This is a genomic window from Ignatzschineria sp. 22MB058224 (assembly GCF_058188435.1).
Genome location: NZ_CP187366.1, coordinates 280,685 through 338,355 on the forward strand (window position 1 = coordinate 280,685; position 57,671 = coordinate 338,355).

Below are 57,671 nucleotides of genomic sequence, written 5' to 3' on the forward strand. Positions count from 1 at the left end.
AAATTTCAGTTTCTTGGTTAAAAGAATGGGTCGCGAAAATTCCTGATAATCTCACAGACCGTCTGACAATGGCGGGATTAGAAGTAGAAGGAAATGAGCTTGCTGCTCCAGCTTTCTCTGGTGTTGTTATCGGGAAGGTGGTTGAATTAGCTCAGCATCCTGATGCGGATAGACTTCGTGTTGCGCAAGTAGATGTTGGTAAAGGTGAGCTAATTCAGATCGTCTGTGGTGCTCCAAATGTTGCAGTTGGAGTAACAGTGCCAACCGCGTTAGTCGGTGCAGTGCTTCCGGGAGATTTTAAAATTAAAGATGCAAAGCTACGAGGTGTCGCTTCATCGGGTATGCTTTGTTCCGCAAAAGAATTAGGATTAAATGATGATGCATCAGGATTAATGATCCTTGATGGTTCATTAGAAGTGGGTGCCGATTTCCGCGAGCTGTTTCAACTTGATGACACTGTTATTGAGATTGATTTAACGCCTAATCGAGGTGATTGCCTAAGTATTATTGGTGTTGCGCGTGATGTCGCGGCTTTGACGGGGGAAGAGGTTAAAGAATTTGTTGTTGAAGCTACTGAAATTGAAAGTGATAAATCGCTGCAAGTAACCGTTGAAAATGTGATTGATTGCCCGAAATATTTAGGTCGAGTAATTGAAAATGTTAATCCAACGGCTAAAACACCACTTTGGATGGAAGAAAGGTTACGCCGTTGTGGAATTCGTCCTCATGGTATTTTAGTGGATATTACGAATTATGTTTTGCTCGAAACGGGGCAGCCCTTACATGCTTTCGATTTGGCAAAAATCGAAGGTTCCATCAATGTTCGTCGTGCTAATAATGGTGAATCATTAAAATTGATTAATGAAGATACGATTACTTTAAAAGACGATACATTAGTGATTGCAGATGATAAAAAAGTTCTCGCAATCGCAGGAATTATGGGAGGTGATGAGAGTGCATGCGATGACTCAACAACAACCCTTTTCTTAGAAGCTGCGTGGTTTAATCCCATTACAATTGCAGGAAAAGCACGTAACTATGGTTTACATACAGATTCTTCACATCGGTATGAGCGTGGGGTGGATTTTAAACTGGCAGATCAAGCGATCGAATATGCAACTGCCTTAATTAAACAGTATGCAGGTGGTAAATCAGGTGTCGTTACTCGCGCTGTAAGTGAAGATAAGTTGCCCCAAAGAAACCCAATCAAAGTCAGGTTTTGTAAAGTTAATCAAATAATTGGACAAAAATTTACGAATCATGATATAAATATGCTGTTAAGTCGAGTAGGAGATGTGACAGAAATTCACAATGACTATTTAGTACTTGTTCCTCCTTCATATCGTTTTGACCTTGAAATAGAGGAAGATCTGATTGAAGAAGTTGCCCGTATTAATGGTTATGATGAAGTACCTGTTTCCTTTGAAATGCTTTCTCAGATTCGTATGGCAAAAGTTCCTGAGTCCAAAGTAAGCCTTTCAGACTTTAAACAGATTTTAGTCAGTCGTGGCTATTTTGAAGTGATTGAGATGAGCTTTACAAGTCCAACTTGGCAAGCCATTCTTGATCCAAATAAAGAAGCAATTGCACTAAAAAATCCTATCTCTAGTGATCTATCGGTAATGAGAACAACTCTTTTGCCGGGAGTGCTAGGCGCAATGGATCATAATCTGAAACGTCAACAAACTCGACTACGCTTTTTTGAGTCAGGCCGCACTTACAATGGAACACTTGATAATGTAGTTCAAGAGTTGCATATTGCCGGCGCCATTTGTGGAACGGCATCAGCACTTCAATGGGGTGTTGCAGCAAGAGCGGTCGACTTTTTTGATTTAAAAGGTGATGTAGAAGCGCTTTTGAAACGTACAGGACGGAAGGATTATCGGTTTGTACCTTCAGAACGTGAGATTCTTCACCCAGGACAAAGGGCAGATATAGCGTTATCAAATGGTCAAATAATTGGATATTTAGGGAAATTACATCCTAGTGTTGTTAAAGCTTTAGATTTAAATCGTGATGTTTTTGTGTTTGAGTTGAATTATGAGCAACTTTCACAATCTGAAACTCCGAAGTTTAAAGAGCTTTCTCGTTTTCCTGTGTCAAAACGTGACTTAGCATTGGTAGTCCCAACGCATGTTACAACACAAGAAGTGATCGATACGATGTATGGTGAAGGTCGTTCTCGTAAATATCTTATTAATGTTAACCTTTTTGATATCTATTCTCCTAAAGTTAGTGGTGATGAAGAAGCATCGAAAAATATGGCATTTAGCTTAACTTTCCAAAATCGAGAGGAAAACCTCAAAGATGCGGAAGTAGAGCAGGTTGTAGCAGAGATCTTGGTTGATTTAGAAACTATTGGGGTCTCTCTACGAAAATAGATAGATCAGACAGATAGTTATATCAATGTAAAGGAGTTATAGATGTCTACTTTAACGAAAGCCGCGATTACGGAAAATCTCTATCACAATACGAATATTTCTCGTGAAGATACCAAACAATTTGTAGAGGATTTCTTCACAGAAATTAGTGATGCGTTAGCATCTGGGCGAGCGGTGAAATTATCAGGGTTTGGTAGTTTTGAATTACGTGATAAATCTGAACGTCCAGGACGAAACCCTAAAACTGGGGAAGAGATTCCAATTAGTGCGCGTCGAGTTGTGACGTTTCGTATTGGTCAAAACTTGCGTTTAAGTATGAATGATCTTAGTGAGGCAGAAAAAGCTAATTAAAACTTAGGTTATTGCGATAAGAGACTCATTTTTTAGAACGCCCAATACCTATTGGTTATTGGGCGTTTTGTTATCTTCCACCTATTTCAAATAAATACTAGGTTGTAATGTGATTTGAAAAAGTTTAAAAAAGAGTCTATAAACAATTAATTATATTTATGAGTCAGATTGTTGTTTAGCTTTTTGATCGAGTTGAAGTATTTCACAAATTTGAAGGTTTTCTTTGACAAACTCTGGCCATGGTGTGGATGAGTATTGAAGTTGATACTGCAGATGTATATTACATATATCGGGGCGATGATTATAGATTCCACAACGATTGTTGGTTTCATTAAGATGTTTACACACGCCATCACCTCGATCAAACGCTTTTAGCTCTTCTGCTAGATGAAGATATTTACAACACGCACCACAACTAGTGCAAGGAAATATTTGGGTATTAGAATCTGCCATTAGAACCTTTTGAAATATTTATTCATATAAATCATTTAAGACAGTTGAATGATTGACCTTTGCCTATTTTACGTTATTTAAAAAATCATGGTTCATTTTCGCCTTTAGATCGCTCTGTGATAAACTTCTATCACGAAAAAATTATCAATAGAGGTCGTTGTGAGTAGAAACCATAGACGCGGACGTCGTAATCGAGTTCCCGCTGAACCCATTACAGTTACCATTCGTGATTTAGCCCATGATGGTCGTGGTGTTGCTAAAGTTGATGAAAAAGTTGTTTTTGTCGATGGGGCACTCCCAGAAGAGCAAATAGTTGCTCAATATACCAAAGTTAAAAAAGAGTATGATGAAGCACAAGCGATCGAAGTAGTTGTCGCATCACCTGATCGAGTAGAGCCTTTTTGCGCTGTTTATGGCACTTGTGGTGGATGCCGCTTACAACACTTAGATGCTGATCGTCAGATTGATTTTAAAGCAGAACAATTACGTTCAAATCTTGCTCGTCAAGCAGATTTGACAGATTATAATCATTTGCCAAATCTTCGTGGTGAATCAAAGCATTATCGTTATAAAGCCCGCTTAGGTGTGAAACATGTTCCGGCAAAAGAACGGGTACTTGTTGGTTTTCGTGAACGATTAACGCCGTTTATCGTTGATATGCATCAGTGTCCGATTTTAGAACAAAAAATTGATGCTTTAATAGATCCTTTATCAGAAATGATTGGCAAGCTCTCGATTGCTTCTAAATTGCCACAAATTGAAGTTGCTGTGGGTGATGATGCGCATGCATTAAGTTTTCGTGTTTTAGAAGAACCTACTGCAGAAGACTTAGATCTCTTAAAAGCCTTTGAGATTGAACATGATCTTATTATTTACTTACAACCGGGAAATGAAGCGACAACAACCGCTTTAAGTGAACGTGGTGCATCTGATCAGGCCCTCTATTATCGTTTGCTTGATGAACTTACACTCTATTTTAAACCATATCATTTTACGCAGGTAAACCCGGCGATGAATAATAAAATGGTGAGGCAAGCATTGGATCTTTTAGCCTTAAAAGGGAATGAGAGAGTGCTTGATCTCTTTTGTGGTCTAGGAAATTTTACTTTAGCATTAGCAACACAAGCGGCAGAAGTGATAGGCGTTGAAGGTGATAAGAGCTTAACAGATTGGGCCGGACGAAATGCTTCCTTTAATAATATTACGAATGCTCAGTTTCATTGTGCGGATTTGACGCAAGATCAAAATAGTGCACCATGGATGAATCAAAAATATGATGTTGTTTTAATTGACCCACCGCGTTCGGGAGCAATTGAAATGATGCCTTATCTTGGAAAGCTAGCGCCAGAAAAAATTCTCTATGTCTCTTGTCATCCAGCAACGCTTGCTCGTGATTTAGCGGTTTTAACGAAAGAATATCCTTATACCTTGGTGTCGGCAGGCGTTATGGATATGTTTCCACATACAGCACATGTAGAATCGATGGCACTACTGGTGCGTAATGAGGATGAATAAGTAGCTTTTAGATAATAGAAAGCCATTTGTTAGGGGAAATCGTATTTTTCAGAAAGGGGGAGATGATTCCCCTTTTTATATTAAAGGAGTTCTCGCGATTATGAGACCATTTAAAAATATTTTAATTTATAAATTTGATGAGCCAATTGAGATGAGTGCGCTTGATTTAGAAGCACATCTGGCAGAATATCCATTACGAGATTGTGGCGCTGATGAGCTTGAAACATATGGTTGGTTGCCAGCATTTTCGCAAGGAGAAAATTTGGTTGAAGAGATCAATGATGCTTATTTTATTCGTTTAGGTATGGAGTTAAAGAAACTTCCACGGCGCGCAATTCAGACAGCCGTAGAAAAGCGGGCTAGAGAACATAACATCGATATTTTAAATCGTTCGCGTTATAAAGAACTTGAAGAGGCGATGACGGCAGAATTCATCGCAAAGGTTTATCCCGAGCAGAGCTCTATGATGGCATATATTGATAAATCTAAAAATTGGTTAGTCATTGATGCAACTAGTGAAAAAAAAGCGTCTCTAATGACAGCGGTTTTACGAAAAAGTTTAGGGTCGTTGCCGGTTGTAGGCTATGCACCACAAGTTGAAATGTCACTTTTGATGACAGATTGGGTAAAAAATGGTCTTCCTTCTGAAAAGTTTGGTTTCCTTGATGAAGTTGAGATGAAAGAGCTCTCTAAAGAGGACGGTGGGGTTGCTCGTTATCGTGGTATTCCACTTGATTCTAAAGAGATTGCCCTCAATATAGAAGAGGGTTGGAATGTCACGAAGTTAGGACTTTCATATGAAGATATCGTGACTTTCTCTTTAGGAGAGGATTTCGTTTTAAAAAGAATGCGTTATCTTGATCAATTTCAAGAACGATTAGATTTAAGTGATGATCAAAACGCCGTAGCGCAATCAAATGGCTATCTACTTGCTGAAACGATTCGTAGCCTCGTTGTTGATCTCTATAATCTCTGTTATGACCAAGAGGGATAAGAAAGTCCCTTTAGAAATAGAGATAAGGGTTTTTACTCAATATGTTAAAATCCTTAACAAATATTTTACCGATAGCCATCTATTTTTTAAAAAAATAATATAGCGACGATTTTTAATAAAAGAGTGAGAAATATGAGTGATAAATTTTATACGTCAAGATCTATTGAAGTTCTTTCGGGGTTAGATCCTGTTCGTAAGCGTCCGGGCATGTATACTGATACCAGTCGCCCAAATCATATTCTGCAAGAAGTTATTGATAACTCTGTCGATGAGGCATTAGCCGGACATGCAAAGGAGATTACTGTCACTCTTTATAAAGATGGTATGCTTGGCGTAAAGGATGATGGCCGTGGGATGCCTATTGATATTCATCCAGAACATGGAGTCAGTGGAGTAGAATTGATTCTTGCGACTCTTCACGCTGGAGGTAAATTTAATAGTGAAAATTATAAATTCGCGGGTGGACTCCACGGTGTTGGAGTGTCAGTTGTGAATGCGCTTTCTAAAGTATTAGAAGTGACTGTTCATCGTGATGGTGCTATTCACCGTATTACCTTTAAAGATGGGTATAAGGCAAGCGAATTAGAAGTTATTGGAACCGCAGGAAAAAATGAAACAGGTACGGAAATTCGTTTTTTACCAGATGAAAAATACTTCGATACACCTAAGATTGCGAAGAAAGCATTGTGTGATCTACTAAAAGCAAAAGCAATTCTTTGCGCCGGTCTTAAAATCACTCTTATTGATGAAACGGCTAAAGAAGAAGAGATGGTCTCGGTTTGGTGCTATGAATCCGGAGTTGAAGAGTATCTCTACGATAATTTAAAAGAGATTGATTATCTACCGAAAGAGATTATCTTTGGTGAATTTAAAGCGGATACGGAAGAGATTCTTTGGGGACTTGCTTGGAGTGAGGAAGGTTCTCCGCTTATGACTGAAAGTTATGTGAATCTCATACCCACCATGCTGGGCGGAACACATGTAAATGGCTTAAAGTCAGGGTTAACAGAAGCATTACGGGAGTTTTGTGAACAACGAAGTCTGCTTCCTCGCGGTGTTCGTATTACGCCGGAAGATACCTTCGCTCATTTAAATTACCTCTTGTCAGTTAAAATGCAAGAAGCGCAGTTTTCAGGACAAACGAAAGAGCGTTTGAGTTCACGTAGTATTGCAGGACTGGTGAATGGTGCAGTGAAGGATTACTTCCTTCTTTGGCTAAATAAACATGTTGAAGAGGCTGAAGCCATTGCGGAACTTGTGATTTCAACAGCACAAGCACGTTTGAAAAGCTCGAAAGCAGTTGTGCGTAAACGTGTGTCACAAGGGCCTAAATTACCAGGAAAATTGGCGGATTGCGTAAGTACGGATGTCAATGAAACAGAACTCTTTTTGGTGGAAGGGGATTCTGCTGGTGGATCTGCAAAGCAGGCACGGGATCGTGATACGCAAGCAGTTATGGCATTACGCGGTAAAATCCTTAATACTTGGGAAGTTCCCACTAGTGAAATTCTAGCTTCGAGTGAAATTCATGATATTTCTATCGCAATTGGTGTTGATCCAAATGATGAGAAGTTAGACGAGTTACGTTATGGCAAAATTTGTATCTTAGCTGATGCGGATTCCGATGGACTGCATATTGCAACACTTATCTGTGCACTTTTCTTAAAGCATTTTCCTAAATTAGTTGCAGCAGGACATGTTTTTGTTGCATTACCTCCTCTTTATCGGATTGACATTGGGAAAGATGTTTTTTATGCGCTTGATGAGGAAGAGAAAGAAGCGATTTTGAAAAAACATGAAAAAGCGCGTGGACAGAAATCAGTCACACGTTTTAAAGGTCTTGGTGAAATGAACCCTATTCAATTACGTGAAACGACGATGAGTGCCGATACTCGTCGTTTGGTACAACTCGTTGCACCAGCTCTTGATGAGAATGTCACCGATACAACAGAAATTGCCGCAAGTTTTGAGGGAAAAGATATGCTTATTGTTGAACATACAGATGAGCAATCCATGGAAAATCCAGTTGCGGTATTTGATAAATTATTAGCAAGAAATCAGCGACACGAGCGAAAAGAGTGGATTGAAAGTAATCATTTTAATACGGAACTATAAACCGTTTTTACAATAAAAAAATGGCCCTTATATTAGTAAAGGGCCATTATAATGGGTAGCATCGTGTATTATAATTTGGTTGGATCGAATTTTCGCATAGGCTCTTGATGTGTTGGCGCGCCATTAGCAACGTAGTATGGTACATCCACCTTTGCAAGAGGGGATCGTCCACGAACATGATCTGCAATTTTCTCGGCGATCATAATAGTTGGCGCATTGGTATTGCCCGTTGTGACAATTGGCATGATAGATGCATCAACCACTCGTAAATTTTGCACACCATGAACTTGTCCATATGCATTAACAACGGACATTTCATCTTCACCCATTTTACAACTACAACTAGGGTGATAAGCCGTTTGTGCAAAGTTACGTACAAAATCATCGAGCTCTTCATCAGTTTGATATTGAGGTCCTGGTGAGATCTCTTTGCCTCGGAATTCGTCAAAAGCAGGTTGCTGAGCAATCTCTCTGGTGATTCGGATTGCTGCTCTAAATTCTTGCCAATCCTCTTCGTTAGACATATAGTTGAATAGGATGCTAGGATGCGCATTTGGGTCTAATGAGGTGATTCTAATTCTTCCACGACTTTTTGAGCGCATTGATCCTACATGAAACTGAAAGCCATGAGTTTTAATAGGATTTGTACCATTATAATTGATGGCAATTGGAAGGAAATGATATTGGAGGTTAGGCCATTCAAAGTGTTCAGCGGTACGAATAAACCCGCCAGCTTCGAAGTGATTACTTGCTCCAATTCCGGTACCTTTTAATAACCACTCAATACCAATGGGCGGTTGATTCCAAAATTTAAGGGATGGGTAAAGCGTAATAGGTTTTTTACACTCATATTGAATATACATCTCTAAATGATCTTGTAAGTTTTCACCAACTCCCGGTAAATCATGCACAACAGGAATATTGAACTCATCGAGTAGTGATTTAGGACCGACGCCAGAGCGTTGTAAAATTTGTGGAGAAGCAATCGCTCCACCAGAAAGAATCACTTCTTTATTGGCAGCGACCTTTTTTCTTTTTCCTTCATGAAGGAATTCCACACCCACTGCACTTTTTCCGTTAAAGAGAATTTTATCTGTCACGGCTCTTGTTAGAATCGTAATGTTATCTCGATCCTTTGTTTGATCAAGATAGCCTCTTCCTGTTGCTGCTCTTCTGCCGTTAGGTGTGACTGTACGATCCATAGGGCCAAATCCTTCTTGTTGGTAACCATTAAGATCATCAGTTTTAGGGTAGCCTGCTTGCTGACCAGCTTCAATAAACGCACTAAAGAGCGGGTTATTTTGGTCAAGTTTGGATGTTGTAACAGAGACAGGCCCATCACCACCGTGATAATCATTTGGTCCAATATCTCGGCTTTCTGCTTTTTTGAAGTAAGGGAGACAATCTAAATAGCTCCAGTTTTCAAGCCCAGGCATTTTTGCCCAGTTATCATAATCAAGCGCATTACCTCTTAAGTAACACATTCCATTGATTAATGATGATCCCCCTAAACCTTTTCCGCGACCACATTCCATACGGCGATTATTCATATGAGGTTCCGGATCAGTTAGATAGGCCCAATTATAAAACGTACCTCCCAAGGGATACATTAATGCTGCCGGCATTTGTGTTCTAAAATCTAAGCGATAATCTTTAGGGCCTGCTTCTAATAGTAAAACGGTTGTATCCTTATCTTCAGTAAGGCGGGTAGCTAAGACATTACCAGCGGATCCTGCTCCGATAATAATATAATCATAATTTTGTTTCATAATTGCATTCCTTTTTTCTCATATCATCTAAAAAATAATAGATCGCACTATTATTGGAATAATCGTGAATATCGACGCTTATTGGGATTCACAAGAAGTTTCATCAGATGATTAGAAGACAGATTCAAAGTTTCCAAGCTCTATTTGAATAGATTTTGTTTGTGTATAGGCATTGAGCGTTTCGAGACCATTTTCGCGGCCGATGCCAGAAGCTTTATAGCCACCTACCGGCATTTGAGCGGCTGATTCCCCCCACGTATTGATCCAACAGATTCCTGCTTCGAGTTTGTGGATCACTCTATGAGCTAGGGTTAAATTATTGGTGACGATTCCGGCAGCTAATCCGTATTCCGTTGCATTTGCTCGTTTAATGACTTCATCTTCATCATTGAATGATAAAATAGACATCACCGGTCCAAAGATCTCTTCTTTCACAATAGTCATCTCATCATGGCAGTCTGTAAAGATTGTCGCCTCAACAAAATAGCCTTTTTCAACAGGGGCAGTGCCACCGGTCAGCAGAGTTGCACCCTCTTTTTTTCCAAGTTCGATAAATTGAAGAACTTTTTGATAATGAGCTGCACTTACAAGTGGGCCTAAATTAGTTTTAGGATCAAGGGGGTCTCCCATTTTGATACCTTTGATACGTTCAAGGAGTTTTTCTTCAAATGTTTTTTTAATTGACTCATGAATAAAAACCCGAGTTCCATTCGTGCAAACCTGTCCTGTGCTATAAAAATTAGCCATCATGGCAATATCTGCAGCACGATCGAGATCAGCATCTTTAAAGATAATAAGGGGGGACTTTCCACCTAACTCCATCGTAACAGCTTTGAGTGTTGTACTTGCGCCAGCCATGACCTTTTTACCTGTTGGCACGCTGCCCGTAAAGGAGATTTTTGCAATTTCAGGATGGGTAGCGAGTGCTTGTCCAACACGATAATCCCCTTGAACAATGTTAAATACACCTGCTGGCACACCTGCTTCGAGCAATATTTCTGCGAGTTTCATTGCCGTTAATGGGGTCACTTCACTTGGCTTAAAAATCATTGCATTGCCACTGATTAAAGCAGGAGCGGCTTTCCACATTGCGATTTGAATAGGATAATTCCATGCACCGATACCAGCTACAACGCCCAAAGGCTCTCGGCGTGTATAGAAAAAGGAATCCTCACGAAGCGGTAGTTGCGTGCCTTCAATTGCATCAGCGAGCCCAGCATAGTACTCAAGTACATCAGCCCCCGTTTCAATATCGACACTCTCGGTTTCTGATAGGGGTTTACCTGTATCAAGGGTCTCTAACTTTGCAAGCTCTAGGTTGCGTTCACGGAGAATATCCACAGCTTTCAGAATAATTCTACTACGCTGAACCGCGGTATAACTTGCCCAAATTTTTTGACCCTGAATCGCAGATTCAACCGCAGCATTTATCTCTTTTTCTGTTGCTTGTTCTATTTGAGCAATCACTTGTTCAGTGGCAGGATTAATTGTATTGAATAACTCCGCATGTGGGTTATGTACCGTTTGTCCGTTGATAAATTGTCCGATGGTTGGGTAATTCGACATGTATCGCTTTTCCTTCTTTGAAGTGAGAATTAAAGAGACTTTAAAAGATGTGATCAATAGTAACGATATTTACATTGATCAAGAATATTGGCGTGTAGTTACCAGAATTGTAGGATATTAAAATCCACGCAAAAAAGTAATCTAAAAACTGCATATAACAAAATTTAGACTCTCTAAAAAATATTTACTACTTCTACATCCTAACAAAACCTTTTGAAGGATTACAGATAAAAATTGGACATTCAAATCTTACTCGCTATGCTTATGGCTTATATAACGTTAAATAAAGTAATGTATTGATATCCTTTAATAATGCATTGAAACTGGCTTAAAAGGAGAGTTTTGTTGTGGCAGTGAATATTAAAAGAACAGGGAATTTGGAAATAAAAGATGATCAAAATTTAAGCAATGAGCAATTTGGTAGTGAACCATTATCTGCTAAAAAAATGACCATTAGTAAGCCAGTTTTAATTATTTCGGCATTAGTCATCCTTTTTTTTGATCTCATTGTAATCTTGAATCCTGATGCAAGCGAACGACTTTTTCTTCAGGCTCAAGCGTGGGCATCAAATAGTATTGCTTGGTATTACATGCTTGTTGTGACAATTTATCTTCTCTTTGTCGCGGGCGTTGCGGTATCAAAGTATGGAAAAATCCGTTTAGGTCGAGATCATGATAAGCCTGAGTTTAGTTATCTCTCTTGGGCCGGAATGCTCTTTTCCGCCGGTATAGGTATCACTTTGTTGTTTTTTAGCGTTTCAGAGCCTTTAACACATCTCTTATTACCCCCTGGGGCTTTAGAAGATCCTTTGACGCAGGCAGCATCGAAGCAAGCAATGCAAACAGTTTTTTTACATTGGGGATTTCATGGTTGGTCCATCTTCGCCTTAGTGGGGATGGTTCTTGCTTATTTTGCATTTAGACATCGATTGCCCTTAACGATGCGATCTGGGCTTTATCCCTTTATCGGTAATCGTATTTACGGAGGAATAGGGCATACTGTCGAGATTTTTGCGATTACAGCAACAGTTGCTGGGCTCTCGACAGATATGGGATTTGGGGTGTTATTCTTAAATGCGGGTTTAACACACCTCTTTGGGATTCCTATGAATGATCCTTATGTACAATCACTTTTGATAGGTGTGATGATGGGATTAGCCATTTTAGTAGCGATTTCGGGCGTGAATAAAGGGATTAAGTATCTATCGGATATCAATATTTTATTAGCCTTTTTATTTTTACTTTTTATTCTTTTTTCAGGGCCCACACTGCGCTTATTGAATCTACTGGTTCAAAATCTCGGTGATTACTTAGCCGTAGTGATTCCAAAGAGTTTCGATCTTTATGCACACGAAGAACCGAGTAGCTGGCTTGCTGATTGGACCATCTTTTATTGGGCATGGTGGATTTCATGGTCTCCATTTGTAGGGATGTTTATTGCACGGATCTCAAGAGGACGTACGATTCGGGAGTTTGTTTTAGGAGTGCTTTTTATCCCATTAGGTTTTACTTTGGCATGGTTATCTATTTTTGGAAATAGTGCTATTGAACAGGTGCTAAATAGTGGTTCTATTACTTTAGCGGAGCTCGCTGTTAGTTCGCCTGCCGCCTCATTTTTTGAGTTGTTAGAGTCTTACCCAATGACCAACGTTATTGTTGGGCTTTGTGTTGTGATTGGATTTGTTTTTTTTATAACCTCGGGCGATTCCAGTACAGTTGTGCTATCGAATTTAAGTTGTGAAAATGGATCGGCCGAGGAAGATGGCCCTAAGCGTCTGCGTGTTTTTTGGGGAATCATCATTGCATTAACAACTTTAGGATTACTGCTTGCAGGAAGTGTTGAATCACTGAAGTCAGCGGTGGTTTTAATGTCTTTACCATTCTCATTTTTGCTATTGATTTTGATGCTTGGATTATACCGAGCTCTCTATTTGGAAGGCCGCCGGCAGGAGAGCTTACAACATACGCTTCCACCGATGTTGGTAAATTCTGAAGAAGATGTTTTAGCACCCACAGCATCGTGGCGTGCACGAATTTCAAAAACAATGCATTTCCCCTCACGCAATACGGTCAGGACTTTTATGAAGCAAACAGTGTATGTTGCGATGAATGAGGTTTATAAATCATTTGAAGAGAAAGGATTGTCAGTAGAGCTCGAGACGACTGACGAGTTCGATGCGATTCAGTTGCGTGTATTGATGGCCGATGAGCCGCCATTTCGTTATCGTGTAAAAGTTACGGGATATGAAAAACCAAATTTTGCACTAAATCTTTTACGTTCGAAGTCTAAAACGGAAAAATATTACCGAGCTGAAGTGCATCTTATAGAAGGGAGCCAAGATTATGATCTGCTAAGTTATTCATTAGAACAAATAATCAATGATATTCTTAATCAGTATGAGCGATACATTCAATATTTACACCTTGTTCGAGATGTGTAATAAGCAAGAGCGAAAGCCTTATCTGATTTAGTCGTTTATTTTTAATGAAAAGAGTTTGATGATTGTTAATCAAACTCTTTTTTCTGTTTTAGGAAAACAAATATGTGTTTTATATTATATTCCTAAAATTTCATTTCTAAATTTTATTTATAAATTTTATTCGTTATTTTTATTCATATATTAATTATCAGACAAAAGTTTGAATTTAACGAATAGATGTCTTATATCTAATTCTAATGAACTAACATTGTTCGATGTAAGATCGCTTGATACACTCAAAAGTGATTAAAAAATAAAAGCTACCTATAAGAGTAGCTTATAAAACAAAGGAAAGAGCATGATAAGGTTTATTTTGCGACGGGTATTGGAGGCAATCCCCACACTGTTGGTATTAATTACCATCTCATTTTTCATGATGCGTTTAGCGCCGGGAAGCCCATTTACCGGTGATAGAATGTTACCGCCAGAAGTACTTGCAAATATTGAAGCGAAGTATAATCTCAATGCTCCGCTTTATGAGCAATATTTTGATTATCTCAAACAATTACTATTTCACGGAGATTTTGGTCCCTCTTTTAAATATCGAGATCATACAGTGAATGGTCTTATTGCAACCCATTTTCCGGTATCTGCAAAATTAGGCGTATCTGCTTTTATTGTTGCGCTAATTTTGGGAACGATTGCGGGTGTTGCTGCTGCCCTTAAGCAAAATAGCTTTTGGGATTATTTTGTAATGAGTTTTGCGATGACTGGTGTTGTGATTCCGAGTTTTGTTGTAGCGCCACTTTTGGTATTGATTTTTGCGATCATGTTACATTGGTTACCTGCGGGTGGTTGGTATGGTGGTAAAATCCAATATATGATTTTACCGGTAATTGCCTTATCGCTTGCATATATTGCAAGTATTTCTCGGATTATGCGAAGTTCCATGATTGAAGTTCTTAATTCCAATTTCATTCGAACGGCAAAAGCAAAAGGTTTACCAATGCATCGTATCATTCTTAAGCATGCATTACGTCCAGCATTTTTACCTGTTCTTTCTTATTTAGGACCAGCTTTTGTGGGAATTATTACTGGTTCTTTAGTGATTGAACGAATTTATTCATTACCAGGAATTGGTACGCTGTTTGTGGATGGCGCATTAAACCGAGATTATTCAACAGTATTAGGTGTAACGATTTTAGTCGGAAGTTTAACAATTTTATTCAATATGATTGTTGATATCCTCTATGCGGTCATCGATCCGAAGATTCGTTATTAGGAGGATGAAATGAAAATTGTCAATCAAGAAAATATTGAAGTTGTTGAAAGTTTTTCAGAAAATTTAAATATTGAAGGGCGCAGCCTATGGCAAGATGCACGTCGCCGTTTTATGCGAAATCGAGCAGCTATGACGAGCCTATTTTTATTAGGGCTCATTGCACTATTTGTGATCTTCGCACCTCTGATTTCAGAATATAGTTATGATCATACTGATTGGGGAATGATGACAAGTCCGCCCGATTTTGAATCAGGGCATTTCTTGGGAACAGATTCGAATGGTCGTGATATTTTTGTACGAATTGCGGTAGGTGGAAGAATTTCGCTATTAGTGGGGATTTCAGCAGCGTTGGTTGCGGTATTAATGGGAACATTTTACGGATCGATCTCAGGCTACGTCGGCGGAACGATCGATTCCATGATGATGCGTGTATTGGAGATACTGAACTCCTTTCCTTTTATGTTTTTTGTCATCCTGTTGGTAACTTTTTTCGGGCAGAATCTTTTTTTGATCTTCTTTGCCATTGGCATGGTGTCATGGCTTGATATGGCAAGGATTGTACGTGGGCAAACGTTGAGTCTTAAAAATCGAGAATTTATCGAAGCGGCAAAAGTATCGGGCGTCTCAACAGGATCGATCATCTTTCGTCATATAGTGCCGAATGTTCTTGGTGTTGTTGTCGTGTATGCATCTTTATTAGTGCCGAGTATGATTCTGTTTGAATCCTTCTTGAGTTTCTTAGGTTTAGGGGTTCAAGAGCCGATGAGTAGTTGGGGGGCGCTATTGGCGGATGGCGCGAACTCAATGGAAGTTGCGCCGTGGTTACTAATTTTCCCAGCTTTGTTTCTTATTATTACGCTATTTTGTTTTAACTTTATTGGGGATGGGCTTCGTGATGCGCTCGATCCTAAAGATCGATAGGAGGTATCATGAATGATCTTTTATTAGATGTGAAGGATTTAAGTGTCATCTTTAAAACGCATGATGGTGATGTTACTGCTGTTAATAATTTAAATTTTTCGCTAAAACATGGTGAAACACTTGGTATTGTTGGTGAGTCAGGATCGGGAAAATCACAAACTGCTTTTTCGTTAATGGGATTATTAGCAAAGAATGGTGTTGTCTCGGGCTCTGCAAAGTTTAATGGCCGTGAAATTTTAAATTTAAAAGAATCAGCCTTGAATAAACTGCGGGCTGAAGAGATTGCAATGATCTTCCAAGATCCGATGACATCATTAAATCCTTATATGACGGTCGGTGCGCAATTGATGGAGGTACTAATTCTGCATAAAGGAATGAGTAAAAAAGAAGCTTTTGAAGAATCCGTAAAAATGCTTGATGCGGTTAAAATGCCGGAAGCGCGTAAGCGCATGAAGATGTATCCCCATGAGTTTTCAGGCGGAATGCGCCAACGAGTTATGATTGCGATTGCACTTTTGTGTCGCCCAAAGTTATTGATTGCCGATGAGCCTACAACAGCGCTTGATGTGACCGTTCAAGCGCAAATTATGGCGCTATTAAATGATTTAAAAAGAGAATTTAATACAACGATTATTATGATTACCCATGATCTAGGCGTTGTTGCCGGGATTTGCGATAAGGTTTTAGTAATGTATGCTGGCAGAACGATGGAATATGGAAAAGTGCGAGATATCTTTCATGAGCCGAGTCATCCTTATACTGTGGGTTTATTAGATGCTATTCCTACATTAGGGCACGATGGTGAGGATCTCCATACGATTCCGGGGAACCCCCCAAATCTACTCCATCTACCTCAAGGTTGTCCTTTTAATCCTCGTTGCGAATGGCGAAGTCAAGAGTGTAATGAAACTCCACTGTTAGAACCCTTTGGGGACGAACGTCTTCGCGCGTGTTTTAGAAATGCGAAGGAGTTAATGGCATGAGCCGAAAGGTAATTTTAGAAGTTAAAGATCTCAAAGTATATTTCCCTGTACGAGAGAAGAATCAATATTTTTGGGAAAAACCTCATCAACTTAAAGCGGTTAATGGCGTCAATCTCCAGCTCTTTGAAGGTGAAACACTCGGTGTTGTCGGCGAATCTGGTTGCGGTAAATCAACGCTTGCACGTGCGATTATTGGATTAGCACCGATCAGTAGCGGTAGCGTGATCTGGCTTGGAAAAGATCTAACAACAGCGACCAAAAAAGCGATGCATGATATTCGCCAAGATATTCAGATGATCTTTCAAGATCCTCTAGCATCGCTGAATCCGCGTATGACAGTAGGAGATATTATCGCTGAACCTTTAAAAACGTTCTTTCCAGAGCTTACAAAGGTAGAGGTAAAAGCGAAAGTTGAAGCGATGATGGCGCGTGTAGGATTACTACCGAATGTCATTAATCGTTATCCGCATGAATTCTCTGGCGGTCAATGTCAACGAATCGGTATCGCGCGTGCATTAATTCTTGAGCCGAAAGTTATTATATGCGATGAGCCTGTTTCGGCGCTAGATGTCTCTATTCAAGCGCAGGTGATTAATCTTCTCAAAAAATTGCAGAAAGAAATGGGGTTATCCTTGATCTTTATTGCCCATGATCTTGCGGTAGTGAAGCATATCTCTGATCGAGTGATGGTTATGTATCTTGGTAATGTCATGGAGCTCGGCAGCAAAGAGGATGTCTATCATGATACAAAGCATCCTTATACAAAAGCTTTAATGCAAGCGGTACCTATCCCCGACCCTGATGTCGAAAAAGCTAAATCACTCGATCTTCTTGAAGGTGATCTTCCTTCACCGATCCATCCACCATCGGGGTGTGTTTTCCGAACACGCTGTAAAGACGTGATTGAACAGTGTGCTAAGGATAAACCTCATCTAAAAGGTCATGATCATTTAGTAGCATGTGTAAATGTTTAACAAATCAATCAATTTAGTAGTCAAGAACCGCTTATAAATTAAGTGGTTTTTTTATTTCCCTTTGTTTGTTAAAAATATATTTTTGTAAATATTTGTATTTTTTTTATTTTGATATATATTTATTGTTATTTATTAATATTAAATATTAATTGTTGTTAATAGTATTAACAATTTAGTTATTGGTAATAAATTAGGGAATAAATATATGAATAAGGTTTATACGGTTGTTTGGAGTTATGTTAAGAATGCGTATGTGGTTGCTTCTGAGTTAGCATCAAGAAAGAAAATAAAAGTAAGTAAATCAGCTAGTGTAATTGTGTTAGTCTCTTTTGTAACTCCAGGATTAGCAGCCATGCAACAATTAGGTGTTGATGGTCTGATAGGATATCAAGATAATAATTTGATTAATGTTACAAGTGCCAAAAAAGCAGAGGTTAAGTCAAGTGGTGCTTTTGCCATTGGATATTATTCATATGTGCATGAAAACTCAATAGCCTCAATGGCTATAGGAACAAATTCATCCATCCGTCCAGGAAGTAGAAGTGCTATGGCTATTGGGGACTCTACATTTGTGTATGAGGATAGCGCATATGCCATTGCGATGGGTAGTTATAGTCAGGTTTCTAAAAATGCTGCTAAAGGTGTTGCGTTGGGGTATAAGGCTCGCGTCGATGCTAGTAGTGCAATGGCAATAGGGGTTGATAGCTATGTCTCTGTCTCTAGTTTAGAGGCTGTGGCTTTAGGCCAAGGGAGTCAAGTAGGGAGAAAATTTCAAGGCGCTTACTCAGTAGCTATTGGGACTAATAGCAGGGTCGAAGGGCGAAATTCAATAGCTATTGGGGATGGTGCTTCAATCGGAGGCGATAATGCGGGTTATCGGTATTCGGTAGCACTTGGAAGTGAGGCTAAAGTTAATTCGGGAGAAAGTGTAGCAATCGGTTATAAATCAGAAGCTAATCAATCAAAAGTGGTTTCTTTTGGTTCTGAGGGCTACGGAACCCGAAAACTCATCTATGTAGGAAAAGGGGCTGTCACAAGCGCATCTAGTGACGCTATTAATGGATCACAATTATATGCAACAGGTCAATCGGTAGCGACAGCCTTAGGTGGTGGATCAACGGTTAATAAAGATGGAACGATAAAAGCGCCAGTTTATACATTAGGTGGGAAGCAAGTAACCGGTGTAGGAAATGCATTTGAGAACTTAGATGGTCGTATAACGAACAACACGACAAGTATTGGAGAGATCCAAAACAATATTAATAATATTGTTGCGGGTACTGGCGGAATTGTGGAGCTTAACGACGATAAAACGAAGATCCAGATAAATGACACTTTAGGAAAAAGTGCGACAAGTTTTGTTCTTGGAGGTCGCTTATTAACAGGTGTTAACGATGGTAAAGTATCGGCGGAGTCACAGGATGCGATAAATGGTTCACAGCTATTTAAGACGAGTAATGCTTTAGCGAAAGCGATTGATGATAAAGCAGGCTTTGATGAGAATGGTAATTGGACAGCTCCGAAATTCCCTGATTTAGGTATTAAGGATGAAGATGGAAAAGAGGTCGGTTCCATAGGCGATGCTTTAACAACGATCAATAACAATGTGACAAACATAACGGAAGGGAAAGCTGGATTAGTTCAGTTAGCCGAAGGTGGTGAGAAGCTCATTATTGATAACCAACTAGCTGCTAAAGCGAATGTATTTGACTTTGCATCAGCGGATGGTACACGTAAGTTAACGGGCTTAACGAAGGGTGATGTTAATTCGGACTCAACCGATGCCATTAATGGATCGCAATTATATGCAACGGGTCAATCGGTAGCGACAGCCTTAGGTGGTGGATCAACGGTTAATGGAGATGGAACGATAAAAGCGCCAGTTTATACATTAGATGGAAAGCAAGTAACCGGTGTAGAGAATGCATTTGGGAACTTAGATGGTCGTATAACAAACAACACGACAAGTATTGGAGAGATCCAAAACAATATTAATAATATTGTTGCGGGTACTGGCGGAATTGTAGAGCTTAACGACGATAAAACGAAGATCCAGATAAATGACACTTTAGCAAAAAGTGCGACAAGTTTTGTTCTTGGAGGTCGCTTATTAACAGGTGTTAATGATGGTAAAGTATCGGCGGAGTCACAGGATGCGATAAATGGTTCACAGCTATTTAAGACGAGTAATGCTTTAGCGAAAGCGATTGATGATAAAGCAGGCTTTGATGAGAATGGTAATTGGACAGCTCCGAAATTCCCTGATTTAGGTATTAAGGATGAAGATGGAAAAGAAGTCGGTTCCATAGGCGATGCTTTAACAACGATCAATAACAATGTTGTAGAGAATACGACGAATATTACTAAAGTGACGGAAGGTAAGGCTGGTTTAATCCAATTATCTGAAGGTGGTGAGAAGCTCATTATTGATAACCAACTAGCTGCTAAAGCGAATGTATTTGATTTTGCATCAGCGGATGGTACACGTAAGTTAACGGGCTTAACGAAGGGTGATATTAGTGCAGACTCTACGGATGCTATTCGAGGTTCGCAACTTTATGACACGCGGGATGAACTAGCAAAAGCGATAGATAAAAATGCAGGTTATGATGCTGAAGGAAACTGGGTAGCACCGGAATTAGGTTTAGTTGATAAGGATGGAAAACCAATAGATTCTGTTGGCGATGCTTTAACAACGATCAATAACAATGTGACAAACATAACGGAAGGGAAAGCTGGATTAGTTCAGTTAGCCGAAGGTGGTGAGAAGCTCATTATTGATAACCAACTAGCCGCTAAAGCGAATGTATTTGATTTTGCATCAGCGGATGGTGGTAAACGTAAGTTAACGGGCTTAACGAAGGGTGATGTTAATTCGGACTCAACCGATGCCATTAATGGATCGCAATTATATGCAACGGGTCAATCGGTAGCGACAGCCTTAGGTGGTGGATCAACGGTTAATGGAGATGGAACGATAAAAGCGCCAGTTTATACATTAGATGGAAAGCAAGTAACCGGTGTAGAGAATGCATTTGGGAACTTAGATGGTCGTATAACGAACAACACGACAAGTATTGGAGAGATCCAAAACAATATTAATAATATTGTTGCGGGTACTGGCGGAATTGTAGAGCTTAACGACGATAAAACGAAGATCCAGATAAATGACACTTTAGCAAAAAGTGCGACAAGTTTTGTTCTTGGAGGTCGCTTATTAACAGGTGTTAATGATGGTAAAGTATCGGCGGAGTCACAGGATGCGATAAATGGTTCACAGCTATTTAAGACGAGTAATGCTTTAGCGAAAGCGATTGATGATAAAGCAGGCTTTGATGAGAATGGTAATTGGACAGCTCCGAAATTCCCTGATTTAGGTATTAAGGATGAAGATGGAAAAGAAGTCGGTTCCATAGGCGATGCTTTAACAACGATCAATAACAATGTGACAAACATAACGGAAGGGAAAGCTGGATTAGTTCAGTTAGCCGAAGGTGGTGAGAAGCTCATTATTGATAACCAACTAGCTGCTAAAGCGAATGTATTTGACTTTGCATCAGCGGATGGTACACGTAAGTTAACGGGCTTAACGAAGGGTGATGTTAATTCGGACTCAACCGATGCCATTAATGGATCGCAATTATATGCAACGGGTCAATCGGTAGCGACAGCCTTAGGTGGTGGATCAACGGTTAATGGAGATGGAACGATAAAAGCGCCAGTTTATACATTAGATGGAAAGCAAGTAACCGGTGTAGAGAATGCATTTGGGAACTTAGATGGTCGTATAACAAACAACACGACAAGTATTGGAGAGATCCAAAACAATATTAATAATATTGTTGCGGGTACTGGCGGAATTGTAGAGCTTAACGACGATAAAACGAAGATCCAGATAAATGACACTTTAGCAAAAAGTGCGACAAGTTTTGTTCTTGGAGGTCGCTTATTAACAGGTGTTAATGATGGTAAAGTATCGGCGGAGTCACAGGATGCGATAAATGGTTCACAGCTATTTAAGACGAGTAATGCTTTAGCGAAAGCGATTGATGATAAAGCAGGCTTTGATGAGAATGGTAATTGGACAGCTCCGAAATTCCCTGATTTAGGTATTAAGGATGAAGATGGAAAAGAAGTCGGTTCCATAGGCGATGCTTTAACAACGATCAATAACAATGTTGTAGAGAATACGACGAATATTACTAAAGTGACGGAAGGTAAGGCTGGTTTAATCCAATTATCTGAAGGTGGTGAGAAGCTCATTATTGATAACCAACTAGCTGCTAAAGCGAATGTATTTGACTTTGCATCAGCGGATGGTACACGTAAGTTAACGGGCTTAACGAAGGGTGATGTTAATTCGGACTCAACCGATGCCATTAATGGATCGCAATTATATGCAACGGGTCAATCGGTAGCGACAGCCTTAGGTGGTGGATCAACGGTTAATGGAGATGGAACGATAAAAGCGCCAGTTTATACATTAGATGGAAAGCAAGTAACCGGTGTAGAGAATGCATTTGGGAACTTAGATGGTCGTATAACAAACAACACGACAAGTATTGGAGAGATCCAAAACAATATTAATAATATTGTTGCGGGTACTGGCGGAATTGTAGAGCTTAACGACGATAAAACGAAGATCCAGATAAATGACACTTTAGCAAAAAGTGCGACAAGTTTTGTTCTTGGAGGTCGCTTATTAACAGGTGTTAATGATGGTAAAGTATCGGCGGAGTCACAGGATGCGATAAATGGTTCACAGCTATTTAAGACGAGTAATGCTTTAGCGAAAGCGATTGATGATAAAGCAGGCTTTGATGAGAATGGTAATTGGACAGCTCCGAAATTCCCTGATTTAGGTATTAAGGATGAAGATGGAAAAGAGGTCGGTTCCATAGGCGATGCTTTAACAACGATCAATAACAATGTGACAAACATAACGGAAGGGAAAGCTGGATTAGTTCAGTTAGCCGAAGGTGGTGAGAAGCTCATTATTGATAACCAACTAGCTGCTAAAGCGAATGTATTTGACTTTGCATCAGCGGATGGTACACGTAAGTTAACGGGCTTAACGAAGGGTGATGTTAATTCGGACTCAACCGATGCCATTAATGGATCGCAATTATATGCAACGGGTCAATCGGTAGCGACAGCCTTAGGTGGTGGATCAACGGTTAATGGAGATGGAACGATAAAAGCGCCAGTTTATACATTAGATGGAAAGCAAGTAACCGGTGTAGAGAATGCATTTGGGAACTTAGATGGTCGTATAACAAACAACACGACAAGTATTGGAGAGATCCAAAACAATATTAATAATATTGTTGCGGGTACTGGCGGAATTGTAGAGCTTAACGACGATAAAACGAAGATCCAGATAAATGACACTTTAGCAAAAAGTGCGACAAGTTTTGTTCTTGGAGGTCGCTTATTAACAGGTGTTAATGATGGTAAAGTATCGGCGGAGTCACAGGATGCGATAAATGGTTCACAGCTATTTAAGACGAGTAATGCTTTAGCGAAAGCGATTGATGATAAAGCAGGCTTTGATGAGAATGGTAATTGGACAGCTCCGAAATTCCCTGATTTAGGTATTAAGGATGAAGATGGAAAAGAGGTCGGTTCCATAGGCGATGCTTTAACAACGATCAATAACAATGTGACAAACATAACGGAAGGGAAAGCTGGATTAGTTCAGTTAGCCGAAGGTGGTGAGAAGCTCATTATTGATAACCAACTAGCTGCTAAAGCGAATGTATTTGACTTTGCATCAGCGGATGGTACACGTAAGTTAACAGGCTTAAGCAATGGTGAAGTTAAAAAAGGATCAACCGATGCAGTTACAGGTGATCAACTGTATACCCTTGATCAGAAAGTTACGAAAAATAGTAACGCATATTTTGCAAGTAATGAAAGTATTGCCAAAGCCTTCGGTGGAAATGCTCGATTTACACAAGATGGAACATTAATAGCTCCTGAATATGTCTTTGGTGAGAAAAAGTTTGGTTTGGAAGACTCTTTAGGTTTTTTATGGGGTGAAATTAAAAATATTAATACTACTCTACCTGAGTCCGGAGGTGGGAATGGTTCTAATCCTCCTTCTTCGGGAGATCCTAATAACAGTACTGAAACTACTGGTTTGTTTGTTATCAAAGGTGAGCAAATTAAGATTGATTCGAATAATGAAAAAGCAAATAAAGTTACCACTGTTAATGTAGCTGTTGTTGATGACTCAGGAAAGGTTACAGGTACTAGAAAGTTGACGGGAATAGCTAATGGAGAAGTGAATGAAACTTCAACTGATGCTGTATCGGGTCAACAGTTATGGAGCGTAAAAAATGATATGGATGATATGAAACTTGATATTAATAGTAATACTAGAGATATTGCTCATTTGAATAATACAATGCAATATTATGGTCAGCGACTTGATTATGTTGAAAAAACAGTGCATCAGAATCGTAAAGTTGCGAGTGCTGGTATTGCGGGAGCGATGGCAATGGCATCGATGCCTTATGTTGAAACAAGTAAATATTCATTTGGCTTAGGATCTGCTGTTTATGACGGACAGGCAGCGATATCTGCAGGTTTTACCTTCCAAGTAGGAGAAAAAAGCTTAATTAGAGTGAACACATCTTATGATACGCAAAATAAGGCAGGAGTAGGTATAGGTTTTGCATTTGGCTGGGATTAATGAATAACCTGTAATGTATTAACCTTAGAAGTTATATATTAAGTTTTTTATATTAAGGACTGATTTCCGTATTATATGGAATTCAGTCCTTTTTAATTTCATATTGATTTTTTATGAATATGGTAACGCTGCACATATTCAAGAATTTAGTTGAAAGCGTGAGAGATATATTTCTAGCGAACAATTTATATGGATAGATGTCATCATAATATACACTTGATATGTTATTATAAATAATGTGAAAAAGATATTTATTCCAAAATTATAAAACGCTCGGTGAGGATCGCCGAGCGTTTTGACTTGTTTATCTATTTTAGGGGAAGGATACTCACTTGCTTAATAACGGTTTTAAATATTTACCAGTGTAACTCTCTTTACATTCAGCGACTTCTTCTGGTGTACCTGCGAAAAGAATTGTTCCTCCTTTAGAACCGCCCTCAGGTCCGATATCAATAATCCAATCCGCTGTTTTTATGACATCAAGGTTGTGCTCGATAATAATAACGGTATTTCCTTTATCACGAAGCGTATGGATTACTTTTAGGAGCTGGGCAATATCGTGGAAATGTAGCCCTGTTGTGGGCTCATCGAGGATATAGACGGTTTTCCCAGTATCGCGCTTTGAGAGCTCACGAGAGAGTTTAATACGCTGTGCCTCTCCGCCAGAGAGTGTCGTCGCATTTTGCCCTAATGTAATATAACTCAAACCTACTTCCATTAAGGTCTCTAATCGACGATGAACAACCGGAATTGCATCGAAAAATTCATATGCTTCTTCAACGGTCATATTTAAAACATCGTTGATTGATTTACCTTTATAGAGAATATCGAGTGTTTCGCGATTATATCGCTTTCCATGACATTCATCACAAACAACATAAACATCTGGCAAGAAGTGCATCTCGACCTTAATCACACCATCACCTTGGCAGTTTTCACAGCGGCCGCCTTTAACATTAAAGCTAAATCGTCCAGGCTGATAACCACGCGCTCTTGCTTCGGGGGTATTTGCAAATATTTCTCGGATCGGGGTAAAGAGCCCAGTGTAAGTTGCAGGATTTGATCGGGGTGTTCTGCCAATAGGGCTTTGATCGATATTAACGATCTTATCCACTTCATCAAGCCCATCAATTTTTTTATAAGGCGCAACTTCAATACTATTATTTTTATTGAGAATTCTAGCCATTGCGCTATAAAGAGTATCATTTACCAATGTTGATTTTCCGGAACCCGATACACCGGTAACACAGGTTAAAAGACCAAGCGGGAAGGAGGCGGTAATATTTTTTAGATTATTCCCCGTTGCGCCGGTTAATTTAATCTGTTTTTTAGAATTATTTTTCGTACGACGTTGAGGTACTTCGATTTTTTTACGCCCCGATAGATAATCGGCTGTTAAGGATTTCTTGTTATTTAAAATTTCCTTCGGAGTGCCAGCAGCAACTACATCCCCACCGTGTACACCCGCGCCAGGACCAATATCAACAATATAGTCGGCAGAGAGAATTGCATCTTCATCATGCTCAACAACAATGACGGTATTGCCTAGATCACGAAGATGAAAGAGGGTTTGTAATAGGCGGTCATTATCTCGTTGATGTAATCCAATAGAAGGTTCGTCAAGCACGTATAAAACGCCCATTAATCCTGCGCCGATTTGCGACGCTAATCGAATACGCTGCGCCTCACCTCCCGAAAGTGTTTCTGCAGATCGAGCTAAATTTAGATAGTCCAACCCAACATTTACCAAGAAACCAAGACGCTCTTGGATCTCTTTAAAGATCTTATCAGCGATCTCTTTTTTTGCGCCTTTTAAGGAAACGTTTTTTGACCATTCAAGTGCATCAGCAATAGGAAGAGCAGTAATTTCATGAATTGCTTTATCTTGAATTAAGACATTTTTAGCAGCAGGTCCTAAGCGACTACCTTCACAATCAGGACAAATACGCATCGCAAGGAATCGTGTAAGACTTTCACGAACAATTTGCGAATCTGTTTCATGATAGCGACGTTCGAGATTATTTAATATTCCTTCAAATGGATGAATTCTGATCGATTTTTGTCCACGATTACTGATGTAATGAAACTCAATCTCCTCTTCGCCGGAGCCATAGAGAAGAATTTTTTGAATCTTTTTCGGTAATTTTTCAAACGGTGTATCAGGATTAAAATGATAATGCTTGCCGAGCGATTCAATCATGGAAAAATAGTAGCTAGAGTTTTTATCCCAACCTCGAATTGCGCCATTTGATAAGGGAAGTGAGGGTTCTGCAACCACACGTTCAGGGTCGAAGTATTGATTAACACCTAAACCATCACAGGTTGGACAAGCACCTTCAGGATTGTTAAATGAGAAGAGTCTTGGTTCTAATTCAGCAATTGAGAAACCACACTCGGGGCATGCATAGTTTGCAGAGAAGTTGAGTAATGACTTTTCACTCTTCATATCCACAATGGCAGCCAAGCCTCCGGAAAGATCGAGGGCTGTTTCTAACGATTCAGAAAGCCGTACACGGATATCATCGCGAATTTTGAAACGATCGACTACGACATCGATATCATGATGTTGTTTGGGATTGATCTCGGGTAATTCATCGATCTCATATGTTGTACCGTCCACGCGAACACGTAGAAATCCTTTTGCCTTTAATTCTTCAAAAAGTTTGAGATGCTCACCTTTTCGGTTGCGAACAATTGGAGAAATCAACATTAAACGAAGCTCGTCGTTGAGCTCCATGGTCATATCGACCATTTGTGGAATTGTCTGTGCATTAAGCGGTAGATGGTGCGTTGGGCAGTGCGGTGTTCCAATACGGGCAAAAAGCAAGCGGAGATAATCGTAGATTTCTGTTACTGTCCCAACAGTTGAGCGAGGATTATGAGAGGTCGATTTTTGTTCGATTGAGATCGCGGGCGATAATCCTGAAATACTATCAACGTCTGGTTTTCCCATGACCGATAGGAATTGACGAGCGTATGAAGAGAGTGACTCAACATAACGGCGTTGTCCTTCAGCGTAGAGCGTATCAAACGCAAGTGATGATTTTCCTGATCCTGATAATCCTGTGATCACAACAAGTTTATTGCGGGGAAGGGTGAGATTAATATTTTTAAGGTTGTGCGTCCGCGCACCTTGAATTGTTATATCTTCCATAGAACCTTTCGATTAGGGCAATAGATTTGCCCCATTTATGTATTGAATTTGCTATAACACAATATGATGATTTATTTTAAAAAATCAAGGAAGTAAAAGTTCATTAATACAATAAGTGAATGCTTAAAGATCATAAAATAGACCGCTATACAAGCTTTCTCATATAGCGGTTTGCTTTTATAAATTATTAGCAGAGTAAATTACAGGAAATTAATAAGATTTTTTCCTGTCATCTCTGCGGGCTGTTTTTCTTCTAATAGGTAGAGGATTGTTGGGGCGATATCGCAAAGAGCACCATCAGGTTGTAGTGTCGCTTTACGACCGACGTAGATCAATGGTACCGGTGTTGTTGTATGTGCTGTATGTGGTTGGTTTGTTTTCTCATCCCAGTTCTTTTCAGCATTACCATGATCGGCGGTGACTAACATTTCACCACCAACTTTTTTCACGGCTTCGTAAACCTTACCTAAACCTGTATCCACCGTTTCAATGGCTTTCACAATTGCATTAAATACGCCAGTGTGCCCAACCATATCGGGGTTTGCATAGTTACAGATAATCACATCAAATTTTTCTGACTCAATTGCACTAACAAGTCTTTCCGTTACTTCAGGTGCACTCATTTCAGGTTGAAGGTCATATGTTGCTACTTTAGGTGAGTGAACTAAAATGCGCTCTTCACCTTTAAAAATATGCTCTTCACCACCATTAAAGAAGAACGTTACATGCGGATACTTTTCAGTCTCTGCAATACGAAGTTGAGTAAAACCACGATCAGCAAGTACTTCACCAAGACCATTTTTTAGTTCAATGGGCGGATAAGCAATTTCTGTATTAAGTTCTGCCTTGTATTCCGTTAATGAGACAAAGTGAGACAGCTTAGGGCGATATTGAGGCTTAAAACCATCAAAATTATTATCGACAAATGGATAAGAGATTTCACGAGCCCGATCTGAACGGAAGTTCATAAAGATAACAGCATCCCCATCATTCATTTTCACTGCATCACCAATAACGGTCGCTTTTATGAATTCGTCATTTTCACCACGTTCGTAAGCCGCCTTTAGTCCATCAATAGCGGTCTTTGCACTAAATTCACCGATACCTTGAGAAACGAGATTATATGCCTTTTCAACGCGATCCCAACGGCTATCACGATCCATTGCATAGTAACGACCGATGATTGTTGCAATACGGCCATTCCCAAGTTTTTTAAAGAGTTCTTCAGCTTTTTGAAGAGAAGGTTCGGCAGATTTTGGAGGCATATCACGGCCATCCAAAAAGGCGTGTAGATAAACAGTTTGTACACCTTTTTTAGCGGCTAATTCTAAAAGTGCAAAAATATGTTTTTCATCAGAATGTACGCCGCCTGGAGAAAGCAGTCCAAAAACATGTAATGCTTTTTTACTGGAAATTAGATCATCCATTGTTTGATTGAAAATGGGATTTTGATCAAAATCTCCGGAACGAATATCTTTAGTAATACGTGTGAAATCTTGGTTAACAACGCGCCCAGCGCCAATATTCATGTGCCCAACTTCAGAGTTTCCCATCTGTCCATCAGGCAGTCCAACTGCTTCGCCTGATGTTTTAATAAGCGTGACAGCACCAATATCACGAAGGTGATCCCAGTTTGGGGTTTTGGCCGTTGCAACAGCATTATTATCTTGTTCATTTCTAAATCCCCAGCCATCAAGGATACAAAGAACAATCGGTTTTGGTCTAGACATTGTAAATTCCTTTCGCACTAAAAAGAGGCGTTAATGTTGTAGATATCAATCGATGATCAATAAAATTTCATATAGACGTATTATACCACTCTTACGTTATATCGGATCTTTTCTAAAAGATGGCTTAATTTTTTTGCAAAAAAGTTAATCAATATTAATAGTTTTTGTGAAACTCTTTGTGATGAAACTGTCATAATTGATTGATATAAATAACCCAGATTTTGCGTACAAAACGGAAATTGAACTATTAATGGTAAAATTAGTAGCTGCTTTTTCCCCTTATTCTTCGCGAGATTAGCGATGATAACTTGAAAATTAGGCTACATAAATTCACTAATTTAGAGTATCATTAGGACAATTGATTTAAATACTCATTCACTCTTAGAGGAAATGTAATTATGGGTTCACTTAGTATTTGGCATTGGGCAATTTTATTAGTGGTTGTACTTCTAGTTTTTGGTACAGCTAAGCTAAAAAATGCAGGTAAAGATTTAGGCTCAGCGGTAAAAGGATTTAAAGATGCTGTAAAAGATGGTGAGAAAGAAGCAAAGGATTCGACACCAAAAAATCTTGAAAATCAAAGTAGTGAAAACAGCCCAAAGAAAGATGAAACGGTTGTTGAAGAACAAAAAAATAGTCGTGTGGAATAGTTCTTTTTTAGAATTTAAACCTTACAAATCAGCGCAATATTTGTTTAATGTAGGATCAATACTCAATGTTCGGAATTACTAGTACAGAGTTTCTCATTATTCTTGTCATTGCGTTGATTGTTATCGGACCTCAAAAACTCCCGGAGATGATTCGGACAGTTGGAAAGTGGGTTGGTAAGATTCAACATTTCACTCGTAGTATTAAAAATGATCTCTCGAATGAATTTGAACTAGATGAGATAAAAAAATCACTCGAAGAGTTAAAGCAGAGTTCTGAATTACAGAAGCTTAAAAGTGAGCTAGAAAGCGCGAAAAGTGGTGTTCAAAAGACGATTAGTAATTTAGAAAGTCAGGTAGAAGAGACAAAGTCGCAAGTTGAAAGTGAAGTAAAGAAAGCGGATGCATATTTAGAGATTGATCCCGCTTTAGATTCGAAAACACTGCAATCACTTGACTCGGAAGAAGCATTTGATTTAGCTTTTGAAGAATCAATCGAAACTTATGAGGCGGAATTTGGTGAAGATCATGATGAGTTCGGTGCTGATGAAGATGAAGTATCAATTATGCGTTCAGCGCCGGAAGGTTACCACCAAAAAGTTGCTCGAGACTATAATGCAGAAGACCGTTTCGTGAAGATTGTGAGACTTCGTCAAGCTGAGATCGCAGCTCAATCTGATATACATGTCGCGACGCAATTTGCACTTCTTGAAGCAAGACGAACACGGACATTATTAAGTCCCGATGAGCTTAAGCGACGTGTTGTTCTTCGGCAAGCAGAGCTCAATCAATAGAGGTTGAGCTTTTTTTTATTGTCAATTCAAAAGTAACGATTTCCATATAAACAGAATTAATTAAAGGGGCTTTTAGTGGTTCAAGACCGTTCAATTCAATATCTTTTTGAACAATCAGAGTCAGATAGTATTTATGCTAAGAAGCGAACAACCGGGAAATTTAGCTTTAATGATGAAGTTGTGAAAGTGTTTCCTGATATGATCCGCCGATCAGTTCCTGGATATACAACGATTGTTGAAAATATTGGTAATCTAGCTCCGATATTTGCACAAGAAAATAGTAATATTTACGATCTAGGCAGTTCACTTGGTGCTGTGTCGATGGTTATTCGTAGCGCAGTTAAAAAGCCCCACTGCCAAATTATAGCGATTGATAATTCTTCGGCGATGGTTGAAAAATCTCGCGAGTACTTTAAAGCGCAAGAGATGATGATTGAAGCCTTGTTACCAATTCAAGTTGTCGAGGCAGATATTACCGAATATCCTTATGAAAATGCGTCACTTTTTGCAATGAATTTTACGATGCAGTTTATTCCTCGCGAATCACGTTTAGCTCTTCTTCATCGTATTTCGGAGAGTTTGTTGCCCAATGGCGCACTTTTTCTTTCTGAGAAAATTCGTTTTTCAGATGAAAATGCGCAAGAACGATTAAATAATTTGCATCTACAATTTAAACGATCTCAAGGCTATTCGGAACTTGAAATTGCTCAAAAACGGGAATCATTAGAAGATGTGATGAAGATTGATACTTTTGAAGAACATAAAACTCGCCTTTTAGATGCTGGTTTTAAAGAGGTTTATTTATGGTTTCAATGTCTTAACTTTTCCTCAATTTTAGCAATTAAATAATTGTTGATAGAGCTTCTGTCATAAAAATACTGTTCTCCATTGATTGACCTATAAAATTACTAAAAATAATGCAAAAGATGATCTATTTAGACCAATTACTATCGCACTTTAAAGGGCAAAGAATTGGTAAATTCACAGCACAATTACCTGAATTATTAGCAGATACGCTTCGTAAAAAACATGGCGATAGTCCACGTTGGGAGCATGCTCTGCTTGATCTTCCTGCCTTCGATAATTTAGAGGTAGAGCTGACTAATGAAGTTGCCATTAAAGGATCGACAGATGAAGAAGCATTGAATAATGCGCTTCGTCGTTTAATGCCTTGGCGTAAAGGTCCTTTTCAATTTGGTGAAACATTTGTTGATACAGAATGGCATTCTGATTTTAAGTGGAATCGTGTGAGCAAGCATCTTGATCTTGCCAATAAAAATATTTTAGATGTAGGTTCTGGTAATGGTTATTACGGATATCGTATGCTTGGTGCTGGTGCGAAAAGCATAATTGGTGTAGACCCTAATTGGCTATTTTTATATCAATTCCTAGCAGTACGCAAGTATCTGCCAGAAGCCCCCATTTGGCAGTTACCTATGACATTAGAAGAGATGCCGGAGCTTTTGGAATGTTTTGATGTCACTTTTTCGATGGGTGTTTTCTATCATCGTAGAGCACCAATTGATCATCTTTATCAGCTTAAAGGAACGCTTCGTCCTGGTGGAGAATTGGTATTAGAAACTATCGTGATTGATGGAGATGAACGAACAGTGTTAATGCCTGAAGATCGTTATGCACAGATGCGGAATGTTTGGTATTTACCATCTGTTACAGCTCTGAAGTTATGGTTAGAACGGGTGGGTTTTGTTGATGTTGAATGTGTGGATATTTCTAAAACAACAGTGGATGAGCAACGTACAACTGAATGGATGGATTATCTCTCACTACCAGATTTTTTAGATCCTAATGATGATTCCAAGACTATCGAAGGATATCCAGCGCCTGTGCGCGCAGTGATGGTGGCTCGTAAGCCAAAATAAATCCCTAAAAGTCACGATTGCTTTTAGGGATTAGTATTAGTTAAAAGTAAATGCTTTTGATTTACACTAACGTCTTATCGCCAGCATGATAGCTAGAACGTACCATCGGTCCAATATGTGCAAGTTTAAAACCCATTTTATATGCAGCATCTTCATACTCTTTAAATGTTTGTGGTGATACGTAACGTTCAACCGCAAGATGCCCACCCGAAGGTTGTAGATATTGACCAACGGTAATCATTTCAATATCATGCTCGCGCATAATTTTCATCACTTCCATCATCTCTTCATCTGTTTCGCCAACACCAACCATTAATCCTGATTTTGTTGGAACATTAGGATTACGTGCTTTAAAATTCTTTAATAACATCAAAGAGTGCATATAATCAGCACCAGGGCGTACTTGTTTGTAAAGGCGAGGAACTGTTTCCATATTATGATTGAGCACATCTGGCGGTGTTTCACTTAAAATATCAATCGCAATATCCATGCGCCCTCTAAAGTCTGGAACAAGGATTTCGATTTTTGTTTTTGGCGAAAGCGTACGAATTTCCCGTATACAATCTGCAAAATGGCCTGCACCTCCATCGCGAAGATCATCGCGATCTACTGAAGTGATTACAACATAATCAAGTCCAAGTAGCTTTACAGTCTCAGCAAGTCGCTTAGGCTCCTCTGCGTCTAATGCGTTAGGACGGCCGTGTGCCACATCACAAAATGGGCAACGACGTGTACAGATATCGCCCATAATCATAAAAGTAGCTGTTCCTTGGTTGAAGCATTCTCCAATATTGGGACAAGCAGCTTCTTCACAGACCGAATGAAGTTTATTTTTACGGAGTAAATCTGTGATTTCATTAAAACGTTTTCCCGAAGGAATTTTAGCACGAATCCACTGAGGTTTTGGGAGTCGATCCTCTTTGGGTACAGAGATAACTTTAATAGGAATTCGTGCAGTTTTATCAGCACCGCGGAGTTTTTCCCCTTGTTCTAGCCGAGTAGACATCTTTAACACCTTATATCGCAAATTTCTTAATATTTAACAGTATAACAGGGAATCGGTACATGTTAAGTGGAGAACTTTTTATCGAATTGATAAAGGCAAGAAAATAAGAAATTATTGATTGATCTTTGTATAAAATTTGATGAAATCAAAAATCAATTTTAATGAAAACAGTTGGTTAAATATGGCACAATGAAGGTAGAGTTTTATTCAATGATTCAATAGCGATTGGAGGTTTTATGAGAAATCCTGTCAAGAAACAGCGAATACCCAAGGCTCCTAAACGTCCTGAGCGTATCTGTTGGGGATGTGGTCGTCTCTGTGCTGCTGATAAAATGCTTTGTGGTAATGGAAGTGAGCGCTCTCAGCATCCTATGGAGCTGTTTGGAGAAGATTGGTATGTGTCTTTAACGCCTGAGGAGCTTGAATATATTGAGTTAGTATAATAAGGATTATGGCTCTATCGAGTCGCCTGAGGAATAATGTTATAATATCGCAACCGTTTACTCTCATAACAAGGTTTTAGAAGATGAATTTGAAAGATTATATTGCGCGCATTCAAGACTTCCCAGCTGAAGGTGTTGATTTTAAAGATGTTACTCCGTTACTGAACAATCCAGCAGCATTTAAAGATGTGATTGAAAAGATGAGTGCATTTGTGAGAGAGTGCGGTGCTGATGTTATTGTTGCACCTGAAGCGCGCGGATTTATCTTTGCAGCACCGGTTGCTTATAATACTGGTACACGTTTGGTGCTTGTGCGTAAACCGGGTAAACTTCCTCGTGAAACTCATAAAGTAGCTTATTCACTAGAGTATGGTAATAACTTTCAAGAGATGCATAAGGGTGATGTCCATAAAGGCGACAAAGTTGTTATTATTGATGATGTGCTTGCAACGGGTGGTACGATTCAAGCGATTATTCAGATGGTTGATAAAGAAGAGGCATCTGTTGAGGGTATCTGTTTTCTTGCCGATCTCCTTTATCTCCATGAGCCTGAAGTTTTGAAAGGCTACAATGTGAAGTCTTTGTTAACTTACCAAGATTAGAAAATGTATCAATCGCTTACCTTTAATAAGTAATTGATTAATAATTAGATTCAAAAAACGCTGCCGATTCTATCGATAGCGTTTTTTTATATCCTATTTAAAAAGAAATTTTAAGGTGTTGGATTATTTCACTCGATTAAAGTGGTAGCTTAAATCTTTCGATGTTCGTGATGACTTCTGAAACCGAAGGATTTTTTCCCTCACCACCTAGATTAACTGCATAAGGATTATTTTGTGTCGGAATTACACCGGCATAATGGGCATTACTGCCTAAAAAGAGCCCAATAATGGGGCGGTCTTGCGTATTGGCTAAGTGGGCAAATCCCGTATCGACGGCGACAATTAAAGTGGCTTTCGAGAGAATAAGTCCAGCTTCTTCAATCGAGACTTTCGGTATAACAATTGCATTTGGAACACTTTTGGCAATTCGCTTTGCACGCTCATGTTCTCGATCATTTCCCCAAAAGAGAATAGAGATTAATCCTTTGTTAGTCCAAAGCCATTGTCCAAGCTCAATCCATCTGTTTTCCGGCCACTCTTTGCGTTCTGCACTTGTTCCATGAATAAGTGCGGCAAAGGGGCTATCGGGCGTTAAGGGTGATTTTTCTTGCCAATGTTGTATACCAAAATCGGCAAGTGGTGCCGGTGTATAATCAAATATTTTCCCGAAAAGTTGGCGATTACGTTCAATTGCTGTTAGGCCTTTTGCTACTGAATAACGATGTTGGTAAAAACGAGCCGCAAATGGATCCCGAATTGATTCTTTACTATAACTAAAGGTTGGAATTATCCCTTTTTGAGCCGCAATTTTAGTGATCATGGCACTTTTAAAGAGACCTTGGCAATCGACAATCAGATCCCATTTGTGGGCACGTAATTTTTGTTTAAACGCTTTAAACTCTCGCCAGGTCGTGGCTTTAAGAATATTTTTTTTCCATCGGCGACTTCCAAAGATAATCAGCTCTTTCGTCATAGGATGCATACGCGCAATATCGGCAAAGGATTCTTCAACAACCCACGTAATTTGATATTGATTCGGACAATTATTTTGAAGATCTGTTAATGCCGGAAAAGTATGAATCAAATCTCCCATTGAGGAGGTCTTAATGAGCAATAAATTTTTCATTATTTTGTCGATTGTCTGCCGCTAGATGAAATGAATATAGGTAAAAGATGACAAGATTATACCGAAAAGAACGTTTTTTATCGAAAAAAGCCCCTGAAATTTTCCAACGTCATCAATTTATCATTTTCGGTATCTTTTAAAAAAGCGAAATGGCTGTTAAATTGTCTTGATGGATTAAAAAATATCGGTAGTTATAAACATAAATATAATAAAAACAGTTGGCTATCACGGCTTGTGCTGACAAGTTTTTGAGGACAATGTTATTACATCAGGAATATGGATAACCAATGAATAATCAAAGTACAGAGGAAGAAGAGGAGCATTATGATTAAAGTGGGAATTATCGGGGTAACAGGATATGCTGGACAACAACTATTATGGATTTTAGAGCAACATCCAGCGGTTGAAATTGCGCAATTATCCTCGAAATCCTATACATCGATGGATATTGCAGAAGTTTATCCTAACTTTGAAGGGCGATTAAGCCGAATTCTGTTAAAAGATGAAGATTTCATGGAACGAATAGATGAAATTGATCTCCTCTTTTTAGCGCTTCCTCATGGGTTGTCGCAAGCGTTAGCGCGAACCGCCTATGAACATGATGTAAAAGTAATCGACCTTGGTGCTGATTTTCGTTTTGAAGATACTGACACTTACGAAATATGGTACAAAGTGCCTCATAAGGCAAAAGATTTATCAGCGATTGCAGTTTATGGTTTGCCGGAACTCCATCGTGATCTAATTGAAAAAAGCCCAATTATCGCATCGCCAGGTTGTTTCCCAACATCTGCAATTTTAGGAGCTGCACCTTTGGTTGCACATAATTGTGTTGAGAATGAGATCATTGTTGATGCTAAATCTGGGACAACTGGGGCAGGACGTGATGCGCGTACAACTTCTCTTTTTTGTGAAGTGAATGAAAATTTTAAACCGTATGGCATTTTTACCCATCGCCATACGCCGGAGATGGAAAAAGAGCTTGAGAAACTCACAGACGAATCGATTGATGTACTCTTTACGCCGCATCTTCTGCCGTTGAATCGTGGGATTTTATCGACTATTTATTTAAAATTAAAAGCCGGAACAACGCTAACAGAAGCTCAAGTGTATGATCTTTATCGCGAGTTTTATCAAGATTCACCATTTGTACGTATTCGTGAAAAACTTCCTGAGTTGAGTCATGTTCGAGGGACAAATTTTTGCGATATAGCGGTACGTGTTGATACAAACAGTGGCAGAATTATCGTGATTTCAGCTATCGATAATTTAATAAAAGGTGCAGCAGGGCAAGCGGTTCAGAGTATGAATATACTCTTTGGCTTTCCAGAAACAACTGGTTTATCGCAGTTGTCGATGTATGTTTAATCACTCAATAGAATTACCTAAAAAAGATATCATTAACGTGATATCTTTTTTATTATGAGATCAAATTAGTTGAATTGATCGCTATCATTAAGTAGAAGTTCATCGAACAATTAGAATTTTAAATTGAGTCTTCAATAGTTAGGAGAAGAAATGATTACAATTTTGAAAGACGGAACGATTACATCAACTCCGGGATTTCAAGCCGCAGGCATGACTGCTGGTATTAAAGAGAGTGGTAAGAAGGATTTATCATTAGTATGGAGCGAAGAGCCAGCAATTGCTGCTGTATCACTTACTCAAAATCGTTTTCGTGCAGCGCCTGTTAATTTGAGTGCTCGTTTTGCTGAAAATGATTGTCATCGCGGTATTATCATCAATAGCGGAAATGCTAATGCTTGCACGGGAGAAGAGGGTGATGCAAATGCCTTAGAAATGGTAGAAACGATCGCACGCTTAATGAAAGTTGATACAGAATCTGTATTTGTTGCCTCGACAGGTGTTATTGGACAACCATTACCAATGGATGTTATACGCAAAGGGCTTAAAGAGATTCCGACAAAATTAAGCCGAGAAGGTGGCAATGAAGCTGCTGAAGCGATTATGACCACTGATTTAGTTGCAAAAGAGATCTCCGTCTATTTTGAACTTGAGGGCGAGATCGTTACCATTTCAGGAATGGCAAAAGGTTCGGGAATGATTCATCCAAATATGGCAACAATGATTGCAGTTTTAACGACTGATGCAAATATTACGAAAGAGATGCTCCAAACTGCTTTTTCCGCAAGTGTAAACACATCGTATAATATGATCTCAGTAGATGGTGATACCAGTACGAATGACTCGGCATTTATCTTCGCAAACGGCAAAGCGAATAACCCATTGATTGAGAGTAATAGTGATGCTTATATTAAGTTCAAACGGGCGCTTGATATGGTTAATCAATCACTTGCAAAGATGATTGCACGTGATGGTGAAGGTGCTACAAAGTTGCTCGAAGTCCGTGTAGAACATGCACGTTCACTTGCTGATGCACAAAGTGTGGCAAAATCTGTGATTACTTCGAGTTTAGTGAAAACTGCAATTTTTGGTGAAGATGCAAATTGGGGCAGAATTATTAGCGCAATTGGAAATTCAAGCGCAGAGTTTGAACCGGAAAAAGTGCAAGTGTATATCACCGATGATGAAGAGCATGTACAAATTGTCGAAAATGGTTGTGGTACAAAATTTGATACCAAACTACTCGATTCGTTACTAAAGAAAGAGACGATTACAATCTATATTGATCTTATGAATGGTGGAAGTCGAGCGACAGCTTGGGGGTGCGATCTTTCATATGATTACGTAAAAATTAATGCAGATTATAGGACTTAATAGATAATGATCACTAATCATGATAAAGCGCATATTTTAGTCGAAGCGTTACCATTTATTCGTAAATATGCCAATAAAACTGTCGTTATTAAATATGGCGGTGCCGCAATGGTGGATAAGGAGATCCGAGAAGAATTTATGAAAGATGTTGCCCTCATGAAATATGTGGGCATTCATCCGATTATTATTCATGGGGGAGGACCCGAGATTAATTCAATGCTGAAACGCGTCAATAAAGAATCGCACTTTATTGAGGGGAATCGAGTAAGCGATAGTGAGGTTGTTGAAATCGCTGAGATGGTTCTTTCTGCAAAAATTAACAAAAGCATTGTTGCTGATTTAAATCGACATGGTGCAAAAGCCGTCGGTCTAAGTGGTAAAGATGGCGGGTTAATTACCGCGGAGAAAAAGTATATTGAAAAGGAGAATGAAAAGATCGATATCGGATTTGTGGGGCAGATAACAGACGTTAATCGAGAGTTGATTGATGTTTTAACGAGCAAAGATTATATACCGGTGATCTCTTCAATAGGAATTGGCGCTGAAGGCGAAACCTATAATATTAATGCTGATTATGTCGCAGGTGCTGTTGCTGCTGCTGTTGAGGCAGATCGACTAATTTTTTTAACGGATGTTGACGGTGTCTATAAAGACTTTAATGATAAGAGTTCTCTGATTGCCCAAATGAGCCAAAAAACAGCAGAAAAATATATCGAAACAGGCCTTATTAGCGGTGGTATGATCCCGAAAGTGAATACCTGTTTAGAAGCGATTGAACAAGGTGTTGGATATGTCATTATTCTCAATGGTCAGATCAAACATTCAATTTTGCTCGAACTCTTCACTGAAGAAGGTTTTGGCACCATGATTTATCGTGATATCTAGATAATCGAGATAGCGTAAAAATACCGAAGGAGCGACATGTTACTTAATGTATATAACCGGTTTCCGGTGACTTTTGTAAAAGGAAAAGGATTAGTTTTAACAGATGATAAAGGCCATGAATACTTGGATTTTGTCTCGGGTATTGCCGTTAATGCACTAGGGCATGCGCATCCTAAAATGGTTGAAACGATTCAGAAGCAGGCAGAAACGTTACTGCATGTTTCAAATCTCTATTATAATGACGCGCAAAATCGAGCGGCAGAAACACTCCTTATGGCAACGGGTTATGACCGTGTATTTTTCTGTAATAGCGGTGCTGAAGCAAATGAACTAGCACTTAAAATTGCCCGTAAGTATGGTAAGCAAATTTCGCCATCAAAAAATGTGATTCTTTATATGAAAAACTCTTTTCATGGGCGAACAACGGGAACGCTAGCCGTTACAGGCCAAGAGAAGTATCAAGCAGATTATCGTCCATTGATTCCGAATACTGTTGAGGTTGAGTTTAATAATGTTGCAGATCTTACGCAGCACTTTAATGATGATATTTGTGCAGTGATTCTTGAACCTATTCAAGGTGAAGGCGGTTTAACGTCGGCGACACCGGAATTTATTGCGGCAATTAAAACACTTACTGAAAAGTATCAAGCATTAGTGATTTTTGATGAAATTCAATGTGGCTTATCCCGTACAGGTTCAGTGCTTTATTCAGATCAATTATCATTAAAAGCTGATATTGTGACCTTAGCTAAAGCGCTTGGTGGTGGGGTTCCTATCGGTGCTTGTATCACAAAAGGAAAAGCAAATGATGTTTTAGTGCCGGGTGATCATGGTTCAACTTATGGTGGTAACCCTTTTGTATGTAGTGTGGCTGATGTAGTGTTATCAGAAATTACTGCACCAGAGTTTTTAGCACATGTTGTAAAAATAGGGGACTATGCGAAAGGTAAGCTTGCACAATTACAGGAAGAGTTTTCAACAATTATGGAAATTAAAGGAGAAGGGCTTCTTCTTGGTTTTCAGTTGAGAGATACAATTGCAGCAGGTGATTTTGTTAAAAATGCCTTGGCTGAAAAACTTCTATTAGTTGCCGCCGGTGGAAATGTTGTCCGTTATTTTCCTGCACTGATTGTCACCGAGAAAGAAATTGATCAATCAATTGAAATTTTACGTCGCGTCTTTAAAAGCTTTAAATAGATACTATTTTTAATATAAATAGTGACTCTAAAACGCCATAGAGGATGGTTATGATCGAGTATATGGCGTTTTTTAATTAATCAGTTATTTATATTTGTAACTACTGATTAGCGGTTCTATCTTAATAATCTAAAGTTTATTGAACCGGAGAGTTTAACAAGATTCTTTTTTGTTATCGGTTTGTCATAAATTTCTCATATGCTCAATTATGTAGTAGGAGATTTTAAATTATATAGTGACTTCTGGTATTCAATGAGGAATTTAGAGATGGCTGTAAACCTAAAAAAACAGATCGCTCGTAAAGTGATGATGACGTTATTAATGACGACTTTAGCAACACAAGCAATGGCAGATGATCCTATATTGTTTGACCGTGCTGCAAAAGATAATATCGCGGAGAAAGGTGGGGCAACGCGGTTAAAAGGTGATCAAATTGATGCACTAAAAGCAGAAATGCAGAAACAAAATGTTAAAAATGTCATTCTCTTCATTGGTGATGGAATGGGCGATTCTGAAATTACAGTTGCGCGTAACTATGCGAAGGGTGCCGGTGGTTTTTTTAAAGGGATTGATGCATTACCATTTACCGGTCAATACACCCATTACGCACTTGATGAAAAAAACTAAAAAACCAAATTATGTAACGGATTCAGCGGCTTCAGCAACGGCTTGGTCATCAGGTGTCAAAACATATAATGGGGCATTAGGGGTTGATGTTAATGGTAAACCTTTTCCTACGCTCCTTGAGCTAGCAAAAGACGCAGGATTAGCAACAGGAAATGTCACGACATCAGAAATTCAAGATGCAACACCAGCGGCGCAATTCTCACATATTACTCGCCGAAAATGCTATTCACCTGAATCAACTACGAAGCTTTGTCCAGATATTGCTTTAGAAAATGGTGGATTAGGTTCAATCTCTGAACAACTTATTACAACTCGCGCGGATATCACCTTAGGTGGTGGTTCAAAATCATTCAATGAAGTTGCTAAAGCAGGCGAATATCAAGATAAAACACTTTTTGATCAAGCAAAATCAGAAGGTTTTGTAATCGTTACCAATCTTGATGAACTGCAAGCTGTGAAAACAGCTAATCAAGATCAACCTATTCTCGGCCTTTTTGCTCAAGGAAATATGCCTGTTCGTTGGAAAGGGCTAAAAGCAGAACAGGGCGGCGCATTGAAAGAAGCCGTTAAATGTATCGTTAATCCAGAGAGAACTTCAGATATACCGACACTTGCTGCAATGACTGAAAAAGCGATTGAAGTTTTAAGTGCTAATGAAAATGGATTTTTCCTTCAAGTTGAAGGCGCCTCAATTGATAAACAAGATCACGCAGCAAATGCATGTGGCCAAATTGGTGAAACTGTTGACCTTGATGAAGCTGTACAGGTGGGTCTTGAATTTGCGAAAAAGCATGGTGACACCTTAATCATCGTGACGGCCGACCATGCTCATTCAAGCCAAATTATCCCAGCAGGTGCTGATGCACCGGGGTTAACACAAACGTTGATTACGCTTGAAGGAAGCCCTATGACAGTGAATTACAGCAACACGGTATCGGAATCACAAAATCATACAGGTAGCCAAATTCGTATCGCAGCGTACGGTCCACAAGTGGCAAATGTAACAGGTTTACTTGATCAAACAGATCTATTTTTCATCATTCGTAATGCATTAGAACTTGATGATAAAAAGTAATTATTGTTAAAAATCTGAGTGGAAAAAAGCTCACTAAGTGAAGTGAGCTTTTATTATTTTTGACGAAATTTTTTGAGAATTATTCTTTTTTATTACTTTTTCTTATAGGTATTAATGCCAATTATTGGATACAGCGGACAATAACCAATAATTCCTGTTAAAAGTGGCACTAGGCCAATTAAGCCCCAAAGGGTTTTAGGGCCGATCACCACTAAGCTTAAGAGAATAATTCCGATAATAATCCGAATAGTTGCGTCTGTTTTTCCAATATTCCGAGACATGAGTATTTCCTTTTTTAATTCTAAATAAATGTATTGAGACTTTTTAATATATATTTTTATATATTATATGGGATTTTATGAACCTTCAAGCTTTCCTTTTGTAGTACATCGAATAGATGATCAAAATGAGATATTGCGAATATATTTTCTTCAGAGAATGGTCGAAAAACTACGAGTAGACTACAATAGTTCTATAATCCCTATTTATCTCGAACAAAGGAATAGAAGATGGTTAAAAAGATTATTTTAGATTGTGATCCTGGTCATGATGATGCAATGGCATTGATTCTTGCCCATGGAAATCCAAATATTGAGTTAGTGGCAGTAACCACTGTTGTAGGGAATCAAACTTTAGAGAAAGTTACACGTAATGCTAGAGCAGTTGCGAAGATTGCTAATATTACCGGTGTACCCTTTGCGGCGGGCTGTGCAAGACCACTTGTTCGCGAAGTTGAAACGGCACCGGATGTCCACGGAGAGTCTGGATTAGATGGTCCACAATTGCCAATGCCGGATTTAGAGCTCGACCCACGTCATGCGGTTGATCTTATTATTGATACGATTATGAGTCACCCACCAAAAACGATTACCTTAGTACCAACAGCAGGCTTAACTAATATTGCAATGGCTGCACGTAAAGAGCCAAAAATTGTAGAGCGTGTCAAAGAAGTTGTATTGATGGGCGGTGGTTATCATGTCGGAAACTGGAGTGCTGTTGCAGAATTCAATATTAAAATTGATCCAGAAGCAGCGCATATTGTGTTTAACGAGAAATGGCCATTAACAATGGTTGGATTAGATTTAACACATCAAGCATTAGCAACCCCTGATGTGATTGAAAAAATCAGTAAAATAGGTACGAAACCGGCAAAATTTGTCGTTGAGCTTTTAGAGCACTTTGGAGTGTTATACGAAAAAGCACAAGGCTTCCAGTACCCACCAGTACATGATCCTTGTGCTGTTGCATATGTTATTGATCCCTCAGTGATGACTACACAAAAAGTACCTATTGATATTGAGCTAACTGGGACTTTAACACTAGGTATGACGGTTGCAGATTTCCGTAAACCACCGAGCGAAGATTGCCATACGCAAGTTGCTGTGAAATTAAATCATGCATATTTTTGGGATCTAATCGTTGAGGCGCTCGAACTGATTGGTGAGGTGGACTATGACGCATAATGCGCAAACGATCGCTACGAATCACGTTTCTACTGAAAAACAGAGCGTTATTCCTTTAATGATCGCGCTTTTAATGGCATGTATGGCATTCCAATTAAATGCTTCTATGCTCAATCCTGTTTTAGTGACTATTTCTCAAAAGCTTGATACGACTGAAGCGGTTGTCGGTTTATCACAGACAGCATTCTTTATGTCAGCGGCACTTTTTTCGATCTTCATTCCGCGTTTGAGTGATATTGTTGGGCGAAAAAAAATTCTCTTTTTACTAATTTTAGTCACGACATTAGGGGCGGTTCTTTCTGCAATTACTCCCAATATTCAGGTCTACTTTATCTCTCGTATTATTCAAGGTTTTTCAGGCCCAGTTGTACCACTTTGTCTTTTAATGCTTCATTCAGAAGTAAAAGATCCAAAGCGTTACGGAATTTTAATGGGAATTATCACTGCTGTGAATGGTGGTATTGCGGGTATAGATGCCTTTTTAGGAGGATATATTGCGACCAACTTTGGCTTTAGACCTGTATTTTGGTTTATTGCAGCCGTTGGTGCGATTACACTTCCTTTTATTATCAAAGGGGTAAAAGAGTCTATGCCATCCCAAGGTCAAAAAATGGACTGGCTTGGTGTTTTCTTCCTCGTTATTACCTTGGCAGGATTCCTTGTAGGGTTGAATGAGGCAGGAAAGCTAATGAGTGCAAATTGGTTCATCGTGATTGGTGCATTTGTGGTTGCGCTTATCGCATTCTTCTTCTTTATTCAAACGGAAAAACGCATTGCGGAGCCGCTCGTTACTGTTACTCACCTTAAACAACGTTCAACGTGGGCACTTTTGTTGACGACAGTACTTACGATGACCGGAATCTTTGCTATTGTGAATGGGTTAGTTGTCTCGTTTGCGCAAAATAGTGATATCGGCTTTGGATTTACTGCCAATAAAACAGCAATTTATCTCTTAGCACCTTACGCATTAATTGGTTGGTTGATTGGGCCATTCACAGGTCGTCTAGCGCCTATTTATGGCTATAATCGTATTTTGCGTTTAGGGCTTATCGGAAGCGTGATTGGTATTTTAATCTTGATGTTTGCGGGACTTAATTCCTTGTCTATCATGATTCTTGGTACGTTGTTAGTGGGTATTACTTATGCAGGAACGGCAAACATTATGCTCAACGGTCTTGGGGTTGTTCTCTCTCCAGAAGAAAACCCAGGGTTTTTACCGGGTATGAATGCCGCAGCATTTCATCTCGGTGCAGGCTTAAGTTTTGCATTATTACCGGCAATGTTAGTTGTATCGACTGACTTAATGCAAGGATATGGTAATGGAATGTTACTTGGATTAATCATTACGGGTATTGCATTTGTTGTTTCCTTCTTAATCCCAGATCCTGTTGGAGCGGAAGTGACACAGGCTTGATAAATCCATCTTGAAGTTATTTATTAAAAATAGCATCCAAATTTCAAATGGATGCTATTTTTTTACTTATAATACTTTAAACCTCAATAAATAAATTATCGCCAAAGCCGATAGGAAATTAAGAGAACTAATAATGGAACAAATTTTAAATAGCATGTTGGCAAATCAAGCGATCCTAACCGATTATCTAGAAACAACGATCGGAACATTATTGGGAGCAAGTTTTATAAGCTTGGTGGCGGGAGCACTGCTTGGTATTTTATGCTCAGCTTTTGTGTCCAGTCACAATATAATTTTTACGCTTATTGCTTTCCTTGTTCAATTAGCCGCTGGTATTTTAAGTATTTTCCCCTTAATCGTTATCATATTTTTGATCGCAGCAGTTGGAGATTTTCATTTTGATTGGGATGGGCAAGAGCTATCTTTCCTGATCTTAGCAGTTTGGGGTTCGATCACATTTTCATCGTATGTCTATGCGAACCTGCAAAACAAGAGTGAAGAGGCGAATATAGCAACAGCGATTCTTCTTGGTTTTAAAACGACGGTAATGGGATTATTATCAGGTACTGTGTTAATTGCCTTTATCGGTGGAGATGGCTTAGGCACGCTATTGGCAATCTCTTTTATGAGTGCTGATCTATTAACATTTTATGACGCGGCGATTATCTACCTTGGGTTAGCTGTTGTCATTCAACTATTTTTCCAAATTCTTCTTATGTTTTTTCGGAAGAATAATCGAGAAGAAGCGCGTATGATAAAAGCGCAAAAAGAGAAAGTAGCGCAGGTACAAGTGAATGCGAAATCAGATATTAAAGCGAACTCTCCCCAAAAAGTGCAGGCTAACAGTGATAATCATCGCAATACTTCAACGAACAAAAATGATAATGATCCATTTTCAGGATTAATTCGTTAGTGAACGAGATAATATTCAATTTAAGTCATTGCATTAGAGATTTGCAAAAAACACTAAGAAAATGGGTGCCAAGATATTGGTGATAAAACCAAAGCTAATAGCGATAGGAATTACTTGCGGCCCTCCGTTTTTTTGGATAACCGGTAAAACAAAATCTAGTGATGTTGCTCCGCCAGAACCGACAGCTGCAAGAGGATAGCGTTTAATAATCATCGGAATTACCATAAATGCAAAGAATTCGCGAAATAGGTCATTAAAAAAGGCGATGGAACCCATAATTGGATCATAGGCATCTTGCAAAATAATGGTAGAAAGCGAGTACCAACCGAATCCTGAACTAATTGCCAAACCCTGTACAACAGGCATTTTAAGGATCAAGGCCGCAACTATTCCACCGACAAAGGAGGAGAGAATAAAGAAGAAACTCAATATTAATCCATAGCGATTGAGAAATACTGCTTTAAGTCTGATGCCACTTGCACGAAGTTGAAGACCCACACACACTAGAAGAAACAGTAACGCAATTTCTGTTAAGTGTTCTGGAATATAGAGATAATCACGCGCGCAGAGTCCAATAATTAAACCTAAAATGATTGCTCCAACAAGTTTCAATGAGCCTAAAAGTGAATGCCAAGTTGACTGTTTTTTTTGTTCAGGTGTTTTAAGGTTCATGGGAAGTTTTTTATCAAGCCATAACATGACAATCATATTTAATCCTAAAATAGCCACAATAAAGACTAATGTACTACCAAATATCGATTGTAATTGTTCCCAGAGATTTGGAATCATCGATAGATTTAGCCCCATAATAAAGAGGATTATGTAGATGAGTGCAATGAGTGTGATATCAACTGCTTTAATTATGGAACGGTTTTTAAGTGGAATCGAAAAACCGATGAAAAGCGGCAGTAAAACCCAGATGAGTGTTTGGAACATAAGTATTTTAAATATTTTAAAAGCGTGAGATAAATTCGACAATTATTAAGCTTAACAAAGATCTTCATCTGCCCCTAATACTATTTATCGCTCTTTTTGAAATCTAGATAATTATTACTTAGAAAAGCAAAGGCATGAACCAATATCTGATTTGAACTAGGCTAAATTACTCTAAATTAGGTAAAAGAGCGCGAATAATCATCGCTAAAAAAATTCCATTTTTATGGTAGAATGTCCTCTTTTATTCTCTTGTAAAATAAGGGTGATAGATATGGCAGGTCATAGTAAATGGGCAAATATCCAGCATCGTAAAGGTGCTCAAGATAAAAAACGCGGTAAGATTTTTACAAAATTAATTCGTGAAATCACTATTGCAGTACGGGCAACAGGAAATGGTGATCCTGATGCAAACCCACGTTTACGTTTAGCAGTTGATAAAGCTTATGGCGCAAATATGCCAAAAGATACTATTGAACGCGCGATTAATCGCGGTTTAGGCATCAATGATGGTCCACCCGATGAAGAGATTCGTTATGAAGGTTACGGTGCGGGCGGCGTTGCTGTTATGGTTGATTGTTTATCGAATAACCGTAATCGTACGGCAGGTGAAGTGCGTCATGCATTTACAAAATATGGTGGAAATTTAGGGACAGATGGTTCTGTGGCTTTCCAATTTCGTGAATTGGGTGTTTTATCTTATCCAGAAGGTGCAGATGAAGATGGTATTACGGAAGCTGCAATTATGGCTGGTGCTGAAGATGTCGTGGTAGACGAAGATGGTTCAATTGAAGTCTTAACGACCCCTCAAAACTATGCAGAAGTATACAATGCAATGGTTGAAGCCGGTTTTGAACCAGAAGATTCTGAAGTGACTCAATATGCTGATAATAATGTCTCTATTGATGCTGAAGCTGCTGAAAAAGTGATGGCAATGGTTGAAGCGTTAGAAAATCTTGATGATGTTCAAAAAGTCTATTCAAATGCGGATATCTCAGATGAGATTTTAGAGCAAATTTTTAAATAGATGATTATTCTAGGAATCGATCCTGGTTCCCGCATTACAGGATATGGGATTATCGATGTCAGTGGCCGGAATCCACAATATGTCGATTCTGGTTGTATTCGTATGAATACAGAAGTACCAATGTCTGAGCGACTATTGACGATTTTTCAGGGCGTTGATCAGTTGATCGCGCTCTATCGTCCGAAGATTCTCTCTATTGAAGAGGTCTTTATGCATCGAAATCCTCAATCTGCCTTAAAACTAGGACAAGCCCGTGGTGTTGCAATTTGTGCTGCAGCAATGGCAGAATTAAAGGTTGTTGAATATGCGGCAACGCGTATTAAGCAGACAATTGTCGGTCGGGGTCATGCTGAAAAAGAGCAAGTGCAACATATGGTTCAAAGTCTTCTAAAGCTTAATAAAAGACCGCAAGCAGATGCTGCGGATGCTCTTGCGGCAGCATTGACACATGCATTTCATCAACGAATGGAAGGAATATTATGATTGGTCGTCTAATCGGAATTTTGGCAGAGAAGCGATTGCCAAACCAAGCATTGATTGATGTTGGTGGTGTCGGTTATGAAGTAGAATTACCGATGAGCAGTTTTGCCCTGTTACCGAATGAAGGTGATAAAGTGCAATTAACGATTCATCATGTTGTTCGAGAAGATGCAAGTCTTCTTTATGGTTTTACCAACACAAAAGAACGTGAAGCGTTTCGTCTGCTTATCAGAGTATCGGGTATTGGACCTAAAAGTGCGATCTTAATTTTATCGGGTTTATCTGCCGAAGAGCTCTATCGAGTGATACAAAATGAGGATCTGGTCAGCTTAACAAAAGTCCCTGGGGTCGGTAAGAAAACTGCTGAGCGACTGTTAATTGAGCTTCGTGATAAAGTGAAGGGACTTGCACCAACCGATGTTACTGAAGATCTATTAACGAATAGCGATGGTAATTTGGTACCAATGGCCGGTAATGTGCTCGATGATGCGATTGAGGCTCTTGTGAGTTTGGGATATAACCAAACAGAAGCGAAGAAACGTGTCAATAAGGTTATGCAACCAGGCTTAACCCTCGAAGAGATTATCCCATTAGCACTAAAACTTTAAAGATATTGTTATCTATATTGAGTAGTTGCTAGTACAAAAGAGATTATAGTTTGAATATTACAAAAGCCTGTCATGGAGATGACAGGCTTTTGTCTATCGATTATTTATGTAACTGAAAATTGTTTTAGAAGGAGATAACCGGCGGTTGATCAATATTCGGATCATCCACGCTAAATTGTGGTAATGCCTCAAACCCAAGCATTTTAGCAGTGATCAAGTAGGGGAATGTCTTAATCATTGTATTATATTGGCGTACTGCATCAATATTACGATTACGGGCAACGGCAATGCGATTTTCAGTACCTTCAAGAGAGACCATTAATTTAGTAAATGCTTGGTCTGCTTTTAGATCAGGGTAGTTTTCAGTAATCATTAATAGACGCGATAGCTGTCCGTTTAAACCTTGTTGTGCTTTCTCAAAGGCTTCTAATTTTGTAGGGTCTTGAAAGTCTTCTGCTGATATTTGCATCTGCCCAATTTTTGCACGAGATTCTGCGATATCCGTAAAAATAGACTGTTCGTGATCGGCATAGCCCTTAACAGTATTCGCAAGGTTAGAGATTAGGTCCGTTCGGCGTTTGTATTGGTTGATAATCTCTGCTGCCGAGGCTTTTTGGTTTTCCAACATTGTTTGCATTGTATTGTAATGACCAACCATCATAAAGCCGACAATGATGACGATAATAGTGATGGGAATAAATACCCAATTCATTGTTTTATTCATAAGTTAAGTTCTCAATATTGTTATTTTAATGAATGACGATACCTTGTGTTGCTTGGGCACCTTTTAAGAATGCTTGGCGATAGCGGGAAAAGACAAAAATTGCCACAATAAGTGCCGCAATACTAATAATGAAAGCAACCCATGGCACATTCGATAAACCTGCGTAAATATCAGCAGCGCCCATATGGGTAATAACAAGATTCCCAATGAGTGCTCCGCCACCAATACCGACGTTAAAGATTCCTGAATAAATTGCCATAGCAATATCTGTGGCATCGGGCGCTAATTCTAATACTTTCAACTGGAGTAATAAACCAATAGAGGTAAATGCGATTCCCCAGATAATAGAAAGATAGAGAATACCATTACTCATATAGGTTATAGGAATAATAGCAAGTAGCGTAAGGGATAGAAGAGCTATCGCTCCTGGAAGGTAAAGCAGTGGAAATCGAGCATTGAGGCGACTAAAGATCATACTTGCAATAATCCCTGCACCGCCAAATATTAGTAACAAAATTGTGATTTTATTGGGACTTATTTTGGCGACTAATTCGCTGTAAGGTTCAATATAACTATATGCCGTAAAGTGTGCTGAAACGACAATGGTAGTGATTATCAAGATACCAACAAATGCTGGGCGTTTGAAAAGCATTGGAATACTCTTTGCAGAGCCGGCGTTTTGGCTAGGCAATTTGGGTAATAGCAGATAGAGTACAACCAATGTTGCAAGCGCAATTAAACCAATGAGGAGGAATGTATAACGCCATCCAACAAGTTGACCGATAATGCGTCCAAGTGGAATACCTAGCACGGTTGCAAGTGCTGTTCCTGTCGCCAAAATTCCGAGTGCTTGTGCGCGTTTACCTTGAGGGGCGACACGAATGGCAAGAGCTGTGGTAATTGACCAGAATATCGCATGTGAAAAAGCAACTCCCATTCGTCCAACTACCAATATCCAAAAGTGGCTAGCAAAAAAAGTAATAAGATGGCTAATTATAAAGAGCACAAATACACAGGTTAGAAGCTTTTTTCGTTCAAGTTTCCCTACGAGTAGCATCAAGGGAAGTGAAGAGAGCGCAACAATCCATGCATAAATTGTGATAATTATTCCGACTTGTTCCGCAGTTTTATCGAAACTAGCGCCAATATCAGTTAGTAAAGCGATCGGAATAAATTCTGTTGTATTGAAGATAAATGCTGCAATTGCGAGTGCAATAACACGAATCCAAGCAAGATTGAATTGACTATTCGTTTGTGGAGCATGTGGCATGATTTTGACCTTATGTTTTAAAATGAGATTTCATTAAACAGAAGGCCTATTTTATCGTAGTCTAATGTCTTGAGACAAAAATATGATGTAAATAACCCTAAATTTACCTTTTAAAATATTAACATAACATTGGTAAATTGATTTTAAGTATTTATAGATGATCCATAAGTTCACTGATTTTCGCCACACCAATAACTTCCATTCCCGAAATCTCTTTTTTAGGCTTATTGGCGATTGGTACAATCGCACGTTTAAATCCATGCTTTGCTGCTTCCTTTAGACGTTCTTCACCGTGGGGTACTGGGCGAACTTCTCCGGCGAGTCCTATTTCTCCAAAAATAATTAAATCAGCAGGTAAAGTGATATCACGAAAGCTCGAGAATGCGGCGGCAATAACCGCAAGATCTGATGCAGTTTCAGTGACTTTGACGCCCCCCACGGCATTAACATAGACATCTTGATCCATCATTGCAATGCCTGCATGTCTATGTAAAACCGCTAGCAACATCGTTAGACGATTTTGCTCTAATCCCAAGGTGACCCGACGCGGTTGTCCCCCAAGTGAATCATCCACAAGAGATTGAATTTCAATGAGTAGAGGGCGAGTTCCTTCACGCGTGACCATGATTACACTACCAGAGCTTCGTTCAGGTTGACGGGAAAGGAAGATTGCAGAAGGATTACTAATAGGGCGTAGACCTGTTTCAGTCATTGCAAAAACACCAATTTCATGTAATGCGCCAAATCGATTTTTATATGAGCGCATAATTCGAAAACGTGAATCCACTTCACCTTCAAAGTAGAGCACACAATCTACCATATGCTCTAGTACCCTTGGGCCAGCAATCGCACCTTCTTTGGTTACATGTCCGGCTAGAAAGATTGACACGCCCGTACGTTTAGCAAAACGAGTGAGGAGAGCGGTGCTTTCTCGAACTTGTGCCACATTACCCGGCGCAGAATTGAGAAGTTCTGTGAAAATTGTTTGAATAGAGTCAATCACAATCACGTCAAGATTCATTGGTTCGGCAACGCGTAGAATTTTTTCAACATTTGTTTCTGAGAGAAGTTGCAATTTAGAACCATCTAATTGAAGTCTGTCAGCACGAAGGGCGACTTGACTTGGTGATTCTTCACCGGTGACATAAAGTACTTTCTTATTTTGATGGCTTAAATGCACTAATGTTTGGAGGAGAATCGTCGATTTACCAATTCCTGGATCTCCTCCAATTAAGACCACTGAGCCAAAGACTAATCCGCCACCTAATACGCGATCAAGTTCATTGAGCCCCGTTGAAAAACGCGTTAACTCCTCTTTTTGAACATCAGTAAGAATTTGTACACCCTCTGAGCCGGCCGTCCCCGAATAACCAGATAGGCGAGTGGGTGTTTTTTCGATCACCATCTCTTCAATACAGTTCCATGATTTACATTCTAAACATTGTCCTGACCATTTGGGTGCAATAGCTCCGCAATCACGGCAGACAAATTGTTTTTTCTCTTTACTCATGGATTATTCCTTTTTAGATGCATTAAATATCTCGGCAATGACCTGTTATTTTTTTAGTATAAGAGCGTCATTGTATCAAAATCTCTATTTAAGAGGGGCGCAACAGCACAAATATTCACGCCATATTAGCTAGAAAGGAGCTAATAGTATAACTATCGCTCCTTTCGATTGATTGGTTTTTGTGCAACAAGATTTGCTATCATTATTGGGTTTATAAACCCATTTTTAAGCTTGCTTCGATAAATGGATCTAAATCACCATCCAGTACTGGTTGTGGGTTACCGACTTCATAGCCTGTACGAATATCACGAATACGGGCTTGATCGAGAACGTATGATCGAATTTGACTTCCCCAGCCTACGTCAGCTTTAGAATCTTGTAATGCTTCTGCTGCATCGCGTTTTTTCTGTAATTCAAGTTCATAGAGTTTTGAGCGTAATTGTGCCATTGCGACATCTTTATTACGATGTTGCGAGCGTTCATTTTGACATTGTGCAACCGTACCCGTAGGGATATGGGTGATACGCACAGCGGATTCTGTGACGTTGACGTGCTGCCCACCGGCACCAGATGCACGATAAACATCGATACGAAGATCGGATGGATCGATTTCAATCTCGATATTGTCATCAATTTCTGGTGATACAAAGACAGAGCAGAATGAAGTATGGCGCTTATTATTGGAATCAAAAGGGGATTTACGCACAAGACGATGAACGCCCGTTTCTGTACGTAACCAACCGTAAGCATGATCCCCTTCAAAGCGAATGGTTGCAGATTTAATGCCGGCAACATCGCCGGGTGAGGTTTCAAGTAATTCAGTTTTAAAACCATGATCTTCACCCCAGCGCAGATACATACGTAAAACCATCGAAGCCCAATCTTGGGCTTCTGTGCCGCCAGCACCGGCTTGGATATCTAAGAACGCATTAGAGGCATCCATTTCGCCGCTAAACATACGCTTGAATTCAAATCCCTCGATTATTTTTTGATAATCTTTAAGATCTTCTTGAATCATTTCAAGCGTCTCTTCGTCATTTTCCATCTCAGCAAGATCCACAAGATCTTTGGCATCTTTTAGACTTGTTTCGAGTTGGAGCATGCCATTAACAAACTCATCGAGTGTAGCGCGCTCTTGCCCTAATTTTTGGGCTTTTTCAGGATTATTAGACCAAATATTCGGATCTTCTAATTCCATTAAAACTTCGGTTAAACGTTCTTGTTTTACATCGAAGTCAAAGATACCTCCGAAGATCCGCACTGCGCTCGATTAAATCTGTGATTGTATTATTGAGTGTGTTTACTAATTCCATGGTCACCCTCATCATTAGTTGTATATTGAAGAAGGAATAGATGGTTCCTTCATGATCTAGAAAGGCGTATTATACTGAAAAAGCAATTATGAAAACGATTTTATTTATGGGATAAATAGATCGTTCCTATAACTAAAATAAAGTGATGAATGTTTTTTGAGAACTATTTAAATTGTTATCGTTGGCAATAAAAAAGCTGATTTATTAAAAAATCAGCTGTATAGCCTTAAGTTATTATTAGGTTAATAACCGCTCGATTATCGCAATTTAAATGTTGCTATCGATAAATTGTGCTAATTGTGCTTTATTTAATGCACCAACGTGCTGCCCAATAATCTCACCATTTTTGAAAATCATTAGCGCTGGAATACCACGGATTTGGAATTTTACCGCAGTTTCTTGATTATTTTGCACATCAAGTTTTACGACTTTTAATTTGCCAGCATACTCATCAGAAGCAGCTTCAACGATTGGAGTAATCATACGGCAAGGCGCACACCAATCAGCCCAGAAATCTACTAAAACGGGAAGTTCTGCTTTTAATACTTCAGTTTCGAAAGTCGCATCCGTTGCGTTGACTAAATTACTCATTAAAGGGTCTCCTTTCTAGATTTTGATCGATCTTTCCAAAATTAGATTTGGAAATTTCGTTATAAAATATGATAATACTAAAGTTATTACAACTGAAAACAAGGTAAATGACAAGGTTTGAGAATGATAAATTTTTCAAACGATGTTATAGAAAACTTTTATTATAAAAGTCTAAAATTAAAAATATTGAGGGTTTAGGTCGTCATCTATGGGAAAACCACTTTTAACTTCCACGAAGTTTGCAGATTTAAATTTACATGATTCGCTAAAGGAGAGCTTAGCGGATAACGGCTACGAGTTCTGTACCGAGATTCAAGAAAAGGCACTTCCTATTTTATTGCAAGGGAAAGATGTTACGGGTCAAGCTCAAACGGGAACCGGTAAAACTGCGACATTCTTGTTAGCGACGTTAAACCACCTAATGACAGTGCCGGTTGTTGAAGGGAAAAAGGGGCCTTATGCGATTATAATGGCACCTACACGCGAACTTGCCGTTCAGATCCATGAAGATGCTAAAATGCTCGGCCGTTATACGGGCCTTAAATATGCTCTTCTATATGGGGGAGCTGCTTATGGCGCACAAAATGAAGCTTTAGAATCAGATCCTGATGTTGTGATTGGTACAGTCGGTCGTATTTTAGATTACTTCAAACAGAAGAAATTGTATCTTCGAAACGTAGAAGTTTTTGTATTAGATGAAGCTGATCGCATGTTTGATCTTGGTTTTATTAATGATATTCGTTTCTTATTGAGACAGATGCCCAAAGCAACTGATCGTCAGAATATGCTCTTTTCGGCAACCTTTTCTCAACGAATTTTAGAGCTTGCCTATGAGCATATGCATGATCCTGTGACCATTAAGGTCGAATCAGAGCAAGTTACTGGATCAAGAATTAAACAGCGTCTTTATCATGTCTCATCGGATGAAAAATTAAAACTACTCTTTGGCTTGTTAAAGAAAGAGCAAGCAGAGCGTTCTATTGTATTTGTGAACACAAAACGTGCAGCAGATGAAGTATTTGATACGTTAAATGCTAATGGTTATAAAGCTGCAGTTTTATCAGGTGATATTCCGCAAAATCGTCGTGAGAAGCTGTTAGAAGAATTTAAAAATGGCGAACTTTCTATTATGGTTGCAACAGATGTTGCTGCCCGTGGTTTGCATATTCCCGAAGTCTCTCATGTTTTCAATTACGATTTACCCCAGGATGTGGAAGATTATGTTCATCGTATTGGCCGAACAGCACGGGCGGGTGCTGAAGGAACGGCGATTACATTTGCCTGTGAAGAGTATGTTTATTCATTAATGGATATTCAAGACTATATTAAGGAAGAAATTCCTGTTGAAACGATTACGGAAGATATTTTAGTAATGCCGGAAGTAACGGTTGAAAAACGTGCTTATCATAATCGTAAAACACGAGGACCTCGTACCAGCGGACAGAAGAGTAATCATCGAAATAGTGGTGTAAAAGGCCCAAGACGTATTCCGCGTCGTCGTAAAGAAGATGGAGAAGTATCCGGAACCGCTACTAGTGAGCCTGTGAAGGAAGCCCCTAAAAAGACCACGGATTCATCTGCACCAAATGTAGTTACGCCAGCGGCTGAAGAAACAAAGCAACCTCGTGGTAAAGGAGTGCGACGTCCTACAAATCGAAGAAGACGTCCACGTCGAAATAATGATTTACCGGCGACAGCGGGAAATGGTGGTTCAGAACAATAACTTTGTGAAAGTAAAAGAATTTTCAAATCTCTCTTATTGAAAAATAAGGGAGATTAATTTTTATAAAGCAATAGGCTTTCGAATGAATAACAGAATTTAAGGAGACAACAATGAAAAAAATCGTATTATTAATTTCATCGCTTTTTATTATTACCGCTTGTGCAACAGGTATCGAAGATGGTCGAGGTAGTTATTCAGGCGAAGGTCGCGTTGCCTCTATTGTGGTAAACGAAGAGGGTAATAGCGAAGTGGATATCGAAACAAAAGATACAGGGCATATACCCGTTATCGTCACCGGTGAGTTAAATGTTTACCCCGGACAAGATGTAAAAGTGAGCAGAAATAGCCGTGGGTTTGGAACAGTTACTCCTCTCTAATTTGCATAGAATTAGATCAAATAGTGGCATTTATAGAGGGTGATCTTAAGATGGATAGGTTGAAAAATTAGGAAGGAGTTATCGTGGGTACAACGTCTGCAATGAACAAGGATGAACAATTACCCGTTCCCTCTAAGAAGGAATTGGCCATTTCAACTCAATTAGCGACTGAAATTGTACAAGAGATCGGTGAATGTGGAGCAATCCCTTTTTCTCGATTTTTTAATTTAGCACTGTATCATCCTGAATATGGCTATTACACCGGACCACAATCGGTTTTTGGACGGGAAGGTGATTTTATTACGGCACCGTTAATATCTCCTCTATTTTCTCAATCACTTGGGAATCAGGTTATTGAAATTGCTGATCAGTTAGGGGGGCGATACGATATCTTAGAAGTTGGTGCGGGAGATGGTACGATGGCACGCGATATTCTGGCGTATCTTGACTTGCAACAACGCTTACCCAATAAATATTACATTCTGGAAATATCTCCAAATCTAAGAGAGCGCCAAAAAAATAGTATTGCCGAATCATTACCACACATTATTGATTGTGTTGAATGGTTAGATACACCGCCTCAAGTAGAGTGGCAAGGTGTTATTCTCGCTAATGAGGTATTAGATGCATTGGCAATTGAACGCTTTCGAGTTGTTGAAAATAGCCCTTTCTATGTTGATGTTGCAATTGAGCACAATGACGTTGAGAAAAGCATTCGTTTTGTGTCTCAATTACGTGAAGCTGATTCTGCATTAACAGACTTTTATAAATCACTTTTAGAGAAAGGATTTGAGTTTCCGGACGGTTATGAAAGCGAGTATTGTCCAGATTTTGAAGCATTTTTTTCACCACTTTTTCAACATTTGCATAGTGGGGTCGCACTTTTTATTGATTATGGTTATGATGAGAAGGAATATTATCGTCCTGAGCGTACGACGGGTACATTAATCGCACATTATAAACATCGCGCCCATGAAGATTTTTATCTTTATCCTGGTTTAC

The 57,671-nt window shown here is 39.1% G+C and carries 44 protein-coding genes and 1 pseudogene (2 of these 45 running past the window's edge); 31 read left to right on the plus strand and 14 right to left on the minus strand.

What is annotated here, in order from left to right:
* On the plus strand, positions 1 to 2,381 hold the 3' portion of the coding sequence (gene pheT / locus ACPF7B_RS01045) for a phenylalanine--tRNA ligase subunit beta (protein WP_490505786.1). 4 nt of this gene lie to the left of the window's left edge; the window shows 2,381 of its 2,385 coding nt (coding positions 5-2,385); the start codon falls outside the window, past its left edge; the stop codon is at positions 2,379 to 2,381.
* A gap of 42 nt (positions 2,382 to 2,423) precedes the next feature.
* The gene (locus tag ACPF7B_RS01050; protein WP_490505787.1) at positions 2,424 to 2,732 is read left to right on the plus strand and encodes an integration host factor subunit alpha; all 309 of its coding nucleotides are present in this window, start codon (positions 2,424 to 2,426) and stop codon (positions 2,730 to 2,732) included.
* Positions 2,733 to 2,888: 156 nt separating this feature from the next.
* On the opposite strand, the gene ACPF7B_RS01055 is transcribed toward ACPF7B_RS01050, so the two are convergent.
* On the minus strand, positions 2,889 to 3,185 hold the full coding sequence (locus tag ACPF7B_RS01055) for a YkgJ family cysteine cluster protein (RefSeq protein ID WP_490505788.1): 297 nt from the start codon (positions 3,183 to 3,185) through the stop codon (positions 2,889 to 2,891).
* A 159-nt stretch (positions 3,186 to 3,344) separates the two neighbouring features.
* Between ACPF7B_RS01055 and rlmD the strand changes: the two genes are divergently transcribed.
* The 3 genes from rlmD (at position 3,345) to parE (ending at position 7,809) form a co-directional block, all read left to right on the plus strand.
* A complete protein-coding gene (gene rlmD, locus ACPF7B_RS01060) occupies positions 3,345 to 4,700 on the plus strand; it encodes a 23S rRNA (uracil(1939)-C(5))-methyltransferase RlmD (protein ID WP_490505789.1) in 1,356 nt (451 codons plus the stop codon).
* A 100-nt stretch (positions 4,701 to 4,800) separates the two neighbouring features.
* Positions 4,801 to 5,694 carry a recombination-associated protein RdgC gene (gene rdgC / locus ACPF7B_RS01065; RefSeq protein WP_490505790.1) on the plus strand — a complete coding sequence of 298 codons (894 nt, stop codon included), beginning with the start codon at positions 4,801 to 4,803 and terminating at the stop codon, positions 5,692 to 5,694.
* Positions 5,695 to 5,826: 132 nt separating this feature from the next.
* Positions 5,827 to 7,809 (plus strand): DNA topoisomerase IV subunit B, encoded by a 1,983-nt coding sequence (gene parE / locus ACPF7B_RS01070; protein WP_490505791.1) that lies wholly within the window; start codon positions 5,827 to 5,829, stop codon positions 7,807 to 7,809.
* A 68-nt stretch (positions 7,810 to 7,877) separates the two neighbouring features.
* Here parE and betA read toward each other — a convergent pair whose 3' ends face one another.
* Both betA and betB read right to left on the minus strand, forming a co-directional pair.
* On the minus strand, positions 7,878 to 9,578 hold the full coding sequence (betA, locus tag ACPF7B_RS01075; protein WP_490505792.1) for a choline dehydrogenase: 1,701 nt from the start codon (positions 9,576 to 9,578) through the stop codon (positions 7,878 to 7,880).
* Positions 9,579 to 9,689: 111 nt separating this feature from the next.
* Positions 9,690 to 11,144 (minus strand): betaine-aldehyde dehydrogenase, encoded by a 1,455-nt coding sequence (gene betB / locus ACPF7B_RS01080; RefSeq protein ID WP_490505793.1) that lies wholly within the window; start codon positions 11,142 to 11,144, stop codon positions 9,690 to 9,692.
* Between the two features lie 446 nt (positions 11,145 to 11,590).
* Between betB and betT the strand changes: the two genes are divergently transcribed.
* From betT to ACPF7B_RS01110, 6 genes are all read left to right on the plus strand, one after another.
* A complete protein-coding gene (gene betT, locus ACPF7B_RS01085) occupies positions 11,591 to 13,585 on the plus strand; it encodes a choline BCCT transporter BetT (protein ID WP_490506477.1) in 1,995 nt (664 codons plus the stop codon).
* Between the two features lie 337 nt (positions 13,586 to 13,922).
* Positions 13,923 to 14,846, plus strand: coding sequence for an oligopeptide ABC transporter permease OppB (gene oppB, locus ACPF7B_RS01090; protein WP_490505794.1), 924 nt, complete (start codon positions 13,923 to 13,925; stop codon positions 14,844 to 14,846).
* A gap of 9 nt (positions 14,847 to 14,855) precedes the next feature.
* The gene (gene oppC, locus ACPF7B_RS01095; RefSeq protein WP_490505795.1) at positions 14,856 to 15,767 is read left to right on the plus strand and encodes an oligopeptide ABC transporter permease OppC; all 912 of its coding nucleotides are present in this window, start codon (positions 14,856 to 14,858) and stop codon (positions 15,765 to 15,767) included.
* Positions 15,768 to 15,775: 8 nt separating this feature from the next.
* On the plus strand, positions 15,776 to 16,750 hold the full coding sequence (locus ACPF7B_RS01100; protein WP_490505796.1) for an ABC transporter ATP-binding protein: 975 nt from the start codon (positions 15,776 to 15,778) through the stop codon (positions 16,748 to 16,750).
* Positions 16,747 to 17,724: a murein tripeptide/oligopeptide ABC transporter ATP binding protein OppF gene (oppF, locus tag ACPF7B_RS01105; RefSeq protein WP_490505797.1), complete on the plus strand. Its 978-nt coding sequence runs from the start codon at positions 16,747 to 16,749 to the stop codon at positions 17,722 to 17,724. The genes ACPF7B_RS01100 and oppF overlap by 4 nt, the downstream gene beginning before the upstream one ends.
* 205 nt (positions 17,725 to 17,929) lie before the next feature.
* Positions 17,930 to 24,421: an ESPR-type extended signal peptide-containing protein gene (locus ACPF7B_RS01110; protein ID WP_490505798.1), complete on the plus strand. Its 6,492-nt coding sequence runs from the start codon at positions 17,930 to 17,932 to the stop codon at positions 24,419 to 24,421.
* A gap of 328 nt (positions 24,422 to 24,749) precedes the next feature.
* Here ACPF7B_RS01110 and uvrA read toward each other — a convergent pair whose 3' ends face one another.
* Together uvrA and gpmI are read right to left on the minus strand one after the other, a co-directional pair.
* Positions 24,750 to 27,575 carry an excinuclease ABC subunit UvrA gene (uvrA, locus tag ACPF7B_RS01115; protein ID WP_490505799.1) on the minus strand — a complete coding sequence of 942 codons (2,826 nt, stop codon included), beginning with the start codon at positions 27,573 to 27,575 and terminating at the stop codon, positions 24,750 to 24,752.
* A 200-nt stretch (positions 27,576 to 27,775) separates the two neighbouring features.
* Entirely contained in the window at positions 27,776 to 29,305 is a 1,530-nt protein-coding gene (gene gpmI, locus ACPF7B_RS01120; RefSeq protein ID WP_490505800.1) for a 2,3-bisphosphoglycerate-independent phosphoglycerate mutase, read from the minus strand.
* 398 nt (positions 29,306 to 29,703) lie between these two features.
* On the opposite strand from gpmI, the gene tatA reads away from it, so the two are divergent.
* From tatA to cmoB, 4 genes are all read left to right on the plus strand, one after another.
* A complete protein-coding gene (tatA, locus tag ACPF7B_RS01125; RefSeq protein WP_490505801.1) occupies positions 29,704 to 29,955 on the plus strand; it encodes a Sec-independent protein translocase subunit TatA in 252 nt (83 codons plus the stop codon).
* Between the two features lie 65 nt (positions 29,956 to 30,020).
* Entirely contained in the window at positions 30,021 to 30,746 is a 726-nt protein-coding gene (gene tatB, locus ACPF7B_RS01130; RefSeq protein ID WP_490505802.1) for a Sec-independent protein translocase protein TatB, read from the plus strand.
* A gap of 129 nt (positions 30,747 to 30,875) precedes the next feature.
* The gene (cmoA, locus tag ACPF7B_RS01135; protein ID WP_490506478.1) at positions 30,876 to 31,595 is read left to right on the plus strand and encodes a carboxy-S-adenosyl-L-methionine synthase CmoA; all 720 of its coding nucleotides are present in this window, start codon (positions 30,876 to 30,878) and stop codon (positions 31,593 to 31,595) included.
* A gap of 77 nt (positions 31,596 to 31,672) precedes the next feature.
* Complete coding sequence (gene cmoB, locus ACPF7B_RS01140) at positions 31,673 to 32,626, plus strand: tRNA 5-methoxyuridine(34)/uridine 5-oxyacetic acid(34) synthase CmoB (protein WP_490506479.1); 954 nt, start codon at positions 31,673 to 31,675, stop codon at positions 32,624 to 32,626.
* A gap of 61 nt (positions 32,627 to 32,687) precedes the next feature.
* On the opposite strand, the gene lipA is transcribed toward cmoB, so the two are convergent.
* Positions 32,688 to 33,632, minus strand: coding sequence for a lipoyl synthase (gene lipA / locus ACPF7B_RS01145; protein ID WP_490505803.1), 945 nt, complete (start codon positions 33,630 to 33,632; stop codon positions 32,688 to 32,690).
* A gap of 236 nt (positions 33,633 to 33,868) precedes the next feature.
* On the opposite strand from lipA, the gene ACPF7B_RS01150 reads away from it, so the two are divergent.
* A complete protein-coding gene (locus ACPF7B_RS01150; protein WP_490505804.1) occupies positions 33,869 to 34,075 on the plus strand; it encodes a DUF3079 domain-containing protein in 207 nt (68 codons plus the stop codon).
* A gap of 83 nt (positions 34,076 to 34,158) precedes the next feature.
* Positions 34,159 to 34,677 carry an adenine phosphoribosyltransferase gene (locus tag ACPF7B_RS01155; RefSeq protein WP_490505805.1) on the plus strand — a complete coding sequence of 173 codons (519 nt, stop codon included), beginning with the start codon at positions 34,159 to 34,161 and terminating at the stop codon, positions 34,675 to 34,677.
* Between the two features lie 136 nt (positions 34,678 to 34,813).
* Here ACPF7B_RS01155 and waaC read toward each other — a convergent pair whose 3' ends face one another.
* Positions 34,814 to 35,803 (minus strand): lipopolysaccharide heptosyltransferase I, encoded by a 990-nt coding sequence (waaC, locus tag ACPF7B_RS01160; protein ID WP_490505806.1) that lies wholly within the window; start codon positions 35,801 to 35,803, stop codon positions 34,814 to 34,816.
* Between the two features lie 324 nt (positions 35,804 to 36,127).
* Here waaC and argC point away from each other — a divergent pair, with 324 nt between their 5' ends.
* The 5 genes and pseudogenes from argC to phoA all read left to right on the plus strand — a co-directional run bounded on the left by argC (position 36,128) and on the right by phoA (position 42,323).
* Positions 36,128 to 37,168: an N-acetyl-gamma-glutamyl-phosphate reductase gene (gene argC, locus ACPF7B_RS01165; RefSeq protein ID WP_490505807.1), complete on the plus strand. Its 1,041-nt coding sequence runs from the start codon at positions 36,128 to 36,130 to the stop codon at positions 37,166 to 37,168.
* A gap of 150 nt (positions 37,169 to 37,318) precedes the next feature.
* The gene (gene argJ, locus ACPF7B_RS01170) at positions 37,319 to 38,539 is read left to right on the plus strand and encodes a bifunctional glutamate N-acetyltransferase/amino-acid acetyltransferase ArgJ (RefSeq protein WP_490505808.1); all 1,221 of its coding nucleotides are present in this window, start codon (positions 37,319 to 37,321) and stop codon (positions 38,537 to 38,539) included.
* Between the two features lie 6 nt (positions 38,540 to 38,545).
* Complete coding sequence (gene argB / locus ACPF7B_RS01175) at positions 38,546 to 39,424, plus strand: acetylglutamate kinase (protein ID WP_490505809.1); 879 nt, start codon at positions 38,546 to 38,548, stop codon at positions 39,422 to 39,424.
* Between the two features lie 36 nt (positions 39,425 to 39,460).
* A complete protein-coding gene (locus ACPF7B_RS01180; RefSeq protein WP_490505810.1) occupies positions 39,461 to 40,621 on the plus strand; it encodes an aspartate aminotransferase family protein in 1,161 nt (386 codons plus the stop codon).
* A 267-nt stretch (positions 40,622 to 40,888) separates the two neighbouring features.
* Positions 40,889 to 42,323 (plus strand): annotated as a pseudogene (gene phoA, locus ACPF7B_RS01185) (alkaline phosphatase).
* Positions 42,324 to 42,415: 92 nt separating this feature from the next.
* Here phoA and ACPF7B_RS01190 read toward each other — a convergent pair.
* Positions 42,416 to 42,604, minus strand: coding sequence for a YgaP family membrane protein (locus tag ACPF7B_RS01190; protein ID WP_490505811.1), 189 nt, complete (start codon positions 42,602 to 42,604; stop codon positions 42,416 to 42,418).
* Between the two features lie 228 nt (positions 42,605 to 42,832).
* Here ACPF7B_RS01190 and uriH point away from each other — a divergent pair, with 228 nt between their 5' ends.
* The 3 genes from uriH (at position 42,833) to ACPF7B_RS01205 (ending at position 46,113) form a co-directional block, all read left to right on the plus strand.
* On the plus strand, positions 42,833 to 43,786 hold the full coding sequence (gene uriH / locus ACPF7B_RS01195; RefSeq protein WP_490505812.1) for a uridine-preferring nucleoside hydrolase UriH: 954 nt from the start codon (positions 42,833 to 42,835) through the stop codon (positions 43,784 to 43,786).
* Positions 43,776 to 45,200, plus strand: a complete 1,425-nt coding sequence (gene uriT / locus ACPF7B_RS01200) for a uridine transporter UriT (protein WP_490505813.1) — start codon at positions 43,776 to 43,778, stop codon at positions 45,198 to 45,200. Before uriH ends, uriT begins: the two co-directional genes overlap by 11 nt.
* 133 nt (positions 45,201 to 45,333) lie before the next feature.
* Positions 45,334 to 46,113 (plus strand): hypothetical protein, encoded by a 780-nt coding sequence (locus ACPF7B_RS01205; protein WP_490505814.1) that lies wholly within the window; start codon positions 45,334 to 45,336, stop codon positions 46,111 to 46,113.
* Between the two features lie 33 nt (positions 46,114 to 46,146).
* Here the strand turns inward: ACPF7B_RS01205 and ACPF7B_RS01210 are convergent, their stop codons facing one another.
* Positions 46,147 to 47,049: a LysO family transporter gene (locus ACPF7B_RS01210; protein WP_490505815.1), complete on the minus strand. Its 903-nt coding sequence runs from the start codon at positions 47,047 to 47,049 to the stop codon at positions 46,147 to 46,149.
* A 271-nt stretch (positions 47,050 to 47,320) separates the two neighbouring features.
* Here ACPF7B_RS01210 and ACPF7B_RS01215 point away from each other — a divergent pair, with 271 nt between their 5' ends.
* The 3 genes from ACPF7B_RS01215 to ruvA are packed head-to-tail and all read left to right on the plus strand — an operon-like array spanning position 47,321 to position 49,161.
* Complete coding sequence (locus ACPF7B_RS01215) at positions 47,321 to 48,073, plus strand: YebC/PmpR family DNA-binding transcriptional regulator (RefSeq protein ID WP_490505816.1); 753 nt, start codon at positions 47,321 to 47,323, stop codon at positions 48,071 to 48,073.
* The gene (gene ruvC / locus ACPF7B_RS01220) at positions 48,074 to 48,556 is read left to right on the plus strand and encodes a crossover junction endodeoxyribonuclease RuvC (protein WP_490505817.1); all 483 of its coding nucleotides are present in this window, start codon (positions 48,074 to 48,076) and stop codon (positions 48,554 to 48,556) included.
* Positions 48,553 to 49,161: a Holliday junction branch migration protein RuvA gene (gene ruvA, locus ACPF7B_RS01225; protein ID WP_490505818.1), complete on the plus strand. Its 609-nt coding sequence runs from the start codon at positions 48,553 to 48,555 to the stop codon at positions 49,159 to 49,161. The genes ruvC and ruvA overlap by 4 nt, the downstream gene beginning before the upstream one ends.
* Before the next feature lie 124 nt (positions 49,162 to 49,285).
* Here the strand turns inward: ruvA and ACPF7B_RS01230 are convergent, their stop codons facing one another.
* The 5 genes from ACPF7B_RS01230 to trxA all read right to left on the minus strand — a co-directional run bounded on the left by ACPF7B_RS01230 (position 49,286) and on the right by trxA (position 54,569).
* The gene (locus tag ACPF7B_RS01230; RefSeq protein WP_490505819.1) at positions 49,286 to 49,885 is read right to left on the minus strand and encodes a LemA family protein; all 600 of its coding nucleotides are present in this window, start codon (positions 49,883 to 49,885) and stop codon (positions 49,286 to 49,288) included.
* Positions 49,886 to 49,910: 25 nt separating this feature from the next.
* Complete coding sequence (locus ACPF7B_RS01235; RefSeq protein WP_490505820.1) at positions 49,911 to 51,155, minus strand: sugar transporter; 1,245 nt, start codon at positions 51,153 to 51,155, stop codon at positions 49,911 to 49,913.
* Positions 51,156 to 51,306: 151 nt separating this feature from the next.
* Complete coding sequence (gene radA, locus ACPF7B_RS01240) at positions 51,307 to 52,665, minus strand: DNA repair protein RadA (RefSeq protein WP_490505821.1); 1,359 nt, start codon at positions 52,663 to 52,665, stop codon at positions 51,307 to 51,309.
* Positions 52,666 to 52,876: 211 nt separating this feature from the next.
* A protein-coding gene (prfB, locus tag ACPF7B_RS01245; protein ID WP_490505822.1) for a peptide chain release factor 2 occupies positions 52,877 to 53,978 on the minus strand; the annotation gives its coding sequence in 2 pieces (ribosomal slippage) (positions 52,877 to 53,902 and positions 53,904 to 53,978; 1,101 coding nt in all).
* Between the two features lie 267 nt (positions 53,979 to 54,245).
* Complete coding sequence (gene trxA, locus ACPF7B_RS01250) at positions 54,246 to 54,569, minus strand: thioredoxin (RefSeq protein ID WP_490505823.1); 324 nt, start codon at positions 54,567 to 54,569, stop codon at positions 54,246 to 54,248.
* A 208-nt stretch (positions 54,570 to 54,777) separates the two neighbouring features.
* Here trxA and ACPF7B_RS01255 point away from each other — a divergent pair, with 208 nt between their 5' ends.
* The 3 genes from ACPF7B_RS01255 to ACPF7B_RS01265 all read left to right on the plus strand — a co-directional run.
* The gene (locus ACPF7B_RS01255) at positions 54,778 to 56,292 is read left to right on the plus strand and encodes a DEAD/DEAH box helicase (RefSeq protein WP_490505824.1); all 1,515 of its coding nucleotides are present in this window, start codon (positions 54,778 to 54,780) and stop codon (positions 56,290 to 56,292) included.
* A 110-nt stretch (positions 56,293 to 56,402) separates the two neighbouring features.
* The gene (locus ACPF7B_RS01260) at positions 56,403 to 56,669 is read left to right on the plus strand and encodes a hypothetical protein (protein ID WP_490505825.1); all 267 of its coding nucleotides are present in this window, start codon (positions 56,403 to 56,405) and stop codon (positions 56,667 to 56,669) included.
* Positions 56,670 to 56,752: 83 nt separating this feature from the next.
* Positions 56,753 to 57,671, plus strand: the 5' portion of a protein-coding gene (locus ACPF7B_RS01265; protein WP_490505826.1) for a class I SAM-dependent methyltransferase. The gene runs 305 nt beyond the window's last position; the window shows 919 of its 1,224 coding nt (coding positions 1-919); the start codon lies at positions 56,753 to 56,755; the stop codon falls past the right edge of the window.

Excerpts from the sequence above, each read along its gene's own strand:
- ACPF7B_RS01050 (WP_490505787.1), top strand. The coding sequence starts at position 2,424 with ATGTCTACTTTAACGAAAGCCGCGATTACGGAAAATCTCTATCACAAT.
- ACPF7B_RS01055 (WP_490505788.1), bottom strand. The coding sequence starts at position 3,185 with ATGGCAGATTCTAATACCCAAATATTTCCTTGCACTAGTTGTGGTGCG.
- rdgC (WP_490505790.1), top strand. The coding sequence starts at position 4,801 with ATGAGACCATTTAAAAATATTTTAATTTATAAATTTGATGAGCCAATT.
- parE (WP_490505791.1), top strand. The coding sequence starts at position 5,827 with ATGAGTGATAAATTTTATACGTCAAGATCTATTGAAGTTCTTTCGGGG.
- betA (WP_490505792.1), bottom strand. The coding sequence starts at position 9,578 with ATGAAACAAAATTATGATTATATTATTATCGGAGCAGGATCCGCTGGT.
- betB (WP_490505793.1), bottom strand. The coding sequence starts at position 11,144 with ATGTCGAATTACCCAACCATCGGACAATTTATCAACGGACAAACGGTA.
- betT (WP_490506477.1), top strand. The coding sequence starts at position 11,591 with ATGACCATTAGTAAGCCAGTTTTAATTATTTCGGCATTAGTCATCCTT.
- oppB (WP_490505794.1), top strand. The coding sequence starts at position 13,923 with ATGATAAGGTTTATTTTGCGACGGGTATTGGAGGCAATCCCCACACTG.
- oppC (WP_490505795.1), top strand. The coding sequence starts at position 14,856 with ATGAAAATTGTCAATCAAGAAAATATTGAAGTTGTTGAAAGTTTTTCA.
- ACPF7B_RS01100 (WP_490505796.1), top strand. The coding sequence starts at position 15,776 with ATGAATGATCTTTTATTAGATGTGAAGGATTTAAGTGTCATCTTTAAA.
- oppF (WP_490505797.1), top strand. The coding sequence starts at position 16,747 with ATGAGCCGAAAGGTAATTTTAGAAGTTAAAGATCTCAAAGTATATTTC.
- ACPF7B_RS01110 (WP_490505798.1), top strand. The coding sequence starts at position 17,930 with ATGAATAAGGTTTATACGGTTGTTTGGAGTTATGTTAAGAATGCGTAT.
- uvrA (WP_490505799.1), bottom strand. The coding sequence starts at position 27,575 with ATGGAAGATATAACAATTCAAGGTGCGCGGACGCACAACCTTAAAAAT.
- gpmI (WP_490505800.1), bottom strand. The coding sequence starts at position 29,305 with ATGTCTAGACCAAAACCGATTGTTCTTTGTATCCTTGATGGCTGGGGA.
- tatA (WP_490505801.1), top strand. The coding sequence starts at position 29,704 with ATGGGTTCACTTAGTATTTGGCATTGGGCAATTTTATTAGTGGTTGTA.
- tatB (WP_490505802.1), top strand. The coding sequence starts at position 30,021 with ATGTTCGGAATTACTAGTACAGAGTTTCTCATTATTCTTGTCATTGCG.
- cmoB (WP_490506479.1), top strand. The coding sequence starts at position 31,673 with ATGATCTATTTAGACCAATTACTATCGCACTTTAAAGGGCAAAGAATT.
- lipA (WP_490505803.1), bottom strand. The coding sequence starts at position 33,632 with ATGTCTACTCGGCTAGAACAAGGGGAAAAACTCCGCGGTGCTGATAAA.
- ACPF7B_RS01150 (WP_490505804.1), top strand. The coding sequence starts at position 33,869 with ATGAGAAATCCTGTCAAGAAACAGCGAATACCCAAGGCTCCTAAACGT.
- ACPF7B_RS01155 (WP_490505805.1), top strand. The coding sequence starts at position 34,159 with ATGAATTTGAAAGATTATATTGCGCGCATTCAAGACTTCCCAGCTGAA.
- waaC (WP_490505806.1), bottom strand. The coding sequence starts at position 35,803 with ATGAAAAATTTATTGCTCATTAAGACCTCCTCAATGGGAGATTTGATT.
- argC (WP_490505807.1), top strand. The coding sequence starts at position 36,128 with ATGATTAAAGTGGGAATTATCGGGGTAACAGGATATGCTGGACAACAA.
- argJ (WP_490505808.1), top strand. The coding sequence starts at position 37,319 with ATGATTACAATTTTGAAAGACGGAACGATTACATCAACTCCGGGATTT.
- argB (WP_490505809.1), top strand. The coding sequence starts at position 38,546 with ATGATCACTAATCATGATAAAGCGCATATTTTAGTCGAAGCGTTACCA.
- ACPF7B_RS01180 (WP_490505810.1), top strand. The coding sequence starts at position 39,461 with ATGTTACTTAATGTATATAACCGGTTTCCGGTGACTTTTGTAAAAGGA.
- ACPF7B_RS01190 (WP_490505811.1), bottom strand. The coding sequence starts at position 42,604 with ATGTCTCGGAATATTGGAAAAACAGACGCAACTATTCGGATTATTATC.
- uriH (WP_490505812.1), top strand. The coding sequence starts at position 42,833 with ATGGTTAAAAAGATTATTTTAGATTGTGATCCTGGTCATGATGATGCA.
- uriT (WP_490505813.1), top strand. The coding sequence starts at position 43,776 with ATGACGCATAATGCGCAAACGATCGCTACGAATCACGTTTCTACTGAA.
- ACPF7B_RS01205 (WP_490505814.1), top strand. The coding sequence starts at position 45,334 with ATGGAACAAATTTTAAATAGCATGTTGGCAAATCAAGCGATCCTAACC.
- ACPF7B_RS01210 (WP_490505815.1), bottom strand. The coding sequence starts at position 47,049 with ATGTTCCAAACACTCATCTGGGTTTTACTGCCGCTTTTCATCGGTTTT.
- ACPF7B_RS01215 (WP_490505816.1), top strand. The coding sequence starts at position 47,321 with ATGGCAGGTCATAGTAAATGGGCAAATATCCAGCATCGTAAAGGTGCT.
- ruvC (WP_490505817.1), top strand. The coding sequence starts at position 48,074 with ATGATTATTCTAGGAATCGATCCTGGTTCCCGCATTACAGGATATGGG.
- ruvA (WP_490505818.1), top strand. The coding sequence starts at position 48,553 with ATGATTGGTCGTCTAATCGGAATTTTGGCAGAGAAGCGATTGCCAAAC.
- ACPF7B_RS01230 (WP_490505819.1), bottom strand. The coding sequence starts at position 49,885 with ATGAATAAAACAATGAATTGGGTATTTATTCCCATCACTATTATCGTC.
- ACPF7B_RS01235 (WP_490505820.1), bottom strand. The coding sequence starts at position 51,155 with ATGCCACATGCTCCACAAACGAATAGTCAATTCAATCTTGCTTGGATT.
- radA (WP_490505821.1), bottom strand. The coding sequence starts at position 52,665 with ATGAGTAAAGAGAAAAAACAATTTGTCTGCCGTGATTGCGGAGCTATT.
- trxA (WP_490505823.1), bottom strand. The coding sequence starts at position 54,569 with ATGAGTAATTTAGTCAACGCAACGGATGCGACTTTCGAAACTGAAGTA.
- ACPF7B_RS01255 (WP_490505824.1), top strand. The coding sequence starts at position 54,778 with ATGGGAAAACCACTTTTAACTTCCACGAAGTTTGCAGATTTAAATTTA.
- ACPF7B_RS01260 (WP_490505825.1), top strand. The coding sequence starts at position 56,403 with ATGAAAAAAATCGTATTATTAATTTCATCGCTTTTTATTATTACCGCT.